The sequence below is a fragment of the Bdellovibrio sp. genome, assembly GCF_036384735.1.
In the GTDB taxonomy this organism is placed as follows: Bacteria; Bdellovibrionota; Bdellovibrionia; order Bdellovibrionales; family Bdellovibrionaceae; genus Bdellovibrio.
Genome location: NZ_DASVLT010000067.1, coordinates 1 through 57,120, shown reverse-complemented (window position 1 = coordinate 57,120; position 57,120 = coordinate 1). Strand labels below are relative to the sequence as shown.

The window sequence follows — 57,120 nt, the reverse complement described above, 5'->3', positions numbered from 1 at the left end:
CAAGCCAACGCAGCTGTGGCAGAGCAAACATCTGCGGCGGCGGAAGAACTGTCGAATCAGTAGTCCAAGCTTCATGCTCTTGTAAAAGACCTCACAAGTTTTCTGGATGGCAAAAAAGTATCGTAGTTCAAATTTAATATTTTTTAAAACTGAATGTCGGCTTGCGTGGCAAGCCTCACATTCCTGCTATTGCAAATGACAAAAACAGATAAAATCTGTCCCTTTGATGAGAACTCTGAGTTCATATAGGTTTATGAAAGCTCTTTTCTTTACACCTCACGAGCCTCAGTCAGGGCATTTGCGAGAAATACCTCTGGCGCCTTGGAATGGAAATTCTTTGCGCGTGCAGATGCTCGCCGTTGGAATCTGTGGAACGGACAAGGAGTTGCTTAAAGGAACTTATGGCTGGGCTCCCCCTGGAGAATCGGAGTTGATTTTAGGTCATGAATCTTTAGGGCGCGTTCTTCAGGCACCACCCGAGTCAGGTTGGAAGCCGGGAGATTATGTTGTGGGAATTGTCAGACATCCCGATCCAGTACCTTGTTCTAATTGTGCTATTGGCGAATGGGATATGTGTCGCAACGGTCAGTATCAAGAACATGGTATTAAGGAACTTCACGGTTTTTGTCGCGAATATTATGACCTCGATCCTGATATGGCGGTAAAGGTCGATTCCAGTTTAGGTGAGTTAGGCGTTCTTTTGGAGCCTGCTAGTATCGTTGCAAAGGCGTGGGAGCATATCGAGGAAATCGGGGCGCGTGCTTTGTTTCAGCCTCATGTTGTTGTGATCACAGGTGCAGGACCCATTGGTCTGCTCGCGGCGCTGATGGCTCGACAGAGAAACTTGGATGTTCATGTCTTGGATCGTGTTATAGATGGTCCAAAGGTTGACGCTGTCAAAGCATTGGGAATCAAATATCATTCAGATCTTTCCCAGCTTTCCGATTTAAAAAATCATATTGATATTGTGGTCGAGTGCACGGGTGCAGACAGTCTCGTGTTGGAGATGATGGAGTACGGAGGGCCTAATAGTGTCATTTGTCTTGCGGGCGTTTCTTCAGGAGGACGATCGGTCAAAATTGATTTGGGCATGTTGAATCGAGAGCTTGTTTTAGAAAATGAAGCCGTTTTCGGTTCTGTGAATGCCAATCTCAGGCATTATCAAAAAGCAGCGCAGTCTTTAAAAAATGCTTCTCCAGATTGGTTGAGACGCCTGATTACTCGAAGAATTCCTCTTTCACGTTGGCAAGAAGCCTTTGAGCCTTCACCAAATCAGATCAAGACTATTATTGTTGGAGAAACATGAGTCGAATTGAGGATTATGCGTTGTTGAGTGACTGCAAGAGGGCGGCTTTGGTCAGTCGGGACGGGGCCATTGACTGGCTTTGCCTTCCGCGGTTTGATTCACCGGCCTGTTTTGCAGCTCTGCTTGGAGATGAAAAAAATGGAACTTGGAAAATATCTCCAAAGGATTCATTTGTCGCGAAAAGAAAATACCGCACTGACAGCATGATTCTTGAAACCACTTTTGAAAACTCTTCTGGGGCCATCGTGCGTTTGACCGATTGTTTGGTGGTGAATGAATCAAGCCCGCTATTATTGCGACAGGTCCATGGCATTCGCAACAAAATAGAGATGCAGCTTCTTTTGAACATTCGCTTTGACTATGGATCCATAGTCCCGTGGCTGCGAAAAACGTCCTATGGTTTGTCGGCCGTTGCGGGTCCCGATGAGGTGCATGTTCAGAGTTCCGTCAAAATAGAGCTTGATGAAGATTTGAACGGAGTTGCACAATTTGAAATTCAAGAAGGCGAAACTCTATGGTTTGCCCTGTCGTGGAATCCGGAATTTATAGCTCATTTCAACGGCATCGATAATCCGCTTGAAAAAATGGAGGGAACAGATCAGTTCTGGAAGCAGTTTTCCGGCAAATGTACTTATGACGGGCCTTTTCAAGAAGCGGTCACACGATCGGTACTAACATTAAAATCACTTACTTATGAACCCACGGGCGGAATTGTTGCGGCTCCGACCACATCTCTTCCAGAGACCTTGCACGGTTCACGCAATTGGGACTATCGCTATTGCTGGATTCGCGACTCGACATTTTCGATGTATGCATTACTCACGGCGGGATATCGCCACGAGGCCGAATGTTGGCGACGATGGCTCATGAGGGCCGTAGCTGGGATGTCGAATCAAGTAAATATCATGTACGGTCTTGCGGGTGAGCGTCGTCTGACAGAATTGCAACTGCCTTGGTTGGAAGGATATGAAAAATCATCGCCCGTGCGCACAGGGAATGCCGCCTATCAACAGTTGCAACTCGATATTTTTGGAGAGGCACTGGACACTCTTTATTTGGCCCAAAAAAGTGGAATCGAGATTGATGAAAACAGTTGGCGCATACAAGAACATTTCGTTGACTTCATTGCTGCTCATTGGGATCAACCGGATGAGGGAATTTGGGAGATTCGCGGTCCCAAGCAACACTTTACACACTCGAAAGTCATGGCGTGGGTGGCTGTAGATCGGGCCATTCGTTCTGCAGAGACCGGAAAATTTAAGGCCCCTCTACAGGATTGGCAAAAGTTACGTGATCGAATTCATGAGGATATTTGTTCAAAAGGCTACAATCGGCAAAAAAAATCCTTCACTCAATATTACGGTGCCGATCATCTAGACGCGAGCCTATTGATGATACCCATCGTTGGATTTCTGCCTCCCGACGATGAAAGAGTGATTCAAACAGTTATCGCTATCGAGAAGGAACTCTTTAGAGGCGATTTCGTCTTGAGGTACGAGACCGATAGAACGAATGACGGTCAATCGGGAAGAGAAGGGGCCTTCTTAGCGTGCTCATTTTGGCTGGTGGACTGTTGGGTGTTGATGGGGCGTTATGACGATGCTCTAAAACTTTTTCAAAAGCTCATCTCGTTGGCGAATGACGTTGGACTGCTCTCTGAAGAGTATGACGTTCACTACCGTCGCCTCGTTGGAAATTTTCCTCAGGCTTTGTCTCATATCGCGCTGATTAACAGCGCCTTCAATCTGCAGATTCATCATGGCCCGGCTCGAGATCGAAGCAATCAACTCAGACCTATTTCTTAATGAAACAGCAACTGAGTTATTACGGCATACCGACGGCAAGTTTATTTCTTGAGGAGCATTAGGGTCTCTAGTCGCTAAGGCGATGAATCGTCAGCCAGCACCAGAAGGCATTGTTCGCTTGAACCGAATGCAGAGGCCTTGTTAAACAATTTCCGGCATTTGGGGGCGCTCTTCTCAGAGTGAGACAATGGAAACCAATGAGTGTGAATTGAATGGCCCCGCTCTTGCTACTATTTGCTGGAAGAGGTGAGAATGATTCTATTCAAAGTGTTCCTATTTTGTTTGATTGTCACAATCTCATCTCTTTGCCATGCTGGTGATTGGATTCGCAACTCAGATTCTTCGATCTCATTTTCAGGCGAAATCACAAAGGACGAACTTTCTCGATTCCTCGCTGTATATAAATCAACGGACCGTACACTCGTTCTTAACTCGAGCGGTGGCAATATTTTAGCTGCCTTGAAGATCGGTGAGATTTTGATTGAGAATAAAGATCTCAAGGTCATTGTCCGCGGGATGTGTGCTTCTTCTTGTGCAAATTACTTGTTTCTTGCCGGCCACACAAAGCAAATTGATCATGGCGTTGTCGGCTTTCATGGAAGTTGGGGGGCTTTTGTTGCAAGCAGCAAATTCAAAAAAGGAATCAGAGAAGTTCCCGCAGATGAAAGAGATCGCCTTTTGAAATACCACAAGGACGGAGCTGAAGAAGAAGCTCGATTCATCGCTAAAACTGGCGTGAGCGATGAGCTTTTTAATAGAACTCAAAAAGAAAATGATGAAGGACTTTACGATATTTATATGCCGGGCCCACGTGCGTTTGATTATTATGGAATTCATGGAGTGCAAGGGGCTCAAGATTTAAACGTACTCAATGACTGGCCTGGGGTTAAGATTCAGTATGACGACGGACCAACGCAGAAATCAAATTCTACCCAAGCAAAGGCATTGCGATAGTATTAGTTTATCCAAGTTAACTACGCACATTACTCTGAGCCATGGGAAGCCCTAGAATAAAAGTCTTGATTTTGAAGATTGTCTTTAGCTGCTAACTATGAAAACATTCTGCAGCAGAGGAGAGTGTATGATCAAGCTTGAAAAGGCGAGTCTAGATAGAGCTGCAGCGGAAGGTATTATCACAGAGGCACAGTCCTCCCAGCTTTGGAGCTATCTTACTTCGCAAGGATCTACAGCTTCAGATTTAAACCTCATCCATTTTTTCTATTATTTTGGTGGAGTCATCTGCATTCTTGCAATGACTCTGTTCATGAACTTGGGCTGGGAGCAATTTGGTGGCGCGGGGCTCACTCTGATCTCACTTTGTTATCTTATTTCCTTTTCTCTGGCAGGAAATCATCTTTGGAAGAATAAGAACTATCAAATTCCAGGTGGAATTCTGCTGACGATCGCCGTCTGCATGACCCCGTTGTTGGTTTATGGCTTTCAGCGATGGACTGGATTTTGGGGAGACGACGGGCCGTCCTTATATGGTGACTACCATGTATGGATCAGAAGCAGTTGGGTGTTGATGTCTTTTTCAACTATCATTGTAGGCGGACTTTTTCTTCGAAATTTTGCTTTTTCTTTTTTAACAATGCCAATTGCTGTCGCAATGTTTTATCTTACGATGGATTTAGTACCCCTTATTCACCCGAGTCAAACGTACTACTGGGATTACTATAATAGGTACGCGGTTGGATTGGGTGCTTTGATGATTGTCTTTGCCTATCTTTTGGATCGAAAAGAAAAGGAAGTTGATTATTCCTTCTGGATTTATCTTTTTGGTGTCTTGTCATTCTGGGGCGGACTCACATCGATGAATAGCGATAGCGAAATGGGTAAATTTCTTTATTTTGTGATTAATCTAGGACTTTTGTTCTTAGGATTATTTTTATACCGAAAAGTCTTTATCCTTTTTGGTGCTCTGGGGGCATTGGTTTATTTCTACCATCTAGCACGCCAAGTGTTTGAAGACTCAATGTGGTTTCCGTTTGTCATGACGTTGATGGGGCTTGCTGTGATGTATGTGGGGATCAAGTATCAGAAGAATAAAGAGAAAGTGGATCGAAAGTTCACGCAACTTCTGCCTCAAGCACTAAAAAAATTGAGACCGGCTGAGAAATCGTAGGATAGTGAAGAGTGCCTTCAATCGCATTGACGATTAATGCTGAGGTATTGGTAAATAAACCTCATGCCATAAAGTCACATGCCCCTGTTCGTTAAAAATAAGAAGAAGCATGGCTTCAAAGGTATCTGTTTTTCCATCTATACGTGCTACAGTCGCACTCATTGCTAAAACGACTGAGTTTTCGTTAGCTGTGATATGCTCAACAGTATAGTCAATTGTCTTGATGGTGCTCTTAAATCCATTTAAAAACTGTAGATAATTAGAGTGATTTGCTTCATATCTTCGGCCATTTGCTTTAACAATAAAATGAGATGCAAATTTCTCTGCGATCACGGATTCGGTTAGCGTTACGTCTGCTCGTAAGTTCTTTCTGTTCCAATCTAAAAGATCATTTGCGAGTTGAATGTTTCTTTTACTTGTAGTCATGCTGAAGCTCCCAAATCCGCCAGTTGCTAAATCACTTTATTTGCCCCTCGATATTACCTTATGCGATGGATTAAGTTAAGGGGTTCAGGTCAACACCGGGTTTTGAGTTCCTGCGAAGTAAAAATAGCAGATCAAAGAGTGAAAAACACCAAAGTGGTAATTCAAGAAACCTGGTACGGAACTGTTAAATTCTAATTTTTAGAAATCGAAAAAGCGTTTTTCGAAATAACATAATCACAGTTTAAAATCGCGAAATACGTGCTTAAATTTGAAGCACGTTGAAGAACAAGCCCCGAGAGGAAGATCCTCTCGGGGTTGTAAAACCATTTGAAAACTACATGCCCTTAAAGAGAAACCGCGAGAGCTCTGAAAACGGTTTTTTCTTCAAGGGAAAAGTCCCACCATGATCGGTATGGGTTTTTGATGTGATTTTTGGTGAGGTGCCTCGAAACCCGCTACCAGAGCGGATTCCAACTTTTTGCGACTCCCACCAAACGTGGTTAGATCTCGTTATTTGTGGTTATGAAAAATGCGAATCAGAACGCTAAGTGCTTGAAATTATTGGTCTGAGATTTTGAAGACTTAAGTGATTTTGAAGAACACGAGAAAAGGAATTTGGAGGTGACGAGCGGATTTGAACCGCTGTAGCAGCTTTTGCAGAGCTGAGCCTAACCCCTCGGCCACATCACCCCATAAAGGAAGAACCAAACTACTGGGAGTGGTGGCCTAAGTCAATGTCTAACAACCGTCTTACTAACATCCCAGGCGTTTCAAAGCTTCAAAAGGCTGATAGGTGAGCTTCAAAGCGGCTTCTATGTGGGCTGGTTGAAGCTTTTCAGATTTCGCGAGATCGGCGAAGCTTCTTGCGACTCGCAGCGTTGCGAGTTCTCTGCGACGAGATGAGATCTCTTTCGGGAAAAGTTCTCGCATATAAAACGCGGGCAGATCTGCAGTGAGCTCTTCGAAACGCCAAAATCCCGCGACTTTTTTAAAGCGCAGATCCTTTTCAGCAAGCTTGTTACGGAACTCTCGCACTTCCTCGATGTGTTCTAAAATCTTTTGACCTGTCATACGCAGTCCTTCTTCTTTTTTACTTGTGAAGAATGCCATTTGAAAACGATCCACCAGTGGCCCTGATAAACGCTCTGAATATGACTGACATTTGCGCAAAGATCTTCCGCATACAACGCGCGCGCCGGGAACCCAATCGCCACACGGGCACAGATTTGTGGTCGAGATCACCAAAGTTTCCGCGGGATGCTCTTCCATAAATTTGCCACGACGAAGTCGAATGCAGGACTCTTCCATGGGCTCGCGCAAAGCCTCCTGGGCGCGAGGATGGAATTCTAAAAGCTCATCCAAAATTAAAACGCCTTTATGCGCGCGAGTGATTTCGCCTTTAAAAGGGGGAACACCCCCACCAATCAATCCGAGTGGAGTCGTCGAATGATGGGGGTGCACAACAGGACGCCACCTTGGAACATCGCTGTTCGCCGTCTTGTTGTTTCGAACAATGACGTGCATCTCTTCCGTCGAGGGAGCATTCAATAATGTTGGCAGTGTTCTCGCAATAGTGCTCTTGCCTGAACCAGCAGGCCCTGCTAACAAAACAGAATGTTCTCCTAAAGCCACAAGACTTAAAAGCTCGGCCTGACGAGCTGGAAATTCCAGATCAAGCCCTGTTAAAGGTCGTTGCACTTCATAGGTTCTCGGCAGCGAATCAATACACGTTGGATTTTGAAGATCCTTTAAAGTATTTAAAACAGAGCGTTGAAACACCGCTGGAGCCAAAGCGCCTTGTCCAGTCCACACATGTGTTTCTTCAAGTGGATCAAAGTCTGCAACTAAATCATCAGGCTCGAAGACTTCGCCAGATAAACCGATTTCGCCATAAATATAAAAATCTGAATCTTTTGGAGCTGTCACTTGCCCTGACTCCCATAAAATTCCTAAAGCTACGGCGAGCTCTAATCCCCGCGAGCTTTTCTTTAAATGATTCGGACGAAGATTCACCAGCACTTGCTGGGCTTTGGGAAACTCAAAACCTTGTGCGCGAATAGCGCTTTTAATTCGATGAATGCTTTCTTTGATTCCTTGATCGGGAAGTCCTAGAAATTGAATTTGTGGCAGTCCTGCCGTGAAGTTGATTTCAACGTCGACGGGGACCAGGCGATCTTGTTCTCGAATAAGGGATTGAATTTTCATGAAGAACAAAAACAGCAAAGAAATATCCAGGGCTGCGTGCTTCTTCAATTCTTTAAAATAAAATCAAGCCGTCGCAATTCGGAAATGTATTTTCGATATGAACACTATTTTAGAAATTTGAAGTCCTTCTAAATAAAGTGAACTGTGGCTCTATGGCGAGGGCATTAATGCTGAAGAATAAAAGAAGAGCCCATGCAAAGTTTCGTTTTAGCATGGGCTTCATCTATCAAGTTTTAAGAGTTCTGACCAGCATGACCTTGGGCAGAAATCAGAGAACGTTGCTTTAAAGGTGGGGACTGGAAGACTTGCGAAATGTGTCCGAAAATCTTGGTGGCATAAGATTCGCGATCAAATCCCAAGTTGTTCCAGCAAGACCTTGCTCTTTGATTTCGGGTTTGAGCTTTTCAAATGCAGCGCCCATCATTTGAGCCTCCTGTGTTGTGAAGGCGTTACGGGCCGTTTCAAATAAACGAGTTTCCTCTTCTGTGATGTGATGATCGAGGGCTTCCTTTAGTTTTTCGGCTGTACTCCTCCAAGACAGATGCGTTTTATCTTCAACTTGTAGCATGCGAAGTAAGTTTTCAGCTTCGAGGTGTTCCTTATAGCTGTGCATGACCATGCCGCGTCCGCTGTCGAGAGTTCTGAGTGAGTTGTAAAAAACAGATTCCTCCGCGCGGGAATGGGGAATAAGTGCATTTCTGATTTCATTTACAAAATGATTGCGACCGCCAACATCGTCATCCTCAAGACTTAAAAGTTGATTTAAAAGATCCTTAACTTTTTCATGATCCGCTTTTAGAAGCTCGTAAATTTCCATTGAAGACCTCCGTCCTTCTTGAACGTTAAGGGCAGGTTTCTGAGTTTTCAAATTCGCGGTGGAAAAGACATGGGTCAATTGTGATCCGTTGAAGAGAATTTCTGTTTTATTCGACATAGCTAAGCAGATCCCGACGAAGGGCGCGCTAAGTAAATCACGCGCAGCATCCGTTCTTTTGCATGTGTGAGTGAAGTGCTTGCCGAATGGAAGTCGCGGTGAGAGCCTTTTATCATAAGTAAGAGGTCAAAGATGAAATATGCACTTCCCGAGTTTCCCGCAGTTCCACAAATCAACGGACGCATTCTTATTGGTGGAGAAATCCGCGACAAGGGGTTTGAGTCGAAGCCTGTCTTTTCAACATGTCATCGCGGCACGGAACCGGTGCAAATCGGAACGACTCCTCATGTGCATGTGGCAACTTTGCACGAAGCCGTAGATGCGGCAGCCAATGCGTGGGCAAAGGGCCTTGGCGAGTGGCCTAGTCAACGAATGGAAGATCGAATCAAAGCTGTCGTGGCCTTTCGTGATGCGATGATAGAACAGCGAGAATTGATTTGCAGACTTTTGATGTGGGAGATCGGAAAAAATTGGACTGATGCTCAAGGAGAATTTGACCGTACCATTCAATATATTAATGACACCGTCGAAGAAGTGAAAAAGATGGACCGTGAGGCAAGTCGTTTTCAGTTCTCTGGTGGAATCATGGCGCAGATTCGCAGAAGCCCTTTGGGTGTGACATTGTGTATGGGGCCATTCAATTATCCGTTGAATGAAACATTCACGACTTTAATTCCTGCGTTGATTATGGGAAATACGGTTGTGGTGAAAGTCGCACGTTATGGACAGCTTTTGTGGGAGCCTTTATTAGAGGGTTTCAAAAACTGCTTTCCCGCAGGTGTGGTGAATGTCATTAATGGTTTAGGTCGTGAGATTGTCAATCCCATCGTGCAAACAGGAAAGATTGATGTACTTGCGTTCATCGGTACGAGCCGAGTTGCTAATCAAATCAAAGTGGCCCATCCTCAGCCCTCACGTTTGCGCAGCATCTTAAGCTTAGAGGCTAAAAACCCGGCGATTATTTTAGAGGATGCGGATCTAGATAATGCCGTTAACGAGTGCGTGCGTGGATCATTGTCATTTAATGGGCAACGCTGCACGGCTTTGAAAATGATCTTTGTGCATAAAAATGTTGCTGATGAATTTACCAAACGCTTTGTAAAGAAAGTCGATAGCCTTGTAGCTGGTTTGCCCTGGGAAAAAGGTGTTTCAATCACGCCACTTCCAGACACAGAAAAACCAAAATATTTGCAAGGTTTGATTGATGATGCCGTTGCGAAAGGGGCTGTCCTATGCAATCCGGAAAAAGGTGGCAAGGTAGATGGAACATTATTCTTCCCGGCGGTACTTGCTAAGGTGTCTTTGGATTCTCGTGTAGCCCACGAAGAACAGTTTGGGCCGGTCATTCCAATTCGTGAATTTGATGACATTCAAGAAGTCGAGAATTTCGTGATGGATTCACCTTACGGCAATCAGGCCAGTGTTTTCGGGGAAGACGCTGAAAAAATGGGAATTATGATCGACCACCTAAGCAATCAAGTATGTCGCATCAATATCAATACTCAGTGCCAGCGTGGACCCGATGTGTTTCCGTTTACGGGAAGAAAGAATTCGGCGGAAGGGACGTTGAGTGTTTATGATGCTCTTCGATCCTTTAGTATTCGCTGCATGGTCGCGGCGAAACAAGATCCTGCAGGCAAGAAAGTCATTCAAGGAATTCTTCACGATGACAGCTCAAGATTCCTTTCGACAAACCTAGTTCTTTAGAAGAAAGAAAAGGCTGCGAAATAAAAGCAGCCTTTTTCAGGTCCTGAAATTTACGAAGGAATGTCTTCATAAAAACTCCCGGGGAAAAAAGAGAAGCTCAAAAATTTGAAAGAGGTCTTGAGCTTCTTTTAATGATAGATCTAATGATGTAAATCTGATTTCTTTAAATTTGCTTCATGGGGAGTCTCTTCCCCTCCAAGTTGAAGAAAATGAGTTTTCAGTTTTAGGAATTTATTTGCTAAGATCTGACGATCTTGAGGGTTGGAGTTTTTCTTAAAGTCAGGAAGAAGGGAGTTTTCTTCCTCTTCAATATGATGTTCAACAAGTTCAGCCAACACCTTCACGCGAGCCGACCAAAGATCTTCATCGTCGGTGCGCATGATTTCCTCAACCATTTGATCGGCGAGGCCGTGTTCAACATCGCCTTCAAATCCGTCAGATCGTGTGTTTTCAACACTTTTCATAAAAGTGTATAAGGTTTCTTCCTCGGGTTTTGCATGACAGATCAAGAGAGGAGCGAATTCGGCGAAGGCATCTTCGCGATCGCTTAAGTCCTTATCTGTGTTTTTCATGATCTTGATGAGTTGTTTCAAAGGTTTGTGATCTTCTAGAATCATTTCTATGATGTCTTCGTTTTGCGAGAGCTTGTCTGAAAGACGACGGGATGTGGCTGAATTTACTTTTAAATGAGACGTTGAGTGTTGCGAATCCTTCATAGAAAAGCCTCCTTGTAGGTCATCTATCTTCTAATTTAATGGAAAATGTCAGGTCTTTCTAAGGCAGAGAGTCGATTCTGCATGAATGCAGCAAAATGCGGGTCGGGACGTTGTTTATTGCCAGAATTTTACGGGAGAACTGCACAACCTCGATCTTCGAGCAGAAAATCGAAGTATGGATATGAGTGATTTACCTAAGTACATTCGAGAACAAAGACAGAAGGCTGCTCTGACTCAGCAGGAGGCGGTGGAGCTTCTGGGGTATAGGAAGTCTCAGTTCCTCTCGAGTCTTGAGCGGGGACTTACCAAGCCTCCGGTCGATGTTTTGAAGAAAATGTGTGAAGTTTATCGCGTTCCTCGCGAGGAGATGAGGCAGAGATATATTCAAGCGCAGGTCGAGGAAGCAAGAAAAAAAGCGGAAGCGAAATGGCCTTCGAACGAAGAAAAGCCAGAGACTCCTTCAAATTAATGTCCTTCCGGAACTCCGCTTGATACTTCAAGATTCGCCACATGGGCAGCCCGATAGGCTATTTTCCCTTTATTGTCGCGAATGGTCGTTGAATCAATTGAAACCGGAAATGTTGAACCATCCTTTCGAACGTGTTCGGATTGAAAGCGATAGCGTCCAGTGCGCTCAATCTCTTTCAGGCGACTTTCCAATTCTTTGTAGGCGGCCTTGCTATAGACAATCGAAACTGGTTGACCGATCAGTTCTTCGGGTGAGTAGCCATGCATTGTTGCGAATTCCAGGTTCATCATCTCTAAAGTGTCTTTCTGAGCGTCACTGATAGAAACGCCCCACGGAGCATACTCATATTGAGTGATCCAAAGCTCGCTTTTATCTCGAGGGGTCAGGTGATCTGCCACGTCTTCGATGATCTTCATATAGCAGACTTCTGGATTCTCGGCATCCGTGATTTTAGAGATAGTTTCACGAACGAAGATCGAGCTGCCATCCTTGCGAATGCGCCATCCATAACGTTCACCAGCAGGTGAGAATTTTTCGAGACTGTCCGGATAGAAAACTGAATCTGGTTGTCCTAGAATCTCGTTTTCGGAGTATCCAAAAAGCTCGGAGGCCTTCGAGTTCCATACATAGATCTTGCCGTCCTTGTCGGTCATGTAAACAGCAAGCTCATGAGTTTTGAGGATCTCGGGAATCAAGTTTGAGTTTGTATTCGTTGTTTCCATAAATAAATTTTACTCTCGCGTAAATGACGTCACAACTTACTTAGTTACTACACAAGACAATAATCAACGATTTGAGAGAATGCATATTTTATCTCTCAAAAGTGGTTGAGATTTATGAAATGTTCTTTGTGGGATCCATGGGAATTTGCGAAGTGACAGAAATCTCTATATAAAAAGAATTCGTTAAGAGAGAGTAATTATATAGTGCGACTTCCAGAGTTTATCAAACAAAAAAGATTGAACGCAGTTCTGACACAGCAAGAAGCTGTAGAACTTTTAGGATATAAAAAGGCGCAATTTTTATCAAACCTTGAAAGAGGTTTGCGAAAACCACCTTTAGAAATCCTTAGGCGTATGTGTCATGTTTATCGTATTTCTCGAGAGGAAATGCGTGAACATTATATTCAAGAAGCAAGAATCGATGCTGAAGAAAAAGCCATTAGCAAATGGGACAGTCATTTTGCTTTAGGGCAGTCCGCACAACAAGGTGCCCCATCTGTGCTTGAGGAAAATGAAGAATAGGAAATATAAGATCTTTGTGATTGAGTGTTTCTTTTTGAATTCTTATCGTCATTTCTTAATCATTGGAAGTTAAGGATGATGCCTGTGTCTTTATCAAAATATTTACGCGAAAAAAGAGTGAGTGTGGCAATGACGCAGCAACAAGCCGGAAAGATGCTTGGATATGAAAAATCGCAGTTCCTATCTAACTTAGAACGCGGGACAAGCAAGCCGCCCCTCGAGGTCCTGAAAAGAATGTGCGAAGTCTATAAGATCTCACGAGAAGAAATGCGAGCACGTTATGTTGAAGACGTCGTGCGAGAAGCTGAGTCTAAGGCTTTGCAGCGTTGGTCCACATAATAGAACCATCATCGAGGTGTGAAATGAGTCAAGAAACTATAAAATCCGATCTGATCGTTTTCTCTCATATAAAATGGGTCGATCCTTTGCAACGTCTACATCATTTGGTGCATCGATATGCGGAAGACCGGCGCATTTTCTTTGTGGAAAGACCTCAGGTCGTTGACAACCTGAATGCGCATTTGGAAATTGAGGATCGTGGTAGTATCGCGATTGTGACTCCGTATATACCAAGTCTATTGAAGACTTCGGAAAAGCACGACGAGATCCGTAGTCTTTTGGATGAATTGATTGAAGACGAAAAGATTCATCAATTTCATCTTTGGTATTCCGATGCCGTGGCTTACAAGTACAGTCATCATTTGGTGCCGACGCTGCTGATTTACGATGGATTTTCGGCAACAAAGACAGAAGATCATGAACTCGAAAAATCCTTGATCGATCGTGCTGACTTGATTTTATGTGATCAAAGTGATCGAGCTATTAAATCTTGGGAGCAGGATTTTGAAACAGTTCGAAATTTAGAAAGATGGGCTTTGCGAAATAAGATTCAACAGTTCGTGCACATGAGCACTCTTTAACATAAGATCGAGCCGGTTCAGTATGAACAACAAACTCGAGTTAAAGAGGAAGCCTTGTGCTTCCTCTTTAAACTTGAAATACATTCTTAAAATCTTGCGAAAAGTGAGAAGGTAGTAAATTGATCACGCGATAAAGCATTTGTTTTTCAATGCCTTCTTTGCGGATGGATTCTTTCATCAATTCGTAAGCCGCTGACAGCTGAGCGGCCTCCTGAGCAGAAAGATGGGCCTTTCCCACGAGAAACATAAATGCTTCTTCTTGAGTCAGGTGAGATTCAACCAAGGTTTTAAATTCTTCGAGCTGTTCGTGTAGACGGGATGCCTCCGAAACTCCGTGAAGAGCAAGTAGGCTCTTAGTAATGCGATGATGATCACTATGTGATGAAGATGTGACATCTGTGATATTGTTGGCTGCCTTAAGAGGGACATAGAACGTCAGCTCTTCCACTTTGAAATGAACAAGAAGAAGACTTTGCAGCTGTTCAAGAAAGATATCCCTAGTCAGGGAATCTTGAGCAGGAATGTCCATCAGATGCTTAACCCAAGATTTAATGGTCGAGTGATCGCGCAAAATTGATTCGTAAATTTCCATTTTCATTCCTCGTTTGTGCAGCTATTTAAGAAACGATAAGGGAATAAAAATGTGCTGTCTTCAGTAAGATGAGGGATTTCTGTAATTTCAAAATTCTCAACGTTCATTGGTTGTAGAAAAATAAATTAGAACTCTTAAGTTTTCCGAATGAAATTCGCGGCGTCTCATTTATTCAGACATTCAGACGCCGCAAAGGCGATTATCGAGGACCTATAAAAGTTTTTGGCTCGAGATATGCCTCTAATCCAAAAGAACCGAACTCACGACCCAAGCCCGATTGCTTGAAGCCACCGAATGGAGCAAGAGGCTCGTCGTACATACCGTTCACGAAAACACGACCTGCGACGATCTGTGATGCCACAAGAGCACCACGTTCGGCACTGCCAGAGCTGACATATCCGTGTAAACCATAAACGGTGTCATTAGCAAGGCGGATGGCTTCCTCTTCCGACTTATAGGTCATCACTGAAAGAACGGGGCCGAAGATTTCCTCGCGAGCGATGCGCATATCGGGGCGGGCAACGAAAGCAGTGGGTTTCACGAAGTTTCCGTTTTCAAGTCCTTCAGGTTGGTGCAATCCTCCGATAAGAAGCTCTGCACCCTCGTCGATACCCGATTGAATATAACTTTGCACGCGTTCGTATTGTTTTACACTGACCATGGGACCGATTTGAGTTTCGGGACTGCGAGGGGTTCCAGTGCGAACACTTTCGATGGCTTTGACAATCAGTTTTTTGGCTTCTTCAAGACGACTTTCTGGAATGAGTAAGCGGCTTCCTGCGATACAAGCCTGTCCACTATTCATGAAGGCAATATTGATAGCCAAAGGAATGGCTTTTTCAAAATCGGCATCGTCCAAGATAATATTCGGAGATTTTCCTCCAAGTTCTAGTGTCACGCGTTTCAATGTGTCCACGGCGCCACGAGCAATAGTTTTTCCAACCACGGTAGAGCCCGTGAAAGAAATCTTTGCGATATCAGGATTGCGAGTGATCTCGGCCCCGACAATGTCGCCTCGGCCTGTGACAATATTGAACAATCCTGGCGGAAGATCTGCTGCATGCAGAGCTTCGGTCATCACTTGGGTTTGTAGGGCACTCATTTCTGAAGGTTTTAAAACCGCTGTACTTCCAGAAGCCAAGCTCATTGAAAGCTTACTTGCGATAAAACTATTATTGGCATTCCATGGGGTGATTAACCCCACCACTCCTAGCGGTTTCATATGGATTTGAGCCTGGCCTATGGAGCGCACGAATTCAAATTTTTCCATGGTGGCTTTGGCTTGTAGGAAAGAGCTGATGGTGCGCTGGACGGCGGCTTGGCTGAATTGCACAGGCCCGCCGTACTCTTCAACCATGACGTCAAGAAGATCCTTCTCTCGAGCTTTTACGGAATCGTGCAGGCGAGTGAGATATTCGCCGCGTTCCTTTAAAGAAGTGTTTGAATACCAAGTGAATGCTTTTTTTGCGGCGGAAATGGCAAGCTTCGCATCCTCCTCATCGGCCAGAGTGACACGACCGATGACTTTTTGATTTGTGGGATTGATAAGGTTCAGTGTCTCTGTACCATGGGGATGAACAAATTTTCCATCGATGTAGATCTGTTGAATGTGCTTCATAAAAAATCCTTTCGTTAGGGACTCTTTAAGATTACGCACATTCTGAAAAATCAGTTATACGGATCGTGCTTGATTATTGCCTAATTCTGCAAAGCTATTTGGTTTGGGTGATCAAATCGAGCAGGCCAGGGAAGCGCTTTTGAATTTCCTTAAGACGCAAAGACGTCATTTTCTTTGTTCCTTCTTGGCGCATAAAGATCAAACCCGCTTCACGCAAAATCTGTAAGTGATGGGAGAAGGTCGCTTTTGTAATTGAATATTCAAAAGTGCCGCAGGCTTTTTCTTCACCTTTGGCGGCAAGCAATTGCTTCACAACAGACAAACGCACGGGATCACCCAGCGCTTTCATAGCTTGCTCTAACGAGATCTGACTTAAATTGGGATGATCAAGCTCTTCCATAGTTAGATATATGTCTAACAAATATCTTGCAATAAATCAAGAGCGGCGTTAAGTTTCTTGTTAGATAGATGTCTAACAAAGACAGACGCTTCATAACGAAGCGCCAGCAATCAGGAATCGAAAATGTCCTCTCAGCACATTTCAAAAGGCTTTATATTTCTTATGGCAGCCGTCGTAGGCGTTATGGCGGCAAACCTTTATTATGCACAACCGATTATTTCGTTCATCGCAAGCTCTTTGGGGATTCGGGCCGATGCGGCGGGGTTGATCCTTACGATGACCCAGGTTGGTTATGGTCTTGGAGTTTTGTTTGTCGTGCCCTTAGGGGATTTGGTGGAAAACCGTCGCATTATCTTCATTATGATGGGAGTCACTATCCTGGCCGAATTGTGTTTGGGATTTGCAAGTCACGTGGTCCCTTATTTTGTGGCGTCACTTCTTGTGGGGATCGGCGCCTCCACTTTACAGATTGTTGTTCCTTATGTTTCGCATCTTTCAGAACCCTCGCAGCGCGGAAGCGTTCTGGGGACTTTAATGAGCGGTATGATGATGGGTATTATGTTATCTCGTCCGCTTTCTAGTCTGCTCACGGATCTGATTTCATTTCATGCTGTGTTTTTCGTGTCAGCCACTTTGATGCTTTTATTGTTGTGGAAAATCTTTTCCGTGTTGCCGGAACGTCGTCCTGAAAATCATGGCCTTCATTACGGTCAGTTGATTTTGTCAATGAAGTCTCTGGTTGTGAACACGCCGACCTTGCGTCGTCGCGGTTTCTATCAGGCGTGTCTTTTCGGAGCATTTTGTTTGTTTTGGACAACTGTTCCAATGATGTTGATGGAATCACAATTCCATTTCTCACAAAAAGCCGTGGCTATTTTTGCCTTGGCAGGTGTCGCCGGAGCAGTGGTTGCTCCTTTGGCGGGAAAGATGGCGGATCGAGGATGGAGCAAGCGTTTGACTGTTTTATCCTCGGTGGTAGCAGTCCTTTCATTCTTCATATCCTTCCTTATTCAGCCCGGAAGTTTGTTTTCGTTAGTGATGCTTCTGATCGCTGCGAATCTTTTGGATGCGGGCGTGGCCTCGCACTTAGTTCTTGGTCAGCGTGCGATCTTTTCAATCGATCCAAAAAATCAGGGGCGCTTAAACGGTCTTTACATTGCGATGATTTATGTTGGCGGGGCTTCGGGGTCGGCATTGGGTGCGTGGGCCTATGCTCATGGTGGTTGGCAATCAGCAGCGATTGCGGGGCTCTGTTTCCCGGTTTTTGGTTTGCTTGTTATGGCGACAGAGCCAGTACTTAAATATAAAGAGATTTAGGCTAGTGACTCAAGCAGTCTATAAAAGTCTCCTTGAGTCTTTTACAAGATCTTGTTAGGATTTTTTCCATAAGACGGAGGAGATCCCATGGCACAACAAAATTCACTCGCAAGTTTCTTGAAAGATGCGCGCAATAAAGCGGCTCTCTCTCAAAAAGATGTTGCAGATCATATGGGCTATGACACTCCACAATTTATTTCCAACTGGGAACGCGGAATTTCGGCCCCGCCGGTCAATGCGATTAAAAAACTTGCTCAACTTTACAAAATATCTGCGGATTCATTGTTTGAGACCTTGTTGGAAGAAGAGATTCGTATCACGTCTGAAAACCTTCGCCGCAAATTCAAATCGGCGCGCGCTTAGGAAACTTATTTAAAACTAAGAATTAAAACGAATGGCTATCTTTATGATGGCCATTTTCTTTATGTATGGCGAATTTGTCCTTCATTGTTACGAAGAGCGGCACTATGTGATGACTGGGTCAAGATAGAATCAGAAATAAAGGTATGAGCATCTTTTCCCTCGAGGCTCATATCAAGATTGTCGGTCGGTCCTGGTAGAAGATAATTTGCTAAAGACATAATATCTGAAAATAATCCGGGAAAATGAGAATCCAAAAGCTGTGCGAGTTTTGCATTGAGTGAGATCACAAGTTCCGCTTGTCCAAAATGAGCGGCTTTGATGATCTTGCGTGCAGATCTTTCGGCACTTTGTGAAATCAGTGGTAGCGATGCGGTTAACGAAAAAATCGTGTACTCCTTACGGGCTTGTCCTTTGAATTTAGCGTGATCGACAGAGCCCGTGCGCATCAAGCTTGGGCAAATTGTGCAAACGTAAATACCGTCTTTCATCAATTCATTACGCAGGCTTCGCGAATATCCGGTTAAAGCAAATTTTCCTGTGCAGTAAGCAGCTAAATGGGGGATAGGCACAAGGCCACCGATCGAGCTGATGTTCACAATCCGTGAACCCCGTGTCATGTGAGGGACTACGGCTTGAATTAAATAGTAGGGCCCCCAGAAGTGTGTTGCCAAGGACTCGGCGAAATCTTCTTCCGTGGCATTTTGAATGGGCATGGAGGAAATAATACCAGCATTATTCACTAGAACATCGATGCCTCCAAAGTCTTGAAGAACTTTTGAGACGGTCTCTTGTACGTGAAAGCTCTGTGTACAATCGCATTCATACGTGTGCACCAATGTTTTTGGATGTTTTGATTGAATGATGTTTTGAGCGCGGCGCAGTTCATCTTTGTCCCGAGCCAAAATCGCTATCGAGGCTCCGGCGCTGGCAAACTCTTGGGCTAGTAGCAGTCCTAAACCTCGAGATCCTCCAGAAATCAGAACGACTTTTCCTTGGAAGCTGATATAGCGAAGATTATCGCGAATTTTTGAATAAAGAAAGGCGCTGCCAATGCTGATTCCTAGACCTGTCAGCAATTTTTTTGAAAACGCGTTCATGATGAAGCCTCCTTGGAATAGATTCAGATTATAGGAAATGAAATTCGCTGGAAATTTCTAATTCCAAAGAGTGATGATCGGCATCGAATTTTTGAACTTCCGTCAAAAGACAAAAGTAAATTTTTTTATTCTTCGTTGCTGCGCCAAGCTTCTTCAGATTCATTGATGTAATCATAGAGAGTGTTCTCTAATCCTGCGAGAACTTCCGCTGCTGTTTCGAAAAGAGCTCGAGCTTTTGAGTCCCGCACCAGATGGATATCGGTCCGAAAACGTTCTTTGAGATCTTGGACATTATTGAGAAGATTATGCGCGTGAGTCTTAGGATCTGTGGGTTCAATGCGAATTTTTTCAGGCTCCATAGGGGATCTCCTCTTTTAGGCAAGGCCCGTGCAGACGCCGGGCCTGTTACAAATTACTTCGTCATTGTAGATTGAATCTCTTGTGCCTTTGAAAGATGTTTCTGTACGTGCTCACGTGTATTTTGCAAGTACGTCTTGAATTCTGGATTGGTTGCAGCTGGAATAAACTTGTTATCAAGATCATTCAGAAGTTGTTGATGCATGGCCACTTGATTGTCGATGTACGCCTTGTCGAAATCAGAACCTTTTTTCTTTTTCAGCTCTGCCAATTGATCTTTAGTGCTGCTTTTAAGATCTTTGGACGTGTCGGTTGTTTCGGATTTGATTTTCTCTTTTTTCTCGATTTTCTTTCCATCTTTCATATTTTCTTCATGTGCATCCACCATCATTTTTGCGAAATCTTTTACCTGAGAATTCGAAGCTTTTGATTTCGCCATTTTGCCGGCGTCAATTTCTGCTTTATTGGCGGTTTTCATGATCTCTGCAATATCTGAATCTGAAAGGGCAAAGGCCATTGGGCCTGCTAGTACACTGAATATGGATGATGCGATGAGAATATTTTTTAGTTTCATTGTGCCTCCTAAAAGGGTTACCGACTCACGATCAAGGCATTTAAAAAGACAGACAACTTATTCTTTCGCAATCGAGTTTTAATCTGTAAAAATGCAACGCAATCTTCTCCTGAAGTCGAGTGGCTCCAATTGAGCGGGGTGCTATAATCGAAAGACACGGAGGTCGCGATGAAAAAGAAATCTCATGTCAAAGATACTCAGGCAAAAAAACGTCAGCCCAGTTATCAATCGACTCGGCAGCAAGGAATGCGGCAAGGTGATGGCCATGACGGCCCTGCTTATTCGAGAGAAGATCTTGGTTTCACCAATCGCGATACTCGTGGTTACGATAAAGAACACAAAGGAAATTATTAGGGGAGGATTTCATGAAACTAGCAATTTCTTTGCTCGGACTTAGTGGTCTTGCCTTCGTCTACTGGGCGATTCAACATCAAAAAAGACCTGAAGATTCAAATGAATATTCTCAGGTTGATCTCACTTCGGACGAATCATTCCCAGCCAGTGATCCGCCCGCTTGGACACATTGAACTAAGTTGAGTTGCTAAAAGACAAAAATAATTTCATGAGGATCTCAAATTTTGAGATCCGTCAGGTTTATTTATTTAAAATCCCCGAGCTCAAGAAGATGCCGAGAGAAAGCGATTGGAATTAATCAGTGATCTAAAATTAGCGGAAAGTTGAGGACGTGACAGTAGCGAAGGGAGTGTTTATGAAGCGATTGTGGACGTATGTAAAGCGGGTGCATATTTCAATATGGACTCTGATATTGGCATTGGTTGTGGCGCGACTTTTACTTCCCATTGGTGCTAAATACGCGATCAATTGGTATTTAGAGAACAAGTTGACCAGCTATAAGGGACATATCGACGACTTTGATTTAGCCTTATATCGTGGAGCTTATCAAATCGAGGGACTTAAAATTTGGAAGCGCACGAAAGGCTCCAAGGAACCCTTTGTCGACGTCAGGAAAATCGATCTTTCTTTGGCGTGGCGGGCTTTATTCAAAGGAAAATTTTTGGGTGACCTCAAAATTGACCAAGCCAAGCTTGATTTTGTAGACAGCGAAAAGAAAGAGAAAAAACAAGTCGGTGCAGAGGAAGATTGGAAAACCGTAGTAGGAAAGCTTGTTCCCATTGAGCTTGAGTCTTTGCAGCTGACAAATAGTGAAGTCCATCTGATTAACCGCGATTTCAAGGTTCCGGTCGATGTGGTGATGGATCGAATCGACGTTCGTGCAAAAAATATCAAGAACACGGATGATAATAAAGACCTTTTGCCGAGCACCGTGGATGCTTCTGCACGCCTGCAAAAAAGTGGTCAGATTGAAGCTGACGCAAAAATTAATTTGCTTTCGCGCATTCCCGCATTTCAAGCGAAAGCTAAACTTGATGAGCTGGATATCACATCGCTGAATGATTTCTTTTTAGGATATGGGCCGTTCACCTTCCATAAGGGACGACTTAGTATTTATGCGGAGGTCAGTACGAAAGAGAATCGCGTAAAAGGGTATGTGAAACCATTTTTTGAACATCTTGAAGTTATGGGTGATAAAGAACACTTTGATTCAACCAAGCAATTCTTTAACGAGGCGGGCCTTGCCTTGGCGAATCTCATTCTTCGCAGCAGTAAAAAGAAGACGGTGGCCACCAAAATTGAATTCGAAGGAGCATCCAATGCGCCAGATATTGATAAATGGGATGCTTTCTGGGGAGCCATGAAAAATGGTTTTGTCGAAGCGATGAAGAAGCAATTGGATAATGACATTTCGATCAAGGACGTTCCGAAAAAGAATTGAGAAAAGGGAGCTGATGCTCCCTTTTTTATTATTTTGTTTCAGTGGTTGTTTCTGTTTCGTGAGTCATTTTTTTAGCGCAATCTTTTTCTTTTTTCATTTTGTCGGTGGTTTTCATCTCTGTTTTAGCGTGCTCGCCCTTCATTTTCTTTTTTGTTTTCTTGGTCGTTGTCTCGCTTCCCGTGATGGGATTTTTAGAGTGATCAACAGTTGTTGTTTCACTATGTTCAGCGTCAGCTGCCAAAGCAAGGGAGCCTACGAACAGAAGTGCTGTTAAGATTGAGGCCTGTTTTTTCATTTAAGTACTCCTTTTTTGTTGTTGTGAATACTTGGCTAGACTAAAAACGTTTAGACCCAGAATAAAGAAAATACGAGCGAGTTTGTTGTTACTCAATAATTTGTAAAATTAAGATTACAGCGATTTAAATCTGCTCGTACAACATTGTTTGAATTGTCAGATAATTTCACGGACGCACTGATTCAGTAGAACTCTGATCAAATAATTGGAACACAAATGTCCATTTCAGAGGATGATGATTCCGGTTTGAAACGGTCATCGTAGACTTCCAGATGTGGACCTTTTCGTAACTGACCCTGGAATGTGGGGCTCCATTCGCTGTAGATATGGCGATATGTTTGAGGTAGATTTTCTAATGACCCCTTATGGGTAAAAACAGCGTAATGACCTGCTGGCAAAATCTGGGTCTGCATTCCAGACGGAATCACATCGGCAAAAGTAGCTTCGACACAAGCTAAATAAGAGATCTCGTCAGAGGGTTTTTTATTTATCGGCTCTTCAATAAGGCCGTAGCAGGTATTGCCGACAATTTCTGGGATTTCTTTCATGCGACGATTGAACGTTTCCCACAGTCGGGGAATCACTTGAAGGCTATTTGCTTGTGGTGAAAGAGGAGAGATAAATTTTGCCTCCAATCCTATCACTATTTTTTCAGAGAAATAACTGAACCTGGGTTCCATGAAGACTCCTCGTACGCTTACGAATTTTATCGCTTCAGTTTATTGATGACAAAAGAACGGAAGTTTCTTCCCAAGTTGTAATACATGTGCAAGGGGCCAAAGGGTCTCAAGTTATGTTTTTCTGCGCTCTTGGTTAGTGATATCTAGCACTTTGTTCGCGTTCGAATTTAAAACGAATAACTGATTTTCCTTTATAATTTCGTTTGCATTTGAGACGCCAAGTTTAATCCCGTTACACTTTATCGATTAAAGTCTGTTTTTACCCTACAAAATCCTCAGTTTTTTGCCGATCTATTAGACAGTAACTTTCGTTCCAACCCGGCTCGTTACTTGAAGGAGCGGCATGAAGGCATCAGCCATTATTTTTTGGGCGTTAATTATCGTCCTGTTTGTCGGAATTCAATTGTGGCGTATCGTGATCAGCAGCTAGAGCATTTCTGGCTTGAACAGTCGTCGATAACTGCGATTCTTTCCGGATATCATAAAGACACCTTCGCCACGATAGTGAAAAGTTCGTGGATATTTTGGTGATATCGCGACGTGGGCTTTCACGACTTCGAAAATAAAGAAATTGTACTTTTTCATTAATGATTTCTCTACCAGTCGACACTCAAAATTTGCAAAGCGTGGATCAATGCTACGGCCATTTTGACGCTATTTCCAGAGGTGATTTCAACAAAATTAAGTCTCTGTTTATCAACAAAAATCTGTCACCTAATTTGCTTCATAGATTTGAAAGAGGGAACCTGTTAGAGGAGGAAAGCTTGAAAAAGATTTTACCTTCTATAGATTTCAAGGCCGTTTTTGACGCGGCTCCGGCGTCATACCTTCTTTTGGACCGTGATCTTAATATTATTGATGTCAATCGATCTTACTTAAATGCGACGAGCACAAATCGCGAAGATCTTATTGATCATTATATTTTTGATGCATTTCCTGACAACCCTGAAGATAAATCGGCGAACGGTGTCAGTAATCTGCGTGCTTCATTAGAGATTGTTTTAGATACCAAGGCTGCCGATACAATGCCGGTGCAGAAGTACGACATTCGAAAGCCAGGTGATGGCTTTGAGATTCGCTATTGGAGTCCTATCAATACGCCGGTTTTAGATGCTCAGGGCGAGGTTCAGTACATTATTCACCGTGTAGAGGATGTCACCGAGTATGTCACAATGGAGCTTGCAAGAAACAATCAATCCGTCGCCTCGCAAACAATGAAAGATAGAATGGTAAAGATGGAGGCGGAGATTTTAGCTAGGTCTCGCGAGATTGAGGTTGCACAAAATCGCCTTGATGCGGCTCGGGCTCGGGTGGCTCAGCTAGCTGAAAAAGCGAAAGAGCTCGACAAGGTCAACCGCTTGAAAGACGAATTTCTTATGACGCTTTCTCATGAGTTGCGCACTCCTATCAGCGTGATCCGCGGCTATGCCGAAATTTTAAGAGACGAGTTGGATGGAGGGACATCCGCATGGCAGGCTGCCAATCTGATTTTTAGAAATTCCGAGGTGCAGTTGAGGCTGGTCAACGATCTTTTGGATTCTTCGCGGATTATGGCTGGCAAACTGATTTTAGATAAAGAGCCTCTTGATGTCGACTCGATCATCAGGGAAGTTGCGGAATCTTTTCAAATGTCTCTTGAAAAGAAAGGACTTCATTTGAATTTAGATCTTCATGCGAAAGGGAAAATTATCGGCGATCACGTTCGTCTTTACCAGGTGGTAGGGAATCTTATTTCTAATTCTCTGAAGTTTACTCCACCCGGTGGAATTATTGATATTAAAACCCAACAAACGAATGGGTGGATTGAAATTTCAGTCATAGATAACGGCGAGGGGATTAATCCAGAGTATTTGCCGAATGTCTTTCAAAGATTTTCACAACAGGATAGTTCTACGACAAGACGACATGGTGGCTTAGGGTTGGGACTCTCCATTGCGAAGTTTATCGTGAAGCTTCATCGTGGTCATATCGAAGCCTTTAGTTCGGGCCTTGGAAAAGGAGCTCAGTTCGTGGTGCGCTTGCCGACTTTAGGGGAAAAAGAAGCCTTAGCAGAGATTTAATAAATTTCCTTTTTTCTTCGCTGTGCCAGATAACGATCAACTTCTTTGGTAAAGTTATTCAACTCTTCTGAAGTCGCTACACTCAAAAGAGTTTTGCGATAAACCGGGTTTTGCATATTGTCGCGCAGGATGGAGTCGATTTTAGTGATAACTTCCAGTCCAGCCGGAGTTTTCGAGCAGGCCACGTAGCTTGGAATGCCATCGTTCATTCCATGAATAGGAACAGTTACGATGTTTGCTGCAAGCGGCACCGTTTTTTTAACCGACTCAAGTAAAGAGGAAAACTCGAGGGTGAAGTCCACACGATGACTTTGAATCATCATCATGATGTTCGCCCCCAGGGGAGCCATAGGACGAGAGCGGACCTTGCTGAACTTTCCAAAAATGATGTCGTCGATCTTAGTGCCGAATGAACGAAGCTCGGGGAAAAGACCCTTGACGTCCGCGTCTTTCACCAGATCTTGCAACGAGATAGTTCCATCTTTCAGCAGGTATTTGTCAGCGACATCTTTGCGTGTGACGATCACGGGTTCTGGCAAAACTCCGATTGGCGTGAGATAAGCAAATGCCAATCGACGCGTCAGATTGGTGCTGGCAGGATAACAGACAAGCTTTTTTCCCTGCAGTTCCTTTTCGATTCTTTGAACAGTGCCGTACATAAAACTGTGTTCGTATTCGGGCAATCCTTTCTTAATGAAATTGAAAATGGGATTGCTTTCGGTCATGAAACGCGCGCGATCTTCCTCGGCAACATCTTCAGTCGCAGAAAAGACCCAGTACAAAGTGGGATGAATCGGCGGAGACTCTACCTTTGCAAATGACGGGTGAGAAAATAGAAGGACAAGAAATACAAGGACGTTCAAAGCTTCAACCTCGTGCTATTAAGCATCGCTGAAACTTTGAACGGCTGTCAATAATTAGCGCAGAGAGCGCGCAGTCAGATCGAATAACATTTTCTTCGTCAAAGGATACTCGCGAGTTCCCTTCACATATGTATCTACTCCGTGAAGAACTTCACGGTGGTTGGCCCATGCATAGTTATCAAGGCCGATAATGCGAGGTTCTTTTTCAGCGTAATCAAAGAACATCTTCATGCGATTTGCCATCACAGAGTCCTTTTGGTCTTCCGCAAAATTTTGTACGAATTCATCCGTACCGTCTGGAACTAGAACGATGGCCTTGTCTGTGACCTTTTTCATTCGCTCAACCGTGGCGATAATTTGATTGTTGAAGTCTGCGACATCAGAGCGGGGATCGTGTCTTAAGTACCAGTCAAAGCCAACCCAGTCGACGCCAGCGGGAATGCCACGTTGTCCTGATAAGCCACATTTTGCATCAAGGTCTGGGGAGTTATCGAAACAGTTTTGATCCCACACGATGTACGTTGGAATGCCTGGAAAACGCTTATTCAAGGCTTTGATCACAAGTTCCAAAGAGGTTCTCGTGATACCGTAGTCAGAGGGCTCGTCAGCGATATAGAAGGCCAGAATCGTCTTTTCATAACCGTCAACGTAACGAGTGCCAAGATTGTTGATAGTCTCTTGATAGTTCGGCAGAAGAGAGCCATCTTTGAAATTAAAAAGTTCGTCTGGCAAATCGAAAAGCACCTGTTTTGGCTTCAAAGTATCACGAACACTGCCGAAAAATTCAGGTCCTAGGTGAACTGCTGTAATATCATTTAAAAACTCTGCAAGATAGTTTTGATCTGGATGTGTCGTACCCGGTTGAAGATATGTCGAAACAAATTGAATATGGTTGCTTTTAGCAAGTGCTGCAGAAGATGCTAAAACCATCGCAAGACCCATTAAAAGGGGGCGGATTGAGAAGTTCATAGACGCTCCAGATTTAAGTTTTTAAAATTGAATAAAAGCACTATAGGTAATCGCGGCAAAATTTCATCTAAAATCTTGAAAGAACCTGATAAAGCGCTCAAAAGGAGCCTTCTTGGGGCAGCATGCTATAAAAGCTCCATTGCAAGTGACCAAAAGTGCTTGCTAGAACCATGAGAGGCCAAAAAAGCAAAAGGAAATTTATGCTCCCGGATGAAGTAAAACCACCTGTCGAAATCCCTGCGGATCAGCTGAGTCATGATGCAATTGCGGGCATCGTGGAATCGTTCATTTTGCGGGAAGGCACGGATTACGGCGCGAACGAAGTTTCCTTAGAGAAAAAGAAAGAGCAAATTCATCGCCAGATCTCAAAGAAAGAAATCAAGATCGTCTTTGATCCCAACACAGAGTCCGTCACTTTGATGACAGAGTCTCAATGGAAGCGCGCACAAGCTCCACTTTAAAGTCCAAAGCGGGGCAAAAAACGCAAATACTTATCCAGAATAATATCTGCTTCCATACGTATAAGATTTGAATCTAACACGTGGGGGAGCTGTATGATTTTGCCATTTGAGAAATGCTCGCCGCGGGAAAAAAGAATGGCCGCTTCTTCATCACTTGTTTCAGAGAAATAGGGAACAAAGAACGAGGCGATACGGGCTTTTTCAGGAATAAATCCTTCGACGTTATTCAGCTGATCGATAAAAACCTTAGGACATCTTTTGAATGTCATGGAGTTGAACTGTTGGTGATTGATCCACGGAATCCACTCGCGAATTCCCATGGAGTTAATACTCTGAAAATCTATAAGGTCTACGATGATGTCGCGATAAAGTGAACTTACGAAATCGGGAAAGGCGGAGTATTCATCCACAATACCTGCAATGCGAAGTTGTATATGTGTTGGGTGTTCCGTGATTTCAAAGGTCGCGCGATTTTTCATAGGGGGCTTTTCGGTGTTGCGTTTATCTTTGTCGAGTCCTGCTAAGGGTTTCTTCGGCAAAAACTGAGTCAGTAAGATAGTGGTTTTTGGAGCACAGAGCAGGTCGAGCTGGCTATTCAATTTATTAGTGATGTGCTAGCTTCACTCTATGACTTTAAAAGTGACGACAGATTTGATTGATAAAACCGTCGTGCTAACTCTGCAGGGGAGTTTGAACGAATATGCGACCGAGCTTCATGAGGTGGATGTTCATCCGGATTATGATTTAAGCCTGGATCTGCGTTATCTGTCGGCGATTAATTCTGTTGGGATCCGAAGTTTTCAAAAATGGATTTCAAAAGTTCAATGCCCGCGGATCATTTTGCTACGTTGTCCGCGAAGTTTTGTACATCAATTGAATATGGTCCACGGTTTTGTTCCAGCTCGCACGGAAATCAAAAGCTTTTATGTCGCATATTATTCCGAGGCCACAGGTTCAGAATTGGAAAAGCTTTTCGTTCGTGGTGTCGATTACGATGTTGAGAATGGAAAAATTCAGATTAAAGATTCCGAAGTCCGAGATGCCTACGGTAATTTGATGGAACTTGAAGATATCAAAGGCCATTATTTCAAGTTCCTCGAGCTATATAAATAATAAATTTAAATATTAAGGTTGAACTTGATATTTCTCGAGAATCTTCTTGTACTCATCCGTATGACGAAGTTCCTCGAGGGATTTTGAAAGCATCATTTTTAAATCCGGTGGTAGATCTTTACGAACCGCGATGTATTGACCTTCGACTCTTAAAATCCATGGAAGGATGCGAACTTGGTTCTCTAATCCTTCAGTTGCTATGGCTGTTCTTAAGCTGGGTTCGCTGGCGACAATGAAGCGACCTCGTTTATTGATGAGTTTCTTTAAATTGATCGAGAGGCTATTCGCGCCATCGTCTAAATGAAGACCAGGGACTTTTTTTAAATAATTTACGTACGCCGTACCATTAACCAGTAAGATAGAGTTGTCTTTTAATGCGCGTACTTGATCCCATGTTCGAATGGAGACAGGGTCATCTTTGCGAGCAAGGAAAACTAAATTTTCAGTAAAAATCGCGGGTTTTAAGAAATCGATGAAGGAAGTTCTGGTTTCGTCTTCAATCATACAAAAAAAGATATCTATCTTTTTGAGATTTAAATCAGTTTGAATTTTAGGAATGGTCTTTTCTGTCGCGAGTCCCGTCAGATTAATTTTGGTCCTTTTGGCCATCAGTTGTGCAACTTCAGCGCACAGGCCTTTGTGGGCGGGGTCTTTGTGATCGTACTTAAAGTCGATTCCTTCTTGTGAGTTCGAGCGCAAGGTCATTGTCGCCGAGGCTTCGATCCCTAAAAGCGAAAACGCCGTGATGAGGGAGAGAAGCCATGTTGTCATCCTTTGATCCCCACTTGCACAAGCTTTGGATTTAAGGAGTTCAGATCCCGGGGTTTGATCTCAACTAGAAAGCCTCGCTTGCCGCCGTTGATGTAAATCTTTGGCAACTCGAAAATGGTTTTTTCCGCATAGACGGGCATTTCCTTTTTAGTGCCGAATGGTGATGTTCCTCCAACTTGGTATCCCGAATGACGATCTGCCACCTCAGGTTTGCATGGAGAAATGTTTTTGACTCCAAGATCTCGAGCTAGCTGTTTTGTGGAAACTTGCATGTCTCCGTGCATAAGGATGACCAAAGGCTCTTTGTTTTCATTTTCCATGATTAAGGTTTTAATCACAGAGTGTTCTTCGACGCCTAGCTCACGTGAAGACACTGCCGTCCCGCCTTTTTCCTCATACTTAAAGAGATGCGGCACGAATTCGATTTTGTGATCTAAAAGATGTCGAATGGCCAGAGTCATGGGGTATTTGTCTTTATCCTGGCTCATGAACTTGTTCTTTCCTTGGTTCGATATAAGTTTTTTCTAAGTCCTCTTTAAGAACTTGCGCTAGCTGTTGCTGACCCAGGCGCGATACGTCGATAAAAACCTTCTGATCGTGGCGGACTTTGTATTGCTCTTTCAACATCAGCTCGTCATGAAGTCTAAAGCGTTCAATCATAAATTTAGCGCGAGCTTCGGGAATTCCAAGATCTATCAATAGATTTTGCGTCAAATTCAGACTTGAATCCAAAGTCTCACGGCGAATGTGTTGAACACCTAGTTCCATCAATTCAAAAACATGCTGACGGTTGCGGGCCCGGGCATAGATCAAAAGATGGGGATAGTGTTCCTTCGCAATTTGTGAAATTTGAGTGGCTGTGGCCATATCATCGACAGCGACAATCAGATATTTTGCACGAGCGGCCCCGGCGGCCTCTAGGATTTCCCGACGAGAGGCGTCTCCGTAATAAACCTTGTTGCTAAAGCGACGAAGGAGTTCGATTTGTTCTGAATCATGGTCGATGGCGGTAAAGCCGATGTCTTGAGTTCTTAGAATGCGACCAAAGATCTGACCGAAGCGACCAAAGCCCGCGATGATGACGGGGTTGTTATTATCATCAATTCGGTCATATTCTTTTTCCGGCTGAGTTTGTTTTCGCTCAATGATGTCGTTAAGTAAAATAATAAACGGACTTGCGATCATGGATAGCGTCACAATCAATGTTAAAGTCTGAGTCCATTCCAGTGACAGCACATTTGCTGTTTGCCCAACGCCAAAAATAACAAAGGCGAACTCGCCCCCTTGAACCAGATAAGCCACAAGATTTCTTGAAGCCAGGGTAGGAAGCTTCATAATTCTTCCTACTGCAAAAATCGCAAGACCTTTAACGATGATATATAAAACCGTAAGTCCTAGAATAGTCAGAGGTCGTTGCAAGATCAAAGCAGCATTCACTGACATGCCGACAGAGATAAAGAAAAGCCCCATCAAAATCCCTTTGAAGGGCTCAAGGTCCGCTTCTAATTCGTGGCGATACTCTGATTCAGAAAGAAAGACTCCCGCAATGAAGGCCCCCAAGGCCATGGAAAGGCCCGAGCGCTCCATTAAGAAGGCCACACCAATCACGATAAGTAACGTCACGCCGGTGAAAAGTTCGCGACTGCGCAAGATCGCCACTTGCCGAAGTAAAGGGCCCAGCAAGGTGCGGCTGAAGATCACGATTCCTAAGAAAGTGAATAGGAAGGCTCCCCAATTTACATGACTTTGTTTCGCAGCGGCTTCCAGTCCTAAACTTGGAATGATCGCCAGGGCAGGGATAGCCGCCACGTCTTGCATTAAAAGAATGGCAAAAGCAGAACGACCGAATTCGGTGTTGAGAACTTTCCGCTCTGTCAAATATTGCAAAGAAAATGCAGTCGATGAAAGTGAGAGCGAAAAACCAACAACCCAACTTGCAGGCCAGCTCAGTTCAAAGAAATGAGCAATTCCGGCGAAGATTGCTGAAGTCAAAACAATCTGCAAACCGCCAAAGCCAAGCAGAGTTTTTTTTAGAGACCAGAGTTTCTTGGGTTGAAGTTCTAATCCGATGATGAACAAAAGAAAGATCACACCGAACTCAGAAAGACTTTGAGCATAGCTTGGATCGGGAATAAGTCCCAACATTTGTGGGCCGATTAAAAGACCCGCAGCAAGATAGCCTAAGATGCTTCCCAATCCCAACTTTTGGAAAAGGGATACAAGGACCACAGAGGACGTTAAAAACACGATGACAGGAACGAGCTGAAGATGAGTCATACATAGACCCTAACAAAGAGGGTCTATGGAGGGCAAAATCTTATTTAAGATTCATCACATGGGAGCAGTTTACAATCCCGCGCGGCGTTTGGTGCTGCTTCAAATTCAGCCAAGATTTGCGTTAAAACAGGGTCTTTGCGGACTTGATGACTATTTCATAAAATCTGTTCCAAACATCAGCCTTAACTGTCTTGGAAATAAATGTGAGAAATGAGGATATATGGGGACTGATGTCTCGTTTTTCAAGAATGAAAGCGTTTTCAAGTAAAATGTGAGGTAGATATCTATCGTCAAGTGATGTCATGACAAAATTACGTGGTTGAACAAAATATGATCATGGCGACTCTTTGGACGTGAATTGAAAAGATTGTCTTCACACTGCAAAAGAGGTTTCGCTTCAAGGTCGGATCAATTACCTTGGGCTCGTTATTTTAATCAACTGAAGGAGTTCAAATGAAAGGTTTCAAATATCTCTTATTGTCTTCGCTTGTTGTATTGTCCGCATGTTCTGATAAAAGCTCTTCAAACAGTGCAGTAGGTGCTGTGAATGCAGACTCAACAAGTATCGTCGGCGGCACAGAGGTGAAAGCTGGCGATAAAGAAATGCGTTCTACAGTCGGCATCTATGACATGCAAGAGAAAGCTCTTTGCACGGGAACACTGATTGCACAAAATTTGGTTCTTACAGCAGGTCACTGTGTGGGAGCGGATCCTGCGAAAATGGTGATCTTATTTAAAGAAAAATTTGATGGTGCTCAAAAAGCGGACATTCGTGCTGTTACAGGCGCTGTTCGCCATCCAGAGTATGATCCTAAAAAAGGAACAGATACCGCTGACATCGCGGTGATCAAATTTGATCCAGGCGCAGCTGGCATTCCTGCCGGTTATGGAACTGCGAAAGTGCTGACTGACTTTGCGGCTTTACAAAAAGGGACTGAGGTTGTCGTCGCTGGTTACGGTTTGAGTTGGTCATGGGTTATTAAAAAAGGTGCTGGCACTTTAAGAACAACACAGCTTCAAGTTGAAAATCCGCATTTCTCAGATACAGAGATTTCCTTGAAGCAATCTGTGAAGCACGGCGTATGCAGTGGTGATTCGGGTGGTCCAGGTTATATCAACGTTAATGGTGATCTGTATTTGTGGGGCGTTGTGAGTCGCGGTGATTCTTTGCCGATTCCACTGACTCCTAACTGCTTTATCTTCTCGGTCTTCACACGTGTTGACGTTTACACTCCATTTATCAAAGAAGCTTCTGCAACTTTGAATGGTTTGAATCGCTAGGCTTTCGTGTATTCTTGAATGCTCCGTCAGTCTTTATGACGGAGCTTTTTTTTGTCTAATTTCACTTCTGATTTCTTACAGATAAATTCCTGTCTTCCGTCAGAGCTGCGTTCGAGTCTTCTTTCGCGCGGTTAAAATCCACTATCATAAGTCATGCGAGTTTCAGATGTTTCCATCAGAAATGCAGTCTTCGCGTGGATGCTGTTTGCAGCCTTTATTATTTTTGGTGCTATCTCGTTCATGCGTATGGGTGTGAGTCAATTGCCTGACGTGGATTTTCCTGTGGTCAATGTCTCGCTGACACTGCTAGGAGCAGCTCCTGAGATCATGGAGACCAGCGTTGTCGACCCTGTTGAAGACGCCTTATCGACTGTCGAGGGTGTTGAGCGTATTACATCGATTAGCAAAACAGGAATTGCGAATATTACGATTGAGTTTGAATTAGATCGCAACATCGACACGGCCCTTCAGGAAGTTCAAACAAAAGTTGCGCAGGCGCAAAAGTTGATTCCGACGAATGTCGATCCTCCGGTGATATCAAAGACCAATCCCGATGATCAGCCAATTATCTGGTTGGCGCTGACTTATGAAAAAAATGATCCCTACTTTCTGATGAGCTATGCCAAGGATTATTTGAAGGATCGTTTCACGATGGTCCCGGGGGTCGGTGAAATTATTTTGGGTGGTTATACGGATCCAGCCATGCGTGTGTGGCTGAATTCAAAACAGCTTTTGCGGAAAAATATTTCTGTAGAAGATGTGTTGGCCTCTATTAATTCTCAACATGCAGAAATTCCTGGAGGATTTATCCAGAATCCTGCGCGGGCCTTTAACGTCCGTACTTTAGGGGAATTTAAAGATGCCAAAGGCTTTGATCAGATGATCATCAATCGCAGAGCAGGTGCGGTGATTCGAGATCCGTTTAATGTCGTAAAACTGAAAGACCTAGGCTTTGCGAGGGAAGAGTTGGCCGAGGTTTATCGTATCTCGCGCTTTGATGGTGTGCAGGCGTTAGGGCTTGGAATTAAAAAACAAATTGGTTCAAATGCAGTGGCTGTTGCTGACGCCGTAAAAAAACAAATGGAGGATATTCGCAGCACCTTGCCGCCAGGAATGAAGCTTGGAATCAACTTTGATTCCACAAAATTTATCAATCAATCCATTCATGAATTAGTAAAGCACTTGATTTTGGCAGTCCTACTGACGTCTTTAGTCTGCTGGATTTTTCTGGGCAGTTGGACTGCCACCTTGAACGTGCTGCTTGCAATTCCGACTTCTATTATGGGCGCTTTCATAGGATTGTATTTTGCGGGATTTACTTTAAACACTTTCACGCTTTTGGGGTTGACCCTTGCCATAGGTATCGTTGTCGATGATGCCATCATGGTTCTAGAGAATATCTTCCGCTATAACGAAAAGGGAATGGGACCTATCGAGTCGGCCATCATCGGCGCTCGAGAAATTACTTTTGCCGCATTAGCGGCCAGTGTGGCGATCATTGCGATCTTTCTGCCAGTGGCCTTTATGAAGGGTGTGATCGGGAAATTCTTCTTGCAGTATGGTGTGACGATTTCTTTGGCCGTGTTGTTATCATTAATTGAGTCTTTGACCATCACACCAATGAGATGTTCAAGCTTCGTTCATCAAGGAGAAAGAACCACGCGCCTAGGAAAAGCCTTTGAAACAGGAATGGAGAAGTGGCGCGAGTTCTATTCCAGAAGTTTGAATGGGACTTTGAGACATCGTTGGATGGTTTTAATGGCGTCACTGTTTTTTGTGGGACTTTCATTTTTTTCGGTGGCTTTTTTAAATCGTGAAATGACTCCGGTGCAGGATCAAAGCCTCTTTATCTTGCGGCTGATGACTCCGGTTGGTTCGTCACTTGCGTATACCGATAGTAAGGCGCGCTTGATCGAACAATGGCTGAGGACACGCAAAGAGGTGGCGCATTTATATGTCGCCGTGGGCGGTCTTGGTTCGGGGGGCGGGAGTGATTCGAATACGGGGATGATGTTCGTCACAATGAAAGATAAAGGCCAGCGCGGTAAAGATAGCGCTACCGGAAAGGAATTGTCCCAGCAGGAGTTTATGGGTGTAGCTCGTAAAGAGCTTGCGAGGCTTCAAGATGTCCAAGTCTTTATGATGGATTTATCCAGTCGTGGATTCTCGACGGGGAAGGGATATCCTATCGAGTTCACGTTGCAGGGCCCTGATTGGGACAAGCTGGCTGAGTTCAACACCAAAATGAAAGAGGCAATGAAAAAATCGGGGATGATGGTGGATGTGGATTCGGATTATTTGGAAGGAATGCCCGAGGTGCAGATCACTCCGGATCGGTCGCAGGCGGCCCTTCGTGGTGTCAGTGCGCAAGCCATCGGAAATACGGTGCAGGCATTGATCGGTGGAGTAAAGAATGGGCAATACACGAAAAATGGTCATCGTTATGATGTATACGTTCAGCTGCAAAAGACCGAAGATCCTCGCGACGAGTTTCGCGATCTCTTAATTGGCAATGATATGAACAACCTTATTCCCTTGCAAAAGGTGACAAAATTGGAAATTAAGCCGAGCTTGCAACAAGTGTCCCGTGTGAATCGCCAACGGGCAATCACGATTTATGGAAATTTAACTCAAGGGACTTCTCAGCAGAAGGCGTTGGATTTTATCGCGCAAACGGCAAAGCAAATGTTGCCCGCCACATATTTTGTCGAGCAGTCGGGAGCGGCAAAAACGTTTAAGGAGTCATTCCAAAGTTTATTCTTTGCTTTGGGCGTTGGCATTCTTGTGGCCTATATGGTTCTGGCAAGTCAGTTCAATTCTTTCTTAGATCCCTTAACGGTTTTAATGGCTTTACCGTTTAGTTTCAGTGGGGCCTTCTTTGCCTTATTAGTTACGGGACAGACAGTGAACATGTATTCGATGATTGGGCTGCTCTTACTCATGGGAATAGTGAAAAAGAATTCGATTCTATTGATTGATTTCACCAACTCTGTGCGCGATCGCAATGATCGGGCCACCGCGGATCAGGCATTGAAAGAAGCCTGCCCCGTGCGTCTTCGTCCTATCATCATGACCTCTTTTGCGACGATTGCGGCGGCCATTCCGTCGGCGGTTGCAAGTGGCGCGGGTTCGGAAACTTTCAAGCCCATGGCAATCACCTTGATTGGAGGCGTGCTTGTATCAACGCTTTTAACTTTATATGTGGTACCTGTCACATATTCACTGGTAGATCGCTTTCGAAAACGAGATCAGAGAAGTCGCGATGTGAAAGCTGCTTTTGAAAATGTGGGTGATGCCGTGTCGATGCCGTTTGAAGACGGTGCAGTTCAAGAGCCGATTCCTGAGGAAAATCAACCCGAACAACAATTAAATGAAGTTGAAATTGAAAGAGCTGCTGAGCTGGCGCGCATTGAGAAGCGACATAAAAGAAAATTTTCCGACTTATTCCATTAGAGTGATTTACCGTATGTGTTTCATCTGCCCTACTTCCCCGAACACGAGAATGAAAGTACCACTGTGGATACGGATCAATTAACCATCTCTTCATAAGGAGAAGAAAATGAAAAAAATTTTGATCGTTTTCGCTTTGAGTTTGCTAGGGGCCTTTGCTCATGCTGATAACGGTGATGAAATGACGGCTCAAGGTAAATTGAGTTGGACATGTGGTTTGACGTTCACAGGCTCTTCAATGGGGGTGAAAGTGATCTTGGGTCATTTCACAACTCATGCAACGGGCAAATTGCGTTGTATCGACCTCGAGGGGAATCACTTCTCTAGAGATGTAAAAGTCCACATGGGTTCCCACTTCATCGGTCCAGTTGTAGGGGCTGGCTACTTTAAATTTGCAGGTGTTTCTTCAGAGATCAGCCTGTTTAACTGCAATCCAGATGTCTTGTTCGGAAGCTACGTTGTAGCGCACGGTCAAGGTGCTGTGATCGGCGGAGCAGGAACATTTGCAGCTGTTCGTGTAAAACCGCCGGAAATCGCAGTGAATGTGGCTTTGAAACTTGTTAAAGGCTTCGGTGCCCAGGTCGGTATTGAGCACTTCACAATCGAGCCTATGTAATTCCTCATTTAGAAGTGATGTTAACGCTGCCAGCGCTGTTGGTAGCTTAACGTCACTGTTTTTGAAAGATTCGAGTTTTCTGGTGAACCAAAGATCGTCTGATCCGCATAAGATAAGGTAATAGCTGACTCCATGCCCAGCATGTAATTTGCGATCACAGACCACGTCATATTCTGCTGAGAAGATCCGTCAGAATCTTGTGCGCCTCGCACGCGGTAGCCGTCTTCATACATTGAAGAAAGGCTTGATCCTAAGCGAAAGTCTCCGTAGCTCCAGCCTCCACCAATTGTGATGCTATGACCCCAACCTGGAGTCACAGTGACAGCGCCACCAGCCCCATCCGAATCGAAAGAGCGTGCAAAGGAGCGATGCAACTCGCCGCTCGCGTTCGTATCCCATTTTCCAAAAATCTTTGTAAAAATCATCCCTGTGCCGAGGGCAAAAAATCCACGACCACGAGAGTCTGCCGCGAATACATTCGTCGCATCATAAACTGAAGGTGACGTCGGCAAAGTGATTTGCAAAAAGCCCAATCCTTTTGGTTTCCACGCAGAGTAACTAAGTTCCGGCAGAATTTCATAGCCAAGATTCAAAGCCATATCACCAAGGCCTGAGTTCGTTTCATCAGAGACTTTTTTATAAACCACAGGAATGGAAATTCCTGCCTGGGTACGATCCGTCATAAGAAGAGCACCATCAATTTTAAATGTGCTACTGACATTGTGATCATTGACGTGGGTCCACTTACCATCTGGATAGACATAATCTGTGACCGAGCCATAACTGAGCGATGTTGTCAGTTGTGCCTTATCATCACCCAGAATCAAAGCAGGGAAGGCAAAACCACCTCCACAACAACTGGCAGCCCAGGTTTGTGTGGATGAAAATACAATCAGAATCACAAGCAAAGATCTCATTAAAGAACCAACTTTTCTGTCGCTTGGTCCACAGTGGATGCTGAATCTTTTAAGAACACGCGAATTTCCCAATCGCCAGCCATAATAAAGTAGACGTTGCTCACACGGAAGACACCGTCTTGAAGTTTTTCGATTTTAACAGGAGCTGATCCATGTCCCATGGAAGGCATCCACAAAACCACCGAAAGATTTTGTGTCGGATCTTGGTAAGGACCATTTACATTGGCGTTTTTTTTATTCCAGATATGCAAAATAAATTCAGATTGCTGTGGAGTTTGAGGCCCCTGTGTCCATGAGATACTCGCGCACAAATCGACTTTAGTGAACTCAAGGGCGCAGTCTGCGGATTGCTGTTGATTATTTTGCGCAAGCTCCTTGGGATCAACGTAGTTTTTACGAGCACAGGCGGAAAGCGCAATAAAAAGCAGAATAAATAAAAAACGCATTTTAGTCCTCACGCTGGATGAAGCAGCCTAAAGCGCGACCTTCTTTCATGCGCGGCTCTTTGCCGTCCTGAATGTCAGAGAGGACTTCTTTAAGGAATTGATGTTTCGCCGCCGGACCCACATGAGAATCCGTAACCCCGCCCTGATAAAGTAGTTCGCCTTTATTGTTAAAAACAAAAGTATGGGGAGTTTTAAGTGCTCCCAATTGATTAGCCCAGGTATTTTTTTGATCTTGCAGGACTGGGAAGTTTAAGTGCGCCGTTTGGAAGTGGGCCTTTGTGTCTGTCGCATTTTCATCAGCATTAGAGTGAATGCCTACAAACACAAAGCCCTTATATTCGTCAGCCAGTTTTTTAAGAATGTCTTCGTGGCTTGCCGAGCAAGGGCATTTCGAAGACATGAAAACAAGCACGGCGCCTTTACGAGACGTCGTAAAATCAATCTTTTCGATTTTGCCATCCAACACATTTTTGCCTTCCAAAGAGGTCATGGAAACAGTCGCAAAGGCGTGAGAGGAAATAAGCAACATGATGGCTAAAAGAAAGGCATTTTTCATAGAGAATGACCTAGCATAGAGCCTCAGAAAAATGCACGCCACAAATGGTTGCGCTGAAATGACACAGGGCGATTGCGACTCCGTAGGGCCATCGTTTAGAATTTTTATATGTTTAGTCAGCTCAAAGTCTACTTTCAAAAGTTCAAGCAGTACAAACAGGGTGGAAAGATCCACAGCGATCTCGATATTCTTTTAAGTTCTGCCGAATCACAAAAGAGCCTTGAAGACAAGTTGCAGTGGCTTGTGCGCTTGTTGCAATGGGTTCGTTATGCACGTCCCGTGGATGATCACGTCGACATTGAAGCCGTGAAAATGCCGGTGGCTCGCCTGCGCTATCTATTGATGGTGTTGGATCGCAATTCAGCTTGGAAAAAAGAGACAGCGCGGATTCTCAGAGCCGCAGTTCAGAATGTGAGTGGCATTGAGCTGTACACTGAAACAGGGCTACCTCGCGAGGTCGGGGTTATCGGAGAGACTTTTGATCGTATGATTATGAAGATGCTACCGACGCCACCGCTGGATCATGAATTGGGTTATTTATTTTGGGCTTTATTCCCGGATAAAAAAGATCCTCAATGGCTGACAGCTATTGATCATGGCACTTTTGATAAAATGGTCGAGTTATTTAATTATGAAATCGCCGACGAGGAGCAGATCTGGAGTCATTTGATTCGCGATCTTGAAGATGCTCTAACTTACCTGGTGATTCAAGTGCGGGCGATTGGGTTGTCTCCGGGCATTCGTCATCGCTTGGATAAAAAATCTTTCAGGGAATCTGCCTTCTTTTCTTTGGTCAGATCGTTAGATGAATTTTTAGAGGCTTATCATAATGAACCGAGCAGTGTTCTAGAAAGAGCCTCGCGCTTAAGATTATTGATCTGGGAGTGTCGCAAAGAGCTTGTTCAAGTCCATAAGCATCTGGATGAATACGGAGTGAGTATCAATTTGGTTTTCCAAATTGCACGTTTGCAGGCTTATCTTTATCGCATTGAAAGTCTGATCGAAATATTGCTCACCGAAAAGGTGGATGTGAAAAAGGTGACTAGCTTTTTAGCCACCATCGTCGAGGAAAACCAAGAACTGCGCAGTGTTGGTACTTTGATTTCTCAAAACATCAGTTTACTTGCAAAGAAGGTGGTCGAGAGGGCTGCGGAAACCGGTGAGCACTATATTACTCGGACCAAAGAGGAATATCGCAAGATGGTTCAGGGCGCGGCCGGAGGCGGATTTATCACAGCCTTCACAGTTTACATCAAAACAGGCATTTTGGCGTTGGGACTGTCGGGCTTTCTTGTTGGATTGTTTGCCTCGTTAAATTATGCGATTAGTTTTGTGATCATTCATTTGGCTGGATTTACACTGGGTACAAAGCAGCCGGCTATGACAGCGCCAGCGCTCGCTGAAAAAATGAATGATGTGGGTTCGGAAGCGGGAATGAACAGTCTTGTCGATGAGATTGCTCACTTAATTCGCTCACAAGTCGCTGCGATCAGTGGAAACGTCTTGATGGTGGTTCCCGCGACACTGTTGTTTGATACGATTTTCTTTTTCTTGTTCGGCCGACATATCATGTCCCATGAGACGGCTCATCATTCGTTCACAGCAGTGGATATTGCTGGGCCCGCACTGATATATGCTGTTTTTACAGGGGTTTTATTGTGGCTTTCAAGTTTGGCTGCTGGGTGGGGCGGAAACTGGTTTGCTCTCTATTCTTTAAGAAAGACATTAGCGCGCAGTCCGACACTGATTACAGTATTTGGTAAAGTGAATGCGCGACGAATTGCGGTGTTTTTCGAAAACAACATTTCAGGTCTGCTGGGCAATATCGTCTTGGGTATTTTCCTTGGAATGATTCCTGAGGTGATGCACTTCATTGGTATTCCATTGGAAGTTCGTCACGTGACTTTATCATCAGGAACTTTAGGTGCAGCGATTCCGGTGATGGGTCTTCCTTATATGGAGACTTGGGAGTTCTGGCGAGCTGTGATTGGCATTGTCTTGATCGGCGTACTCAATGTTTCTGTGAGTTTTGGATTAGCATTGTGGGTTGCGATTCGCGCAAGAAGCATTAATGCTCCTCAACAGCGGGCAATTGTACGAGCTGTTTTCAAGCGTCTTGTAAGACATCCACTCAGTTTCCTATTCCCAGTCGGCTCTACAGTGGTAAAAACATCTTCAGAAGAGCATGCTTAAATTTTCTTCAAGAATGCTAAACATCAATAAATGCGCCGCCAGATCAGATCGCGGCGCGTTATTTACAGTGAATTAATTTTGAGCATCTCTATTGGGTTTAAATCATAGCACGTATAAGCAGAACTTATAGTAGGACTTCTTCTGGTTCTATTTTTGAACTGAGGTGCCACTTTGGAACTACGAATTCATGACAGTTTTTTTCACTTTTTTCGCTTCAAAAAAAAATTGAGGTGGTTCCAAAAGAGTACTTGATAAATGTTTCAACGTGAACTGAACTGCGTCTCCATAAGGGCTTCAAAAGGGTGAAGTCCACGGAAATTAGGGGGGACCTAATAATGAAACTAACTGCGTTTTCACTTATTTTGTCAGCATTGCTAGCGACGACAGCTCACGCTGAACGTGTGATCGTGATCATGAAAGATCAACAAACGTTTAAAGCTGCTAACATGGCTTACAAAACGAATGGTGCTTATTCTTTGAAGGGTTCAGGCATCAAAGCTTCTTCTTTGTCATCAGTAGATGGTAAAGTTGAGCAATCTCTTGAAAACCTTAATACGTTGATCGTTAATGCGAAAGACGACGTTGAGATCTCTAAATTGCAGGCTGATCCAGCTGTTGCCTATGTAGAGAAAGAAGTTTTCCACGAAGCTCCACGTCCAGTAGCTGGTTGGTTGTCAGCTCCGGCTCCAACTACAACAACTGTTCCTGGTCCTAAAACTCCATGGGGTATCTTGGCTGTGAAAGCTCCTCAAGCATGGGGCGTTTCTAATCAAGGTCAAGGCGCTCGCGTTCTTGTTCTAGATACTGGTATCGATTTCAACCATCCTTCTTTGAAAGCTAACTTCGAAAAAGGTCAAGACTTCACAGGCGACAGCTCTGGTGATGATATCACTGACCATGTTGGCCACGGAACTCACGTTTCTGGTACAATTGCTGGTGTGATGGATGCTCAAGGCTTCACAGGTGTTGCTCCAAAAGCAAAACTTTTGATGGGCCGTGTATGTTCTGAACAAGGTTGTTCTAACGTTGCTATCGCTTCTGGTATCAACTGGGGTATCACTCAAAAAGTTGATGTTATCTCTATGTCTTTGGGTGGCGCTTGGTCGACTCCTGCAGAAAGAGATGCAGTTTCTAAAGCTGACAAAGCTGGTATTACAGTAGTTGCAGCGTCTGGTAACGACGGTACTAACAAAGTATCTTACCCAGCAGCTCTTCCTTCTGTTATCGCAGTTGGTGCAGTTGATAACACTTCTAAAAAAGCTGATTTCTCTCAATACGGCCCTGAGTTGGCAGTTGTTGCTCCAGGCGTAGACGTTGTGTCTTCAGTTCCACAAGGTACTGGCCGTGAGTCTTCTGTATCTTTGACTGTGGGTCAAAAAACAGCGGTTGTTCCTTCTGCTACATTCCAAGGTGCTCGTGAAGTTTTGAATGGCGAGACAAACACATTGGTTGATTGCGGTCTTGGTAAGCCAGAAGATTTCACTGGTAAAGATGTTAAAGGCAAATACGCTTTGATCTCTCGCGGTGACATCGCTTTCGGTGACAAAATCAAAAATGCTATCGCTGCAGGCGCAACTGGCGCGATCATCTACAACAACGCTCCAGGCTTGTTGCAAGGTTCTTTGACTTCAGATGGTTCGACACTTCCAGCAGCAGTATTCATGGTTGAGCAAACTGTGGGTCAACAACTAGTAGCGGCCTTGAAATCTAAAGTAGCTGTATCTGCAACTGTTAAAACTGTTGCTACAGACTACGCTTCTTTCCAAGGTACTTCTATGGCGACTCCGCACGTTGCGGGTGTTGCAGCTTTGATCAAAGCTACAAATAAAAAACTTACTGGCGCACAAGTTAAAGCTATCTTGAAACAAACTGCGACGGCTTTGGGACCAAATTCAAACAACGAATACGGTTCTGGTTTGGTAAATGCTGAAGCAGCTGTAAATGCAGCTAAACAAGCTAACTAATTAAGTTTTAAATTTAAAAAACTTGAAAAGGCTCGGTATCAAACCGGGCCTTTTTTTTTGCGTTTGTCATAGCAAACCTCTCAGACTCGTAACTTGCTATTGTCGACTCTCTGAAATGAACTTTTTGGCTAGGGGAATCTCAAGGGGAGATTTCTTAAAACTGCCACGGAATTTAGGGGAGATCCGATGAAACTATCCACGTTTTCTGCATTTCTGTCCGGAGTGACGATAGCCGCTTTGGCTTCAACGACATTAGCTGATCAAAAACTTATCGTCGTGATGAAAGATAAAGCTTCGTTCAAAGCTGTCAATGTTGCCTATCAAAAACACGATCCAGCGCTTTTGAGTAAAGCAATGCTGGATTCTTTCCCAGTCAATCATGTTTCTGAAAGTCTTGAGCACTTGAACACCTTTATTATCAATGCGCAAAACGATGAAGAGATCGCTCGCCTTCAACACAGTCCGGGCGTCAAAATAGTCGAGAAGGATGTTATGCATCCATTGCCTGTGACTTGGTATTCTCATCGCAGTCTTGTGGCGAAGGATGTTCCGGGGGCTAGAACTCCGTGGGGTATCGTGGCTGTGAAAGCTCCACAGGCATGGGCGAACTCTAAATCAGGCGATGGGGCTCGCGTACTGGTGCTTGATACCGGGATCGATCAAGATCACCCAGCATTGAAAGCGAACTTTGAAAAAGGTCATGACTTCACAGGCAGAAGTTCTGGTGATGATATTACTGACCTTGTGGGACATGGAACCCATGTGTCTGGAACAATCGCCGGTGTGCTTGATGATACTGGCTTCACAGGTGTGGCTCCTAAAGCAAAAATTTTGATGGGCCGTGTATGTTCAACTTTGGGTTGTTCGAGCTCTGCCATCGTTCAGGGAATCAACTGGGGTATCGATCAAAAAGTTGATGTGATCTCGATGTCTTTGGGTGGTCCTTGGTCGACGTCGGCGGAACAAAATGCTGTGGCCCAAGCTGATGCTGCAGGCGTTTCTATTGTGGCTGCCTCTGGTAACGATGGGACGAATAAGGTTTCTTATCCTGCGGCTTTGCCAACGGTGGTGGCCGTGGGGGCGGTGAATGAGCAATTGGTGAAGGCGGATTTCTCTCAATACGGTCCCGAGCTTGCGATCGTGGCTCCGGGTGTGGATGTGTATTCATCCGTTCCGCGCGGAACAGGTCGTGATGCAGATGTGTCTTTGGATGAAGGCCAAGGGGCCAGTAAAGTAAAAGCCACTTCGTTCTCTGGCGCTCGTGAGGTGATGACTGCAGAGACAAATGTCCTTGTTCCTGCGGGTCTTGGTAAACCCGAAGATTTCCAGGGCAAAGACTTCAAAGGCAAATATGCGTTGGTTCAACGTGGTGAGATCTTTTTTGCTGATAAAGCGAAAAACGCAGGTGCGGCGGGTGCAGTGGGTATTATCATCTACAATAATGCCCCAGGCTTGATCGAAGGTGCGTTGACAACAGACGGTACGACTTTGCCAGTTGCTGCCTTTATGGTCGAGCAAGAGGTAGGACAAAGAGTTTTGGCGGAAATCAATTCTGGCAAGACTGTGAAGGCCACTCTTCGCACAATCGCAACAGATTACACAGAGTTTGCCGGAACATCGATGGCGACTCCGCATGTGTCAGGTGTTGTGGCGTTGATGAAAGCTGCAAATCACAGTTTGACGCCTTCTCAGGTGAAATCTATCTTGAAGCAGTCAGCGCAACCTCTAAGTCCTAATGATCAAAATCAGTATGGTGCAGGTTTTGTGAATGCGGAAGCAGCCGTTAACGCCGCTTTGCAAACTCACTAAGTCTTGTTAACTGCAGGCGCGTTACATAATCAGCGGTCCTTTTGGCGAAGGACCGCTTTTTATTTGCCCGCAGCCTTGGTTCTTTACATAATTTTTATATGCACAATCTTCCTACGGCGATTACGGATCTCGCACTCATTTTGGGAACAGCGGGTGTTGTCACTTTGCTTTTTCGAAAACTCAATCAACCTCTGGTTCTGGGGTATCTTGTCGCCGGTTTCTTGGTGGGACCTAAAACTTCGGTTTTGCCCTCAATCTCGGCTTCGGAAGGTGTGCAACTATGGGCCGATATCGGTGTGATATTTCTTTTGTTCGCACTGGGGTTGGAATTTAGTTTTAAAAAACTTTTGCGTGTGGGTGGAACGTCAAGCTTCACGGCTTTGTTTGAAGTGTCTTGTATGACGGTCTTTGGCTACTTTACAGGGCGAGCTTTAGGGTGGAACTTCATGGATAGCGTTTTCTTAGGCGGTATCTTAAGTATTTCATCAACGTCCATTGTGGTGCGCACATTGGATGAGCTGGGATTTCGGAATCGCCGTTTTGTCGGAGTATTATTAGGCATTTTGGTCATTGAAGACTTAGTGGCGGTTCTCTTGTTGGTTTTGCTAACGACCGTGGCGCTGACAAGAAACTTCTCGGGTGCTGAGATGATGTTCTCAAGCCTTAAGCTCGCATTCTTTTTATGTCTTTGGTTTGTGACTGGGATTTTTTTACTACCAAGCTTTCTTAAAAAATCTCAGAAAATTTTAAATGAAGAGACTATCCTTGTCGTCGCTGTGGGGCTTTGTCTTTTAATGGTGGTCTTTGCGAATAAGGTCGGGTTTTCTTCGGCGTTAGGTGCTTTTATTACGGGCTCGGTATTGGCAGAAACTGTTGAAGCGGAGCGTATTCATCACTTGATCAGTCCACTTAAGAACTTATTTTCAGCTGTCTTTTTTATTTCCGTGGGCATGCTGATCGATCCGCAAGTTTTGACCGAGCATTGGCGTTTGGTTTTATTGCTATCAGCGGTTGTGATTTTCGGAAAAACTTTTGCAGTAACAACGGGATCTATTTTAGCGGGGCAAACGTTTAAATCCTCTTTGCAAACAGGAATGAGTCTCGCGCAAATTGGGGAGTTCTCGTTCATCATCGCTACTGTGGGATTGAATTTGAAAGTCGTCAGTGCAGAATTGTACCCCCTGGCGGTTGCAGTGTGTGTGTGTACGGCATTTACGACTCCATACATGATTAAATCAGCGGATCTGGTGTATCGAGGATTTGAAAAAGTGCTTCCGGGTTCTTTTATCGTGGCTTTGGATCGTTACAGCATGCTTTCGTTTTCGCTTGCGTCGAACCGCGAATGGCGAGAGCAGGTTCGCGCTTATATATTTAAAATCTTTTTAAATGCTGTGATTGTTATTGCGATCTTTTTATTTATGGCTCGCGTATTTTTGCCATTCTTGCTAGAGCGTCAGATGGAAGAAGGTTCCGCAAAACTTATTACTTTGTCTGCGACATTGCTAGCAAGTGCTCCGTTTCTATGGGCCTTGGCTCTGGGAAAGACAAAGGGCTTCGACAGTCTTTTGCAGGACTCTGGCAAGACCGCCCATAACTATGTCTTTTTAGTTTCTAGAGTTATCGTTGCCATGGGACTCGTGGCCGCGATGGTGGCGCAGTTTGTTCCTCTGTGGTGGGCATTGGGTATCACTGCGTGGATGGTTGTAGTGGTGGGATATGTTTTTGCGACGAAACTTAAAGATATCTATCAATGGTTTGAAAATCGCTTCCTGACGAACTTGACCGATGAAACTCATAAGGTTCACGCGAAAAAGCACTCTCATAATTTAGCGCCTTGGGATGCCCATATGACTGAATTTGTAGTCCCTGCAGAGGCGCCTTATGTGGGGGCTCCATTTTATGATTTAGGGATTCGTGAAAAATTCGGTGTGACCGTAGCTTTGCTTGAGCGGGGCAAAAGACATATCGCAGCCCCTAAAGGTCTAGACACCTTGATGCCCCATGATCGTATTTACGTGATCGGAGATGACGAGCAGCTCACTCGTTTCAAAGAATTCATCGAGTCTGAAGAAGTCATCAGTGGTATTCAAATTCAGGAAACCCCTGATTATAGTTTAGAACAATATCGTTTAGGCCCCAACTCTGATTGCGTTGGCAAAACGATCAGGGACTGCGGTCTTCGCGAAAAGACCCAAGGTTTGGTTGTGGGAATTGAACGCGAAGGAAAGCGAATGTTAAATCCGGACTCGAGTGAAACCCTATTGGCTGGTGACACTCTGTGGATTGTCGGTGATCGCAATAAGATCCTCGAACTGGATTAATTAAATACGCCAACGGATCATATTCTTAATCATCTCTTTTTTGCGGGTGGTGTAAGGCGGGTACATCATGCTTAAGAACTTACCACCCCATCCTTGTCGAAGAACGGCCTTTGCGTGAGAGAACGTGCGGAAGCCATGAATGCCATGACAACTTCCCATGCCACTTTCGCCGACTCCACCAAACGGTAGAGAGCCATTTGCTAAGTGAATCACAGAATCATTGATGACAAGTCCTCCAGATGATGTTTGTTGAGTCACGGCCTCGATATTCAATTCGCTATGAGAATAAAGATACAAAGCCAAAGGTTTTGGTCGCTCATTAATGAAATGAATGACTTCAGGTATCTCTTTAAATTTTAAAAGTGGCAGAATCGGGCCGAAGATTTCTTCGTTCATTAGGCGCGAATGAGGATCGACGTCCTCTATCAGTGTAGGACTTAAATATTGAGTGTTTACATCTACTTCTCCGCCAAAGATAACGTTACCTTTCATGGAAACAGCCTCATCAAGTAATGCTTTAAGTCTGTCGAGGTGTTTTGAAGAGATGATGCGTGCGAAATCAGAACTCGATTTGCGTGCGTGGCGGTCTTTGCCATAGGTGTCTTCCAGTTTTTTCTTCAAGAGGTGGGTGAAGTGTTGGAAGATGCTTTCTTGAACAAATAAGTAATCCGGAGCCACACAGGTTTGTCCTGCGTTCAGGAATTTGGCCCAAAGAACTTTTTCTGCCGCCAATTCTAGATCGGCAGTGCTATCGATAATGGTTGGAGTTTTGCCACCCAATTCAAGAGTGACGCTGCTGAGATGTTCTGCGGCGGCCCTCATCACCAGTTTGCCGATGGCAGTGCTGCCGGTAAAAAAGATGTGATCAAAAGGTTGTTTTAAAAGAGACTGAGTTGTTTCGGCTCCTCCTTCGACCACGGCGATATGTTCTTCCGAAAAAGCACCTTTGATTAAACGGCTGATTAAAGCACTGGTGTTCGTTGTGAATTCAGAGGGTTTTAAAACAGCGGTATTGCCGGCAGCGATGGCTGAAATCAAAGGTCCGAAAAGAAGATAAATCGGGTAGTTCCATGGAGCGATGATTAAACATACTCCTCGGGGCTCATATTGAATAAAGCTCTGACTGCCTTTCAAAAACAATGGCGACGAGACTTTCACGGGCTTCATCCACTCTTCTAATTTCTTTTGCGTGTGCTTAAGCTCCATGATCAGTGGATAGATCTCGCTGACCAAGGTTTCCATTTCAGGTTTTGCGAAATCCTGCTTTAAAGCTTCGCAGAATTCTTTTTGATGAGAGTCGATTAGAATTTCTAGCGTCTTAAGATATTCAAGACGTGTTTCAAGAGATTCTTTGCGAAGTTGCAAACTGAATTGCTGCTGATGAAGATATAACTGATCAAACATAGTTCTATGTTAGTTCAGCTTGGAAACCAGGCAATAGATTTTTTATTTTGTTGAATGTCAGGAAGTGTGGACGATTTAGCCTAGAACGCGCTTTCCTTGCGTTAGGGCCTGTAGCAAAATTTCAGCTCCTAAGTCGTTATTCATCAATTCAGGGTGGAATTGCAACAAAAGTCCATGTCCATTGCGAAGTTCGGTGGCTTCTGTGACTCCGTCGTCGGCTTGGGCTGCCATTTCTAAAATGCCACCTTCGCGGTAAACGACAGACTGATGGTGGATTGAATTCACTAGCAATTTATTTGTCGTAGGAGTGATGGACTTTAAAATATTATGGCTGGTGCTTTTGATTTCAATCGAGTGCCAATCATTCTCATGTGGTACGGAAGCGCCCACATGATGGGGAAGATCTTGAATCAATTCATAACCTAGTGCCACCGAAGCGATTTGCGATCCTCGGCAGACTCCAAGTAAGAAGCCTTTTTCTTGTTCAACAAACGAACGAATCAAAGAGGCTTCAAATTGATCACGGGATGGAGAGATCTTGCGGCAGTGGGAGTTGATAGCTTTGTACAGGGCTGGATCGACGTCATCTCCACCCATGGCGACCATGAAGGGGAAATTGTTAGCGATTAAATTAAAAAGCTCTTTCGTTTCTTCGCAAGTAAGCCCCAGGTTTGCGTTTATTGGTAGAATAAAGCAGCGCTCCTGAGCTTTGGAAAAAACATTCATGAAGCCCTTAATGCGAGGAGAGTACAGCGAATAATCGTAAGGCAAATTTGCGATCATTAAAACGCGCGGTTCCCACAAAGATTCCTCGAGTAAAGAAAAGCCCGTCATTGGCAGTTGAGGAATTTGTGAAGCGAAAAGTTCAACCAGGCCCGAATTTTTAGCCATTTCTGAAAGGTAGCGATGGGCGGCCTGTTCAGGTTTTTCACCATGGCGGACAGGGAGAATCAGCGGAGCCAAAGTGGCGCCAGAGTTCCATTCATAAAGACGCAGTGTCGATGTTGAAGAGGACATAGTTGGATAACTTATCGGAAATTCGTGGCGTTTCATGATGGACTAAGAGTGTCTCAAAAAGAGAATTCAAAGGGAGGTCCAGAAACGCTGCAGAAAAACAGGTAGGAAGGTCTAGGAAAAGTAAAAGGGACTGTTGCCAGTCCCTTTTTAAAGGATTTATCGGATCGTTGGTTTAGTAAAACTCTAACTCATTTTGTACTGGGTAAAGTCCTTGAGCACGTGCCTCTTCAGGAGTGATATCGAATGCAGGGTTTGCGCTGCCAGTCATTGTGCAGCTGACATCAACGTTGGCGTTGCCCATTGAAGTGGATGCATTCAGCTCACCATCATAAGTTCTAGAGTCAGCATTGTAATCGGCGCTCAATTGGCCAGAGCCGTCCTTACCTTCGCCAGTTGCGTGGATATAGCGACCTTCTTGAACGTCACTTGCTGTCGCGTGCATTACGCCGGTATAAGTAGAACCGCCATTTACTTTCACGACGATATCACCCACAATTTGATTGCCAGTCACAGTGGCATCGGCCGTAATTTTGTGGAAGAAGTATGTTCCTTCACAGTGAAGTTTTGCAGCATAAGACATGCTACCGATAAGTAGAGACGCGCCAGTTAGTAGTAAGATCTTCATGTATTCCCTCCGTTGGAAAACTGAAAATATCTTACGTTAAGAACCAGCAGGAATGCAAAATAAAAGAACTCTAGGCCCAGACACGGTTTGTGCAATTGGGTGGTTCAATGGATAAGATAGCTATTTGCAGAATGAATAGGTCGGATCTTTGCGGCAGAGCTCTGCTTTAAGCATGGCATTTTCGCTCTTCAAGTCTCGAATGTCGGCTTTTTCATTTTCCTTGAGATTGGCTATGTCGCGATGAATGCTGGCGCTGTCAGCAATCCATTGATGATAGAATTCTTTAAGCGCCTGCAAAACAATCGCGGATAAATGAGAATAATCGACTGTTTTAATTCTCTTTAAAGGAGCTTTTTCATCGGGATTTTCAACTTCTTTGACCAGTTCAGGAAACTCTCGTTCCACCTCTTGCGCAATCACACCGATTTGTCGTCCCTGTTCTTTTCGCGCTTTCGGGTCTTTCCAATCGAAAGTAACACCACGAAGGTTTTCAATTTTGGGTATTACATTTTCCATAGTTTGAATATTTTCTTTCAAACGTACGTCGGAAGAAGAGGTGAGAGCTCCGCTATAATAGGTGGTTGTTGCATTGAGAGACAGCGAGGTAAGATTCGCGCCCGCAGTGCCTGCTGAATTGAGACCTCGGATAACCAGATTTTGACTTCCGCCATTGCTGCCATTGACGTCACTGACATTCAAGAATGCTGTGTTCGTGGCGGTGTAAGCTATCAGTGAAAGTTCCCCGTTGTTGACCGTTAACGAGCGAATGGGACTCGACGTGCCGATGCCTACGTTACCGGAAGAGTTCACAACGACTCGAGCCATGTTTGCCACGTTGTCATAGATATAAAAGTCATTAACGTTTGCTACGCCACTATCGACGCCCATTTCAAATGTCGAAGTGGCGTTCTGCTTGAATTGGACACCAGCTCGTCGATCTGTTGTGTTGGCGGTCGCAATTGTCACATAGGCTTGACTGGTTCGGGTATTCCCGGCGATGCCTGAACCAAAGCCTCCATTTCCAACGACTTCAAGTTTTCCGACGGGAGAAGTTGTGCCGACACCGACATTGCCTGAATCGGTAAAGCGAACGATTGAACTATTACCGGCTGTTTGAATTTCCATGCCCGGTGAAGCATTTGTGTTATACCCAAAATAGTCTTTTGTTGTGCCCGACATTGAAAATGCGATAAACGAACCGGTTGTCGACGTAGAATCTAAGAGAGTACTAGTATTAGATGAACCGGTCACATGAAGCTTCGCCGATGGGCTTGTTGTTCCAAGGCCCACACTGCCAGAGGAGTTGATATAAACTCCTTGATTAGGTAAGCCACCTGCTGCCAATGAGATTGTTGCTGCATCTAATTCAAATCCCGTATAGGCCATGGTGCTGCGATTGTATGCCATCATTCCTGTCGCACCACCAGGCCATGCTCCGGGCCAAAACTCCACACCAGGTCCGCCAGAGACAATCGATAATGTTCCCTGAGGGGACGTCGTGCCAATACCTACTTTGCTTCCAGTATAATAGACATTTGAATTGGCCAGAGTTGAAGCGGCATTATAGTAAGGAATATATCCCGCAGTCCCAGAGCCCGATAAAGTTCCCGCAGGCAAATCTGCAGAAGCAATACCTCTGAATGTTGGAGTGCCCGAACTTCCATTTGGAGCTGCGAAGAATGTATTCGCAGTTTGCGATGGGAAAGTTACCTGTGAACTTGAGACCGCGATATTAGTGCAAGATAAATTGTCGGTCGCAGCGGTCCAGGTAAGTGTCTGACCGGATGTACATCCAACACCACCAAAAGCTTGAGTGCCTGTGATCGTAGATCTTAAATCAAACATGCTGATAAAGTTTGGTGTCCAACTAGTTCCATTCCATCTTAAAACTTGGCCTGTGGATGATGGAGCTGTCGCGCTGACTGCGGTCCCTTGAAGTTTTGCGACTGTGAAAGCACCTGCGTTTGTCATACTAACATCACCACTTGGCGCAACGGCTGTGGCAACATTAGAACCGTTACCAACCCAAATATTTGCAGAGGTCAGAGAGGTATCTTGCTTGTTATTAAATGTTGTCCAGTCCGTTGAAGACAGATAACCACTTTGCGAGCTGCTTGCTTGTTGAATTCCAATATTCGGTGCACTTGCAGATCCAGAGTTTGTAATTGGCGAAGTCACAGAAACACTCGCGACACCTAAATTTGATAAGCTTGTCCAAGAAAGATTTCCAGAACCATCATTGATCATGAGTTGATTGGCAGTACCTTGAGCCGTTGGCAGGCGAAGAACGTAACTTGTTGTGATAGCCGCAGAAGGTCCTTCCACCGCAACGGTGTTAGCTCCGCTGCCAGCGGTATAGATATTTCCAGTGTTCGCGGCAAAAGTCAGATTACCTGACATAGAGTCGCCAGATTTTAAAACGTTCAATGATGCTGAGCCGGTGACGTTACCAGTGACATTTCCCGTTAAATTCGCAGTAATTGTTCCCGCAGAAAAATTCCCAGAGGCATCACGTTTTACAATCGTCGAAGCTGTATTGGCATTCGTTGCAGCATTGGCAAGAAGTTCTGCGGAATGAACATTCGCAGCCGTAGAGCCTCCAACAGAGTTCACAGTGGCAACCACTGAGCCCGAACCACTGGCAGAAACATCGCCAGTTAAGGCGGTGATAGTACCGCCGGCACCGTTTGCTGAAGCAATCACAGACCATGTGCTCGAGTTGTATTGATAGATTTTATTTGTATCGGTCGCAAAATAGATAGCACCTGCAGAAGGTGCAGCAGGTTTACTTGCGTCGACACCTGTTTGAATTGATGGCGTACCACCAGCGTTCGAAACCAGTGAATCGGTGATGCCATAGCCAGATAATGTGGTCGGTTTGGAGGTAATTGAGGACCAGGCCGGAGTGAGTATCGTATTTGAAGCAGCAGTCAGTCGACCTTGAGCATCGACAGTGAATGTTGGAGTCTGAGTTGCTGAGCCATAAGATCCCGCTGTTACGGTCGTATCGGCTAAACTAATAGTTCCACTGGAAGTGACTGGGCCCCCCGTTAGGCCAGTACCTGTCGCAACACTTGTGACGGAACCGCCGCTTCCGTTATTTGAAGCCAAGGAAATCCAACTTGATCCGTTATCGAAGTAAATTTTTTGAGTGTCTGTTGCTGCATAGAATCGACCGTTTGTGCCGGCAGCAGGCTTTGAAGCGTCGACGCCTGACTGAAGGCTGATAGCGTTTCCGGCATTTTGAACTCCGTCGGTGATGCCATAGCCAGAAAGAGTTGTGGGTTTGCCAGTAGTGATTTTAGACCAATCAAGACTTGGAATATCACTGGCAGAAAGTGTTGAGGAAGACGTCACGCGACCCTTGGAATCGTAGGAAATTTTAGTGCCAGTTCCAGCAGTGGTGATGGTGGTTAATGTTGGGTTGGGATATGTGCCAGTTAGATCTCCGCCGGCACTGCCGCTAGGGGTGGTTGAAATTGTAGCTGGGGCCCACTGTGTTCCATTAAATTGTAAAACCTGATTTGTCACAGGAGTTGTTGTTGCAACAGCTTTTCCTTGAAGAGCTCCCACGATCGTAGCTCCTTGTGTGCCAGTGACGTCACCAGCAAGAGAGCCCGTAAATCCTGCCGCATTCCCTGCGATATCGCCAGAAACTTTCGAGCCAGAGATTGCAATCGGAGTGCAAGAGAAAGTGTCTGTTGCAGAAACAAAAGTCAGTGTTGAGCTGGCTGAGTTACACGTCGGAAGACTCGAGTAGGGAACGTAACCGGAAAGAGCTGAAGAAAGGCCCGAGACATCACTTTGTTGAATGAGGGCATTCACCCAATTGGTTCCGTCGAATTTCAAATACTGACCACTGGCCAACGAAATGATGGAAAGAGCTTTGCCATTCAAACCTGCGACGCTGGGATTGGGATAGGTGCCACCGAGGTCTCCGCCGGCAGTTCCCCCCGGGGCGACTCCAGAAATTGTTGTTGCTGTTGCTGAAGTGATACGACCGTAGCTGTCAACGGTGATCACTGGGGTTTGAGTGTTCGATCCGTAACTGCCACTCGCTACACCAGAGGTGCTTAGTGAGATCGTTCCACTGGATGTGATAGTGCCACCACTTAAACCTGTTCCGGCTGTGACACTTGTAACTGTGCCCCCGCTGGCTCCAGAAACTGAAGAGCAGCCAAGCTTTTGTGTGGTTGCATCCCAAGTCAGAAAGCTACCGCCTCCGCATGAGGCACTGCCTGAGCCTGAGTTGTTGATATCCGTTTTGAGCACAAAATCACCGGCGACATTTGTTCCCAACTTTTGGGCGGAAGTTGCAAAGCCGGCATAGGGAACAGCGCGAATCGCGTTGTCAGGTGAAATGGTGTTCCAGCCAGACCCATCATAGAAAGCAACACGCAAAAGGCGGCCATCAGTCACTTGGGGAACGTAGGGACTTGCTCCTGATTGAGAGCACGAGTATGTATTGCCAGCACCTAAACTACAAACACCGCAGTGATAAGAAATGCCCGAGTTGTTGAAGATATCAGTCACAGAACTTCCGCTCGCGATGTACTGAATGCTGCCGGTGCCAATCGGAACGTCGAAGACGCCGCCCGAGTTCGTCATGTCCACACCGTCGAACTGTTCTTGATAGATCACACACTGCCCTGTAGGGTCTGTGATCTTAAAAAGAAAACTGGTGCTGTTGTACTGATACGGAGTTCCGTCTGCTTTAAGAATTCGTCCTTGGTAATTCAATGAGTTGGAAGTAGCAGAGCTGGAGACAGCCTGTGCAAATGGCGCACATAACATTGCTGTTAGTAAGAATAACGAAACAGTTATCTTTTTTAGCACGGCTGTGATTTCCTTTTCACACAAGTACGTTCAGGTAGCCATGTCTCGCTCGATACCTAACTTTTCGGTATTTTTGCGATATTTTTTTAATGAAATGGTGGCAATAATCTGAAACATCTCGAAATGAGACATTAAATCTGGACCTAAGCTTAAATCACTTTCCGGCTCTAGGTTGATAAAAAAAAGCCCCGCTTTTAAAGCAGGGCTTCGATAGTTAGCGGATGAGTGGAGAGATGTTACTGCACCTTGTGCATGACAAGACCCCAAGGGCCGATCATGAGAGACCCGTCAGAGCCGATGGCATAAGTTTGATCCATTTTAATATCTCTCCCGCCTGGGCCCGGGCTCACAGTGATCTTATGAAGAACGCCGTTTTCGCAAGCAAGTTGAATAGTGCCGTATCCTTCGTTAGAGTGAACCTGTCCATCAATCACCCACAGCTGACCACCTTCATCTCGGTAAGCCAAATTGCCATCGACGTCAGCGCGTGCGAATGAAGACTCAGAGCTTTCACCGCCTGCGGTTCCTCTAAAGGTTCCAGAAATATCAGGACATTGACCATTGTAACCAAGTCCACTGGCAAACGCAGAGCCGCTAGAGATCATAAGAGCGATAATCACGAATGCATTTTTCATAACAAGATCCTCGCAAGTAAAAGAATTTATATAATCTATGAATGTTCACATGGCGAAGACTTGCGATGGTTATGCCAGGGCAATAAGAGTTTAATTCGATTTCAGAAATAAAAAATGTTAATCCCCTGAAGCACTGTCAATAATTGTCAGCCTTCGATGTCTTTGGGGCTATGATGATTTCTGGTTCGAAGAGGGGGTGATTATTCTGATCAAAAAACGGATTAGGTTGTTTCCATCCCTGGATCTGTCCTCGAACAATCAAATAAATCATAATGAAGATCCACTTGAGAGGAAACTTTTTGGAAGTGCCTTTGGGAAGGGGAGGAATGCCGCTCTCTCCATTAGCTCGGGCTCTCACTGGCCCTAGGCTGGCTTTGTCCTCCTCACTCAAACATTGAGTGACTAATCCGATGTACCCTTCTTTCCCCGAAAGGGAGTTAGCAAGAGGGGATTTGCAACAAGAGGCATACCATCTGAAGGTGCCTGATTGAGGTGTATTCTTTAGGCACTTCAGATATTCTTGGCCACTGGTGATCCTCAAAAGCTTCGGAAATACGGGGACGACTTCCAGTCCTCCGTTTTCATCCAGAATGTTTTTGCTATTTCCTAAGGCGCGAGCAAAGCGTTGGCAGTCTTTGCACATGCAGACAATTCGCAGCCCTCTTAGTTCTTCTGGCCTTTCAATTTCACCGCGCAATTTCCCACACTGACAGCTGATCTTCATCATGAGTCGAGACCTCTTTGACTTCAAGATGACATGTTTTTTGGCTGGTGTATATATGGGCAAAAAAATGGGGGAGCTCATCGCTCCCCCGGAGTCTAGAAGGGAACCACCAAACCTTCTTTGACTCGCAAACTTAAATTTAAAATCTAATTCCTAGCGTCTGTTTCTTGTGAACACCTTCGCTGTTTGCGTTCGGCCGATCGTCAGCCACAAAGAGTACATCACCACTCCAGAGTAAAAGAGACAGAACATCGCTACGTTATTTAGATCAGTCATCGAGTTACCCCTTTCTCCTTGAATCGGCCGTCCCTGGCCTCGGTTGCTTTGAGGCGCCATCCTAGCTCCTCTTGCTTCCGTTGTAAGAGCATCCGTGCTCTTGTTGTATTGACCAAGAAGTAGCCGGTGGAGGTTAAAAGAAAAATGCTAAAAATGTGGGCAATGAGGTCTAGGTTTAAGTGAAAAGCTGCGGCAATGGGTTTATTTGACTCTGGGAAGTCAAAATGCTTAACTTTTTATTCCCTCTATTAGATTTATTTATCTAATTTCGTTTTCGGTGCGCGCGGATGGTGGAATTGGTAGACACGTACGTTTGAGGGGCGTATGCGCAAGCGTGAGGGTTCAAGTCCCTCTCCGCGCACCATTTCAAAGAATCGCAGTTTGGTTCTACTCACTTCATGGTGGAACTTTATCCAAAACACACAAAAATCATAAACTTAGCAGACGAAGGGTTCTACTCACTTCATGGTGGAACTTTATCCAAAACACACAAAAATCATAAACTTAGCAGACGAAGCCTGTAGTTTTTAAAGCTTCTAAATCCGAAAGCCCGCTTCTGCAACAGTTTTGCGAGATTGTTAAAACCTTCCG

The 57,120-nt window shown here is 44.7% G+C and carries 55 protein-coding genes, 2 tRNA genes and 1 pseudogene (1 of these 58 only partly in view); 26 read left to right on the top strand and 32 right to left on the bottom strand.

Annotated features, from left to right (window positions below):
• From VF412_RS19015 to VF412_RS18995, 5 genes are all read left to right on the top strand, one after another.
• Positions 1-63 carry the 3' portion of a methyl-accepting chemotaxis protein gene (locus VF412_RS19015; protein ID WP_331340856.1) on the top strand. The gene continues 1,434 nt to the left of window position 1, outside the view, so only the last 63 of its 1,497 coding nucleotides appear in the window; its start codon lies off the left edge, out of view; its stop codon occupies positions 61-63.
• Between the two features lie 190 nt (positions 64-253).
• On the top strand, positions 254-1,306 hold the full coding sequence (locus tag VF412_RS19010) for a glucose 1-dehydrogenase (protein WP_331340855.1): 1,053 nt from the start codon (positions 254-256) through the stop codon (positions 1,304-1,306).
• A complete protein-coding gene (locus VF412_RS19005; RefSeq protein ID WP_331340854.1) occupies positions 1,303-3,111 on the top strand; it encodes a glycoside hydrolase family 15 protein in 1,809 nt (602 codons plus the stop codon). The genes VF412_RS19010 and VF412_RS19005 overlap by 4 nt, the downstream gene beginning before the upstream one ends.
• 252 nt (positions 3,112-3,363) lie before the next feature.
• Positions 3,364-4,065, top strand: coding sequence for a hypothetical protein (locus VF412_RS19000; protein ID WP_331340853.1), 702 nt, complete (start codon positions 3,364-3,366; stop codon positions 4,063-4,065).
• Positions 4,066-4,192: 127 nt separating this feature from the next.
• Complete coding sequence (locus tag VF412_RS18995) at positions 4,193-5,236, top strand: hypothetical protein (protein ID WP_331340852.1); 1,044 nt, start codon at positions 4,193-4,195, stop codon at positions 5,234-5,236.
• Positions 5,237-5,269: 33 nt separating this feature from the next.
• Here the strand turns inward: VF412_RS18995 and VF412_RS18990 are convergent, their stop codons facing one another.
• From VF412_RS18990 to VF412_RS18975, 4 genes are all read right to left on the bottom strand, one after another.
• Complete coding sequence (locus VF412_RS18990) at positions 5,270-5,662, bottom strand: hypothetical protein (protein ID WP_331340851.1); 393 nt, start codon at positions 5,660-5,662, stop codon at positions 5,270-5,272.
• 616 nt (positions 5,663-6,278) lie between these two features.
• Positions 6,279-6,352: transfer RNA gene (locus VF412_RS18985), tRNA-Cys, on the bottom strand.
• 63 nt (positions 6,353-6,415) lie between these two features.
• Positions 6,416-7,915, bottom strand: coding sequence for an ATP-binding protein (locus VF412_RS18980; RefSeq protein ID WP_331340850.1), 1,500 nt, complete (start codon positions 7,913-7,915; stop codon positions 6,416-6,418).
• Between the two features lie 235 nt (positions 7,916-8,150).
• On the bottom strand, positions 8,151-8,684 hold the full coding sequence (locus VF412_RS18975; protein ID WP_331340849.1) for a hemerythrin domain-containing protein: 534 nt from the start codon (positions 8,682-8,684) through the stop codon (positions 8,151-8,153).
• A 249-nt stretch (positions 8,685-8,933) separates the two neighbouring features.
• On the opposite strand from VF412_RS18975, the gene VF412_RS18970 reads away from it, so the two are divergent.
• Positions 8,934-10,508: an aldehyde dehydrogenase family protein gene (locus VF412_RS18970; protein WP_331340848.1), complete on the top strand. Its 1,575-nt coding sequence runs from the start codon at positions 8,934-8,936 to the stop codon at positions 10,506-10,508.
• A 140-nt stretch (positions 10,509-10,648) separates the two neighbouring features.
• Here the strand turns inward: VF412_RS18970 and VF412_RS18965 are convergent, their stop codons facing one another.
• Positions 10,649-11,224 (bottom strand): hemerythrin domain-containing protein, encoded by a 576-nt coding sequence (locus VF412_RS18965; protein ID WP_331340847.1) that lies wholly within the window; start codon positions 11,222-11,224, stop codon positions 10,649-10,651.
• A 175-nt stretch (positions 11,225-11,399) separates the two neighbouring features.
• Here VF412_RS18965 and VF412_RS18960 point away from each other — a divergent pair, with 175 nt between their 5' ends.
• A complete protein-coding gene (locus tag VF412_RS18960) occupies positions 11,400-11,693 on the top strand; it encodes a helix-turn-helix transcriptional regulator (RefSeq protein ID WP_331340846.1) in 294 nt (97 codons plus the stop codon).
• Here the strand turns inward: VF412_RS18960 and VF412_RS18955 are convergent.
• The gene (locus VF412_RS18955) at positions 11,690-12,415 is read right to left on the bottom strand and encodes a PAS domain-containing protein (RefSeq protein ID WP_331340845.1); all 726 of its coding nucleotides are present in this window, start codon (positions 12,413-12,415) and stop codon (positions 11,690-11,692) included. The two genes, VF412_RS18960 and VF412_RS18955, sit on opposite strands and share 4 nt — an antisense overlap.
• A gap of 204 nt (positions 12,416-12,619) precedes the next feature.
• Here VF412_RS18955 and VF412_RS18950 point away from each other — a divergent pair, with 204 nt between their 5' ends.
• From VF412_RS18950 to VF412_RS18940, 3 genes are all read left to right on the top strand, one after another.
• The gene (locus tag VF412_RS18950; protein ID WP_331340844.1) at positions 12,620-12,937 is read left to right on the top strand and encodes a helix-turn-helix transcriptional regulator; all 318 of its coding nucleotides are present in this window, start codon (positions 12,620-12,622) and stop codon (positions 12,935-12,937) included.
• A gap of 75 nt (positions 12,938-13,012) precedes the next feature.
• Positions 13,013-13,276 carry a helix-turn-helix transcriptional regulator gene (locus VF412_RS18945; RefSeq protein ID WP_331340843.1) on the top strand — a complete coding sequence of 88 codons (264 nt, stop codon included), beginning with the start codon at positions 13,013-13,015 and terminating at the stop codon, positions 13,274-13,276.
• 23 nt (positions 13,277-13,299) lie between these two features.
• Positions 13,300-13,857 carry a hypothetical protein gene (locus tag VF412_RS18940; protein ID WP_331340842.1) on the top strand — a complete coding sequence of 186 codons (558 nt, stop codon included), beginning with the start codon at positions 13,300-13,302 and terminating at the stop codon, positions 13,855-13,857.
• Positions 13,858-13,924: 67 nt separating this feature from the next.
• Here VF412_RS18940 and VF412_RS18935 read toward each other — a convergent pair whose 3' ends face one another.
• The 3 genes from VF412_RS18935 to VF412_RS18925 all read right to left on the bottom strand — a co-directional run bounded on the left by VF412_RS18935 (position 13,925) and on the right by VF412_RS18925 (position 16,467).
• Positions 13,925-14,449, bottom strand: a complete 525-nt coding sequence (locus tag VF412_RS18935; protein WP_331340841.1) for a hemerythrin domain-containing protein — start codon at positions 14,447-14,449, stop codon at positions 13,925-13,927.
• 199 nt (positions 14,450-14,648) lie between these two features.
• Positions 14,649-16,067: an aldehyde dehydrogenase family protein gene (locus VF412_RS18930; protein WP_331340840.1), complete on the bottom strand. Its 1,419-nt coding sequence runs from the start codon at positions 16,065-16,067 to the stop codon at positions 14,649-14,651.
• A gap of 94 nt (positions 16,068-16,161) precedes the next feature.
• Positions 16,162-16,467: an ArsR/SmtB family transcription factor gene (locus tag VF412_RS18925; RefSeq protein WP_331340839.1), complete on the bottom strand. Its 306-nt coding sequence runs from the start codon at positions 16,465-16,467 to the stop codon at positions 16,162-16,164.
• A gap of 123 nt (positions 16,468-16,590) precedes the next feature.
• Between VF412_RS18925 and VF412_RS18920 the strand changes: the two genes are divergently transcribed.
• Both VF412_RS18920 and VF412_RS18915 read left to right on the top strand, forming a co-directional pair.
• Positions 16,591-17,784, top strand: a complete 1,194-nt coding sequence (locus tag VF412_RS18920) for an MFS transporter (RefSeq protein ID WP_331340838.1) — start codon at positions 16,591-16,593, stop codon at positions 17,782-17,784.
• Between the two features lie 87 nt (positions 17,785-17,871).
• Complete coding sequence (locus tag VF412_RS18915) at positions 17,872-18,147, top strand: helix-turn-helix transcriptional regulator (RefSeq protein ID WP_331340837.1); 276 nt, start codon at positions 17,872-17,874, stop codon at positions 18,145-18,147.
• A gap of 59 nt (positions 18,148-18,206) precedes the next feature.
• On the opposite strand, the gene VF412_RS18910 is transcribed toward VF412_RS18915, so the two are convergent.
• The 3 genes from VF412_RS18910 to VF412_RS18900 form a co-directional block, all read right to left on the bottom strand.
• Positions 18,207-19,244, bottom strand: coding sequence for an SDR family oxidoreductase (locus VF412_RS18910; protein ID WP_331340836.1), 1,038 nt, complete (start codon positions 19,242-19,244; stop codon positions 18,207-18,209).
• A gap of 125 nt (positions 19,245-19,369) precedes the next feature.
• Positions 19,370-19,603, bottom strand: a complete 234-nt coding sequence (locus VF412_RS18905) for a hypothetical protein (RefSeq protein ID WP_331340835.1) — start codon at positions 19,601-19,603, stop codon at positions 19,370-19,372.
• Positions 19,604-19,656: 53 nt separating this feature from the next.
• Positions 19,657-20,175: a DUF4142 domain-containing protein gene (locus tag VF412_RS18900; protein WP_331340834.1), complete on the bottom strand. Its 519-nt coding sequence runs from the start codon at positions 20,173-20,175 to the stop codon at positions 19,657-19,659.
• Between the two features lie 168 nt (positions 20,176-20,343).
• Between VF412_RS18900 and VF412_RS18895 the strand changes: the two genes are divergently transcribed.
• The 3 genes from VF412_RS18895 to VF412_RS18885 all read left to right on the top strand — a co-directional run bounded on the left by VF412_RS18895 (position 20,344) and on the right by VF412_RS18885 (position 21,970).
• A complete protein-coding gene (locus tag VF412_RS18895) occupies positions 20,344-20,529 on the top strand; it encodes a hypothetical protein (RefSeq protein ID WP_331340833.1) in 186 nt (61 codons plus the stop codon).
• A gap of 11 nt (positions 20,530-20,540) precedes the next feature.
• Positions 20,541-20,702, top strand: coding sequence for a hypothetical protein (locus VF412_RS18890; protein WP_331340832.1), 162 nt, complete (start codon positions 20,541-20,543; stop codon positions 20,700-20,702).
• Positions 20,703-20,884: 182 nt separating this feature from the next.
• Positions 20,885-21,970, top strand: coding sequence for a DUF748 domain-containing protein (locus VF412_RS18885; RefSeq protein ID WP_331340831.1), 1,086 nt, complete (start codon positions 20,885-20,887; stop codon positions 21,968-21,970).
• Positions 21,971-21,998: 28 nt separating this feature from the next.
• Here the strand turns inward: VF412_RS18885 and VF412_RS18880 are convergent, their stop codons facing one another.
• The 3 genes and pseudogenes from VF412_RS18880 to VF412_RS18870 all read right to left on the bottom strand — a co-directional run.
• Positions 21,999-22,265 (bottom strand): hypothetical protein, encoded by a 267-nt coding sequence (locus VF412_RS18880; protein ID WP_331340830.1) that lies wholly within the window; start codon positions 22,263-22,265, stop codon positions 21,999-22,001.
• A 197-nt stretch (positions 22,266-22,462) separates the two neighbouring features.
• Positions 22,463-22,945 (bottom strand): GyrI-like domain-containing protein, encoded by a 483-nt coding sequence (locus VF412_RS18875; RefSeq protein WP_331340829.1) that lies wholly within the window; start codon positions 22,943-22,945, stop codon positions 22,463-22,465.
• A 426-nt stretch (positions 22,946-23,371) separates the two neighbouring features.
• Positions 23,372-23,566: pseudogene (locus VF412_RS18870) on the bottom strand (flavin reductase family protein); the annotation flags it as partial.
• 143 nt (positions 23,567-23,709) lie between these two features.
• Between VF412_RS18870 and VF412_RS18865 the strand changes: the two are divergent.
• Positions 23,710-25,005, top strand: coding sequence for a PAS domain-containing sensor histidine kinase (locus VF412_RS18865; protein ID WP_331340827.1), 1,296 nt, complete (start codon positions 23,710-23,712; stop codon positions 25,003-25,005).
• On the opposite strand, the gene VF412_RS18860 is transcribed toward VF412_RS18865, so the two are convergent.
• Positions 25,002-25,868 carry a hypothetical protein gene (locus tag VF412_RS18860; protein WP_331340826.1) on the bottom strand — a complete coding sequence of 289 codons (867 nt, stop codon included), beginning with the start codon at positions 25,866-25,868 and terminating at the stop codon, positions 25,002-25,004. The two genes, VF412_RS18865 and VF412_RS18860, sit on opposite strands and share 4 nt — an antisense overlap.
• Positions 25,869-25,922: 54 nt before the next feature.
• Entirely contained in the window at positions 25,923-26,837 is a 915-nt protein-coding gene (locus VF412_RS18855) for a hypothetical protein (RefSeq protein WP_331340825.1), read from the bottom strand.
• Positions 26,838-27,037: 200 nt separating this feature from the next.
• Between VF412_RS18855 and VF412_RS18850 the strand changes: the two genes are divergently transcribed.
• Entirely contained in the window at positions 27,038-27,298 is a 261-nt protein-coding gene (locus VF412_RS18850) for a YheU family protein (RefSeq protein WP_331340824.1), read from the top strand.
• On the opposite strand, the gene VF412_RS18845 is transcribed toward VF412_RS18850, so the two are convergent.
• Positions 27,295-27,777 carry a hypothetical protein gene (locus tag VF412_RS18845; RefSeq protein WP_331340823.1) on the bottom strand — a complete coding sequence of 161 codons (483 nt, stop codon included), beginning with the start codon at positions 27,775-27,777 and terminating at the stop codon, positions 27,295-27,297. The two genes, VF412_RS18850 and VF412_RS18845, sit on opposite strands and share 4 nt — an antisense overlap.
• Positions 27,778-27,925: 148 nt before the next feature.
• Here VF412_RS18845 and VF412_RS18840 point away from each other — a divergent pair, with 148 nt between their 5' ends.
• A complete protein-coding gene (locus VF412_RS18840) occupies positions 27,926-28,411 on the top strand; it encodes a hypothetical protein (RefSeq protein ID WP_331340822.1) in 486 nt (161 codons plus the stop codon).
• A 12-nt stretch (positions 28,412-28,423) separates the two neighbouring features.
• On the opposite strand, the gene VF412_RS18835 is transcribed toward VF412_RS18840, so the two are convergent.
• The 3 genes from VF412_RS18835 to VF412_RS18825 are packed head-to-tail and all read right to left on the bottom strand — an operon-like array spanning position 28,424 to position 31,459.
• Positions 28,424-29,182, bottom strand: coding sequence for a substrate-binding periplasmic protein (locus VF412_RS18835; protein WP_331340821.1), 759 nt, complete (start codon positions 29,180-29,182; stop codon positions 28,424-28,426).
• The gene (gene ybaK, locus VF412_RS18830; RefSeq protein WP_331340820.1) at positions 29,179-29,643 is read right to left on the bottom strand and encodes a Cys-tRNA(Pro) deacylase; all 465 of its coding nucleotides are present in this window, start codon (positions 29,641-29,643) and stop codon (positions 29,179-29,181) included. Before ybaK ends, VF412_RS18835 begins: the two co-directional genes overlap by 4 nt.
• Before the next feature lie 13 nt (positions 29,644-29,656).
• Positions 29,657-31,459, bottom strand: coding sequence for a monovalent cation:proton antiporter-2 (CPA2) family protein (locus VF412_RS18825; RefSeq protein ID WP_331340819.1), 1,803 nt, complete (start codon positions 31,457-31,459; stop codon positions 29,657-29,659).
• 453 nt (positions 31,460-31,912) lie between these two features.
• Here VF412_RS18825 and VF412_RS18820 point away from each other — a divergent pair, with 453 nt between their 5' ends.
• From VF412_RS18820 to VF412_RS18810, 3 genes are all read left to right on the top strand, one after another.
• Positions 31,913-32,740 carry a S1 family peptidase gene (locus tag VF412_RS18820; RefSeq protein WP_331340818.1) on the top strand — a complete coding sequence of 276 codons (828 nt, stop codon included), beginning with the start codon at positions 31,913-31,915 and terminating at the stop codon, positions 32,738-32,740.
• Between the two features lie 153 nt (positions 32,741-32,893).
• Positions 32,894-36,193 (top strand): efflux RND transporter permease subunit, encoded by a 3,300-nt coding sequence (locus tag VF412_RS18815; RefSeq protein ID WP_331340817.1) that lies wholly within the window; start codon positions 32,894-32,896, stop codon positions 36,191-36,193.
• 106 nt (positions 36,194-36,299) lie between these two features.
• On the top strand, positions 36,300-36,806 hold the full coding sequence (locus tag VF412_RS18810; RefSeq protein WP_331340816.1) for a hypothetical protein: 507 nt from the start codon (positions 36,300-36,302) through the stop codon (positions 36,804-36,806).
• Positions 36,807-36,826: 20 nt separating this feature from the next.
• On the opposite strand, the gene VF412_RS18805 is transcribed toward VF412_RS18810, so the two are convergent.
• The 3 genes from VF412_RS18805 to VF412_RS18795 are packed head-to-tail and all read right to left on the bottom strand — an operon-like array spanning position 36,827 to position 38,725.
• Positions 36,827-37,723 (bottom strand): serine protease spb1, encoded by an 897-nt coding sequence (locus tag VF412_RS18805; protein WP_331340815.1) that lies wholly within the window; start codon positions 37,721-37,723, stop codon positions 36,827-36,829.
• Positions 37,723-38,169 carry a FixH family protein gene (locus VF412_RS18800; protein ID WP_331340814.1) on the bottom strand — a complete coding sequence of 149 codons (447 nt, stop codon included), beginning with the start codon at positions 38,167-38,169 and terminating at the stop codon, positions 37,723-37,725. The genes VF412_RS18805 and VF412_RS18800 overlap by 1 nt, the downstream gene beginning before the upstream one ends.
• A 1-nt stretch (position 38,170) precedes the next feature.
• Positions 38,171-38,725 (bottom strand): redoxin family protein, encoded by a 555-nt coding sequence (locus tag VF412_RS18795; RefSeq protein WP_331340813.1) that lies wholly within the window; start codon positions 38,723-38,725, stop codon positions 38,171-38,173.
• Positions 38,726-38,833: 108 nt separating this feature from the next.
• Here VF412_RS18795 and VF412_RS18790 point away from each other — a divergent pair, with 108 nt between their 5' ends.
• The 4 genes from VF412_RS18790 (at position 38,834) to VF412_RS18775 (ending at position 47,012) form a co-directional block, all read left to right on the top strand.
• Positions 38,834-40,918, top strand: coding sequence for a site-specific recombinase (locus VF412_RS18790; protein ID WP_331340812.1), 2,085 nt, complete (start codon positions 38,834-38,836; stop codon positions 40,916-40,918).
• 335 nt (positions 40,919-41,253) lie between these two features.
• Positions 41,254-42,882, top strand: coding sequence for a S8 family serine peptidase (locus tag VF412_RS18785; protein WP_331340811.1), 1,629 nt, complete (start codon positions 41,254-41,256; stop codon positions 42,880-42,882).
• Between the two features lie 186 nt (positions 42,883-43,068).
• Positions 43,069-44,691, top strand: a complete 1,623-nt coding sequence (locus VF412_RS18780; RefSeq protein WP_331340810.1) for a S8 family serine peptidase — start codon at positions 43,069-43,071, stop codon at positions 44,689-44,691.
• Between the two features lie 98 nt (positions 44,692-44,789).
• A complete protein-coding gene (locus VF412_RS18775) occupies positions 44,790-47,012 on the top strand; it encodes a cation:proton antiporter (RefSeq protein WP_331340809.1) in 2,223 nt (740 codons plus the stop codon).
• Here VF412_RS18775 and VF412_RS18770 read toward each other — a convergent pair whose 3' ends face one another.
• From VF412_RS18770 to VF412_RS18740, 7 genes are all read right to left on the bottom strand, one after another.
• Positions 47,013-48,416, bottom strand: coding sequence for an aldehyde dehydrogenase family protein (locus VF412_RS18770; protein ID WP_331340808.1), 1,404 nt, complete (start codon positions 48,414-48,416; stop codon positions 47,013-47,015).
• Positions 48,417-48,491: 75 nt separating this feature from the next.
• Positions 48,492-49,433, bottom strand: a complete 942-nt coding sequence (locus VF412_RS18765; protein WP_331340807.1) for a gamma-glutamyl-gamma-aminobutyrate hydrolase family protein — start codon at positions 49,431-49,433, stop codon at positions 48,492-48,494.
• Positions 49,434-49,605: 172 nt separating this feature from the next.
• Complete coding sequence (locus VF412_RS18760; protein ID WP_331340806.1) at positions 49,606-50,058, bottom strand: hypothetical protein; 453 nt, start codon at positions 50,056-50,058, stop codon at positions 49,606-49,608.
• A gap of 120 nt (positions 50,059-50,178) precedes the next feature.
• Positions 50,179-54,894, bottom strand: a complete 4,716-nt coding sequence (locus tag VF412_RS18755) for a tail fiber domain-containing protein (RefSeq protein WP_331340805.1) — start codon at positions 54,892-54,894, stop codon at positions 50,179-50,181.
• 236 nt (positions 54,895-55,130) lie between these two features.
• Positions 55,131-55,529, bottom strand: a complete 399-nt coding sequence (locus VF412_RS18750; RefSeq protein ID WP_331340804.1) for a hypothetical protein — start codon at positions 55,527-55,529, stop codon at positions 55,131-55,133.
• 136 nt (positions 55,530-55,665) lie between these two features.
• The gene (locus VF412_RS18745) at positions 55,666-56,256 is read right to left on the bottom strand and encodes a DUF6151 family protein (protein WP_331340803.1); all 591 of its coding nucleotides are present in this window, start codon (positions 56,254-56,256) and stop codon (positions 55,666-55,668) included.
• Positions 56,257-56,406: 150 nt separating this feature from the next.
• Positions 56,407-56,529, bottom strand: coding sequence for a hypothetical protein (locus VF412_RS18740; protein WP_331340802.1), 123 nt, complete (start codon positions 56,527-56,529; stop codon positions 56,407-56,409).
• 281 nt (positions 56,530-56,810) lie between these two features.
• Here VF412_RS18740 and VF412_RS18735 point away from each other — a divergent pair.
• Positions 56,811-56,893, top strand: a tRNA-Leu gene (locus VF412_RS18735).
• 132 nt (positions 56,894-57,025) lie between these two features.
• Here the strand turns inward: VF412_RS18735 and VF412_RS20130 are convergent.
• The coding region (locus VF412_RS20130; RefSeq protein ID WP_414640837.1) for a transposase at positions 57,026-57,120 on the bottom strand (95 nt) is incomplete at its 5' end.

Excerpts from the sequence above, each read along its gene's own strand:
- VF412_RS19010 (WP_331340855.1), top strand. The coding sequence starts at position 254 with ATGAAAGCTCTTTTCTTTACACCTCACGAGCCTCAGTCAGGGCATTTG.
- VF412_RS19005 (WP_331340854.1), top strand. The coding sequence starts at position 1,303 with ATGAGTCGAATTGAGGATTATGCGTTGTTGAGTGACTGCAAGAGGGCG.
- VF412_RS19000 (WP_331340853.1), top strand. The coding sequence starts at position 3,364 with ATGATTCTATTCAAAGTGTTCCTATTTTGTTTGATTGTCACAATCTCA.
- VF412_RS18995 (WP_331340852.1), top strand. The coding sequence starts at position 4,193 with ATGATCAAGCTTGAAAAGGCGAGTCTAGATAGAGCTGCAGCGGAAGGT.
- VF412_RS18990 (WP_331340851.1), bottom strand. The coding sequence starts at position 5,662 with ATGACTACAAGTAAAAGAAACATTCAACTCGCAAATGATCTTTTAGAT.
- VF412_RS18975 (WP_331340849.1), bottom strand. The coding sequence starts at position 8,684 with ATGGAAATTTACGAGCTTCTAAAAGCGGATCATGAAAAAGTTAAGGAT.
- VF412_RS18970 (WP_331340848.1), top strand. The coding sequence starts at position 8,934 with ATGAAATATGCACTTCCCGAGTTTCCCGCAGTTCCACAAATCAACGGA.
- VF412_RS18965 (WP_331340847.1), bottom strand. The coding sequence starts at position 11,224 with ATGAAGGATTCGCAACACTCAACGTCTCATTTAAAAGTAAATTCAGCC.
- VF412_RS18960 (WP_331340846.1), top strand. The coding sequence starts at position 11,400 with ATGGATATGAGTGATTTACCTAAGTACATTCGAGAACAAAGACAGAAG.
- VF412_RS18955 (WP_331340845.1), bottom strand. The coding sequence starts at position 12,415 with ATGGAAACAACGAATACAAACTCAAACTTGATTCCCGAGATCCTCAAA.
- VF412_RS18945 (WP_331340843.1), top strand. The coding sequence starts at position 13,013 with ATGATGCCTGTGTCTTTATCAAAATATTTACGCGAAAAAAGAGTGAGT.
- VF412_RS18940 (WP_331340842.1), top strand. The coding sequence starts at position 13,300 with ATGAGTCAAGAAACTATAAAATCCGATCTGATCGTTTTCTCTCATATA.
- VF412_RS18935 (WP_331340841.1), bottom strand. The coding sequence starts at position 14,449 with ATGGAAATTTACGAATCAATTTTGCGCGATCACTCGACCATTAAATCT.
- VF412_RS18930 (WP_331340840.1), bottom strand. The coding sequence starts at position 16,067 with ATGAAGCACATTCAACAGATCTACATCGATGGAAAATTTGTTCATCCC.
- VF412_RS18925 (WP_331340839.1), bottom strand. The coding sequence starts at position 16,467 with ATGGAAGAGCTTGATCATCCCAATTTAAGTCAGATCTCGTTAGAGCAA.
- VF412_RS18920 (WP_331340838.1), top strand. The coding sequence starts at position 16,591 with ATGTCCTCTCAGCACATTTCAAAAGGCTTTATATTTCTTATGGCAGCC.
- VF412_RS18915 (WP_331340837.1), top strand. The coding sequence starts at position 17,872 with ATGGCACAACAAAATTCACTCGCAAGTTTCTTGAAAGATGCGCGCAAT.
- VF412_RS18910 (WP_331340836.1), bottom strand. The coding sequence starts at position 19,244 with ATGAACGCGTTTTCAAAAAAATTGCTGACAGGTCTAGGAATCAGCATT.
- VF412_RS18905 (WP_331340835.1), bottom strand. The coding sequence starts at position 19,603 with ATGGAGCCTGAAAAAATTCGCATTGAACCCACAGATCCTAAGACTCAC.
- VF412_RS18900 (WP_331340834.1), bottom strand. The coding sequence starts at position 20,175 with ATGAAACTAAAAAATATTCTCATCGCATCATCCATATTCAGTGTACTA.
- VF412_RS18895 (WP_331340833.1), top strand. The coding sequence starts at position 20,344 with ATGAAAAAGAAATCTCATGTCAAAGATACTCAGGCAAAAAAACGTCAG.
- VF412_RS18890 (WP_331340832.1), top strand. The coding sequence starts at position 20,541 with ATGAAACTAGCAATTTCTTTGCTCGGACTTAGTGGTCTTGCCTTCGTC.
- VF412_RS18885 (WP_331340831.1), top strand. The coding sequence starts at position 20,885 with ATGAAGCGATTGTGGACGTATGTAAAGCGGGTGCATATTTCAATATGG.
- VF412_RS18880 (WP_331340830.1), bottom strand. The coding sequence starts at position 22,265 with ATGAAAAAACAGGCCTCAATCTTAACAGCACTTCTGTTCGTAGGCTCC.
- VF412_RS18875 (WP_331340829.1), bottom strand. The coding sequence starts at position 22,945 with ATGGAACCCAGGTTCAGTTATTTCTCTGAAAAAATAGTGATAGGATTG.
- VF412_RS18855 (WP_331340825.1), bottom strand. The coding sequence starts at position 26,837 with ATGAACTTCTCAATCCGCCCCCTTTTAATGGGTCTTGCGATGGTTTTA.
- VF412_RS18850 (WP_331340824.1), top strand. The coding sequence starts at position 27,038 with ATGCTCCCGGATGAAGTAAAACCACCTGTCGAAATCCCTGCGGATCAG.
- VF412_RS18845 (WP_331340823.1), bottom strand. The coding sequence starts at position 27,777 with ATGAAAAATCGCGCGACCTTTGAAATCACGGAACACCCAACACATATA.
- VF412_RS18840 (WP_331340822.1), top strand. The coding sequence starts at position 27,926 with ATGACTTTAAAAGTGACGACAGATTTGATTGATAAAACCGTCGTGCTA.
- VF412_RS18835 (WP_331340821.1), bottom strand. The coding sequence starts at position 29,182 with ATGACAACATGGCTTCTCTCCCTCATCACGGCGTTTTCGCTTTTAGGG.
- ybaK (WP_331340820.1), bottom strand. The coding sequence starts at position 29,643 with ATGACTCTGGCCATTCGACATCTTTTAGATCACAAAATCGAATTCGTG.
- VF412_RS18825 (WP_331340819.1), bottom strand. The coding sequence starts at position 31,459 with ATGACTCATCTTCAGCTCGTTCCTGTCATCGTGTTTTTAACGTCCTCT.
- VF412_RS18820 (WP_331340818.1), top strand. The coding sequence starts at position 31,913 with ATGAAAGGTTTCAAATATCTCTTATTGTCTTCGCTTGTTGTATTGTCC.
- VF412_RS18815 (WP_331340817.1), top strand. The coding sequence starts at position 32,894 with ATGCGAGTTTCAGATGTTTCCATCAGAAATGCAGTCTTCGCGTGGATG.
- VF412_RS18810 (WP_331340816.1), top strand. The coding sequence starts at position 36,300 with ATGAAAAAAATTTTGATCGTTTTCGCTTTGAGTTTGCTAGGGGCCTTT.
- VF412_RS18805 (WP_331340815.1), bottom strand. The coding sequence starts at position 37,723 with ATGAGATCTTTGCTTGTGATTCTGATTGTATTTTCATCCACACAAACC.
- VF412_RS18800 (WP_331340814.1), bottom strand. The coding sequence starts at position 38,169 with ATGCGTTTTTTATTTATTCTGCTTTTTATTGCGCTTTCCGCCTGTGCT.
- VF412_RS18795 (WP_331340813.1), bottom strand. The coding sequence starts at position 38,725 with ATGAAAAATGCCTTTCTTTTAGCCATCATGTTGCTTATTTCCTCTCAC.
- VF412_RS18790 (WP_331340812.1), top strand. The coding sequence starts at position 38,834 with ATGTTTAGTCAGCTCAAAGTCTACTTTCAAAAGTTCAAGCAGTACAAA.
- VF412_RS18785 (WP_331340811.1), top strand. The coding sequence starts at position 41,254 with ATGAAACTAACTGCGTTTTCACTTATTTTGTCAGCATTGCTAGCGACG.
- VF412_RS18780 (WP_331340810.1), top strand. The coding sequence starts at position 43,069 with ATGAAACTATCCACGTTTTCTGCATTTCTGTCCGGAGTGACGATAGCC.
- VF412_RS18775 (WP_331340809.1), top strand. The coding sequence starts at position 44,790 with ATGCACAATCTTCCTACGGCGATTACGGATCTCGCACTCATTTTGGGA.
- VF412_RS18770 (WP_331340808.1), bottom strand. The coding sequence starts at position 48,416 with ATGTTTGATCAGTTATATCTTCATCAGCAGCAATTCAGTTTGCAACTT.
- VF412_RS18765 (WP_331340807.1), bottom strand. The coding sequence starts at position 49,433 with ATGTCCTCTTCAACATCGACACTGCGTCTTTATGAATGGAACTCTGGC.
- VF412_RS18760 (WP_331340806.1), bottom strand. The coding sequence starts at position 50,058 with ATGAAGATCTTACTACTAACTGGCGCGTCTCTACTTATCGGTAGCATG.
- VF412_RS18750 (WP_331340804.1), bottom strand. The coding sequence starts at position 55,529 with ATGAAAAATGCATTCGTGATTATCGCTCTTATGATCTCTAGCGGCTCT.
- VF412_RS18745 (WP_331340803.1), bottom strand. The coding sequence starts at position 56,256 with ATGATGAAGATCAGCTGTCAGTGTGGGAAATTGCGCGGTGAAATTGAA.
- VF412_RS18740 (WP_331340802.1), bottom strand. The coding sequence starts at position 56,529 with ATGACTGATCTAAATAACGTAGCGATGTTCTGTCTCTTTTACTCTGGA.